This window comes from Aeromonas sp. S8(2024), from assembly GCF_041403085.1.
Taxonomy (GTDB): Bacteria; Pseudomonadota; Gammaproteobacteria; order Enterobacterales; family Aeromonadaceae; genus Aeromonas; species Aeromonas dhakensis.
In genome coordinates, this window is record NZ_JBGLRF010000001.1 from 402,621 (window position 1) to 459,409 (window position 56,789).

Annotated in this window: 57 protein-coding genes (2 of these 57 cut by a window edge); 27 read left to right on the forward strand and 30 right to left on the reverse strand. The window is 59.3% G+C overall.

The genetic code is table 11. The annotated features are described in order from the left end of the window. The 9 genes from ACB031_RS01735 to rmf form a co-directional block, all read left to right on the forward strand. A protein-coding gene (locus ACB031_RS01735) for an NAD-glutamate dehydrogenase (protein WP_371138878.1) crosses the window boundary here: on the forward strand, positions 1-821 show its final stretch. The gene continues 4,021 nt to the left of window position 1, outside the view; 821 of the gene's 4,842 nt are visible here — the last part of the coding sequence; its start codon lies beyond the left edge, outside the window; it ends in the stop codon at positions 819-821. A gap of 47 nt (positions 822-868) precedes the next feature. After that, positions 869-1,879, forward strand: a complete 1,011-nt coding sequence (gene pyrD, locus ACB031_RS01740) for a quinone-dependent dihydroorotate dehydrogenase (protein ID WP_042006721.1) — start codon at positions 869-871, stop codon at positions 1,877-1,879. A gap of 87 nt (positions 1,880-1,966) precedes the next feature. Continuing rightward, entirely contained in the window at positions 1,967-2,503 is a 537-nt protein-coding gene (locus ACB031_RS01745) for a cell division protein ZapC (protein ID WP_371138879.1), read from the forward strand. A gap of 270 nt (positions 2,504-2,773) precedes the next feature. After that, on the forward strand, positions 2,774-3,277 hold the full coding sequence (locus tag ACB031_RS01750; protein ID WP_124249443.1) for a hypothetical protein: 504 nt from the start codon (positions 2,774-2,776) through the stop codon (positions 3,275-3,277). A 691-nt stretch (positions 3,278-3,968) separates the two neighbouring features. Next, positions 3,969-6,137 (forward strand): bifunctional 23S rRNA (guanine(2069)-N(7))-methyltransferase RlmK/23S rRNA (guanine(2445)-N(2))-methyltransferase RlmL, encoded by a 2,169-nt coding sequence (gene rlmKL, locus ACB031_RS01755; RefSeq protein ID WP_005300816.1) that lies wholly within the window; start codon positions 3,969-3,971, stop codon positions 6,135-6,137. Next, entirely contained in the window at positions 6,137-6,373 is a 237-nt protein-coding gene (locus tag ACB031_RS01760) for a glutaredoxin family protein (RefSeq protein ID WP_041202601.1), read from the forward strand. The genes rlmKL and ACB031_RS01760 overlap by 1 nt, the downstream gene beginning before the upstream one ends. Positions 6,374-6,446: 73 nt before the next feature. Next, entirely contained in the window at positions 6,447-8,369 is a 1,923-nt protein-coding gene (locus ACB031_RS01765) for an ABC transporter ATP-binding protein (RefSeq protein WP_117403747.1), read from the forward strand. Positions 8,370-8,377: 8 nt separating this feature from the next. Next, the gene (locus ACB031_RS01770; protein ID WP_017788056.1) at positions 8,378-10,015 is read left to right on the forward strand and encodes a DUF3466 family protein; all 1,638 of its coding nucleotides are present in this window, start codon (positions 8,378-8,380) and stop codon (positions 10,013-10,015) included. A 160-nt stretch (positions 10,016-10,175) separates the two neighbouring features. Then, the gene (rmf, locus tag ACB031_RS01775) at positions 10,176-10,355 is read left to right on the forward strand and encodes a ribosome modulation factor (protein ID WP_005315693.1); all 180 of its coding nucleotides are present in this window, start codon (positions 10,176-10,178) and stop codon (positions 10,353-10,355) included. An 88-nt stretch (positions 10,356-10,443) separates the two neighbouring features. Here rmf and fabA read toward each other — a convergent pair whose 3' ends face one another. The 3 genes from fabA to ACB031_RS01790 all read right to left on the reverse strand — a co-directional run bounded on the left by fabA (position 10,444) and on the right by ACB031_RS01790 (position 13,504). Beyond that, positions 10,444-11,004 (reverse strand): 3-hydroxyacyl-[acyl-carrier-protein] dehydratase FabA, encoded by a 561-nt coding sequence (gene fabA, locus ACB031_RS01780; RefSeq protein WP_005300828.1) that lies wholly within the window; start codon positions 11,002-11,004, stop codon positions 10,444-10,446. 78 nt (positions 11,005-11,082) lie between these two features. Continuing rightward, positions 11,083-13,062, reverse strand: coding sequence for a Lon protease family protein (locus tag ACB031_RS01785; protein WP_005300832.1), 1,980 nt, complete (start codon positions 13,060-13,062; stop codon positions 11,083-11,085). A 79-nt stretch (positions 13,063-13,141) separates the two neighbouring features. Continuing rightward, a complete protein-coding gene (locus ACB031_RS01790) occupies positions 13,142-13,504 on the reverse strand; it encodes a helix-turn-helix domain-containing protein (RefSeq protein WP_258117617.1) in 363 nt (120 codons plus the stop codon). Positions 13,505-13,628: 124 nt separating this feature from the next. Between ACB031_RS01790 and ACB031_RS01795 the strand changes: the two genes are divergently transcribed. The 7 genes from ACB031_RS01795 (at position 13,629) to ACB031_RS01825 (ending at position 19,235) form a co-directional block, all read left to right on the forward strand. Next, on the forward strand, positions 13,629-13,880 hold the full coding sequence (locus ACB031_RS01795) for a hypothetical protein (protein ID WP_042889029.1): 252 nt from the start codon (positions 13,629-13,631) through the stop codon (positions 13,878-13,880). Next, on the forward strand, positions 13,867-15,399 hold the full coding sequence (locus tag ACB031_RS01800) for a replication initiation factor domain-containing protein (protein WP_045526538.1): 1,533 nt from the start codon (positions 13,867-13,869) through the stop codon (positions 15,397-15,399). Before ACB031_RS01795 ends, ACB031_RS01800 begins: the two co-directional genes overlap by 14 nt. 26 nt (positions 15,400-15,425) lie before the next feature. Further along, positions 15,426-15,749, forward strand: coding sequence for a hypothetical protein (locus ACB031_RS01805; protein WP_010634003.1), 324 nt, complete (start codon positions 15,426-15,428; stop codon positions 15,747-15,749). Between the two features lie 300 nt (positions 15,750-16,049). Further along, positions 16,050-16,262, forward strand: a complete 213-nt coding sequence (locus tag ACB031_RS01810) for a major coat protein (RefSeq protein ID WP_010634002.1) — start codon at positions 16,050-16,052, stop codon at positions 16,260-16,262. 39 nt (positions 16,263-16,301) lie between these two features. Continuing rightward, the gene (locus tag ACB031_RS01815; RefSeq protein ID WP_252604723.1) at positions 16,302-17,711 is read left to right on the forward strand and encodes a hypothetical protein; all 1,410 of its coding nucleotides are present in this window, start codon (positions 16,302-16,304) and stop codon (positions 17,709-17,711) included. A gap of 3 nt (positions 17,712-17,714) precedes the next feature. Beyond that, positions 17,715-18,029 (forward strand): DUF2523 family protein, encoded by a 315-nt coding sequence (locus ACB031_RS01820; RefSeq protein ID WP_010634000.1) that lies wholly within the window; start codon positions 17,715-17,717, stop codon positions 18,027-18,029. Between the two features lie 3 nt (positions 18,030-18,032). Continuing rightward, a complete protein-coding gene (locus ACB031_RS01825; protein ID WP_252604724.1) occupies positions 18,033-19,235 on the forward strand; it encodes a zonular occludens toxin family protein in 1,203 nt (400 codons plus the stop codon). Between the two features lie 957 nt (positions 19,236-20,192). Here the strand turns inward: ACB031_RS01825 and ACB031_RS01830 are convergent. The 3 genes from ACB031_RS01830 to ACB031_RS01840 all read right to left on the reverse strand — a co-directional run bounded on the left by ACB031_RS01830 (position 20,193) and on the right by ACB031_RS01840 (position 22,630). Further along, positions 20,193-20,543: a DUF3653 domain-containing protein gene (locus ACB031_RS01830; RefSeq protein WP_042889051.1), complete on the reverse strand. Its 351-nt coding sequence runs from the start codon at positions 20,541-20,543 to the stop codon at positions 20,193-20,195. Between the two features lie 196 nt (positions 20,544-20,739). Then, positions 20,740-22,017 (reverse strand): site-specific integrase, encoded by a 1,278-nt coding sequence (locus tag ACB031_RS01835; protein WP_124249446.1) that lies wholly within the window; start codon positions 22,015-22,017, stop codon positions 20,740-20,742. Positions 22,018-22,315: 298 nt separating this feature from the next. After that, positions 22,316-22,630, reverse strand: coding sequence for a YebG family protein (locus ACB031_RS01840; RefSeq protein WP_005300837.1), 315 nt, complete (start codon positions 22,628-22,630; stop codon positions 22,316-22,318). A gap of 169 nt (positions 22,631-22,799) precedes the next feature. Here ACB031_RS01840 and ACB031_RS01845 point away from each other — a divergent pair, with 169 nt between their 5' ends. Beyond that, positions 22,800-23,696, forward strand: a complete 897-nt coding sequence (locus tag ACB031_RS01845; protein ID WP_242764329.1) for a triacylglycerol lipase — start codon at positions 22,800-22,802, stop codon at positions 23,694-23,696. Positions 23,697-23,745: 49 nt separating this feature from the next. Here ACB031_RS01845 and ACB031_RS01850 read toward each other — a convergent pair whose 3' ends face one another. Further along, positions 23,746-25,716 (reverse strand): SDR family oxidoreductase, encoded by a 1,971-nt coding sequence (locus ACB031_RS01850; RefSeq protein WP_211050519.1) that lies wholly within the window; start codon positions 25,714-25,716, stop codon positions 23,746-23,748. Positions 25,717-25,964: 248 nt separating this feature from the next. On the opposite strand from ACB031_RS01850, the gene ACB031_RS01855 reads away from it, so the two are divergent. The 4 genes from ACB031_RS01855 (at position 25,965) to ACB031_RS01870 (ending at position 29,309) form a co-directional block, all read left to right on the forward strand. After that, the gene (locus tag ACB031_RS01855) at positions 25,965-26,549 is read left to right on the forward strand and encodes a phasin family protein (RefSeq protein WP_211050511.1); all 585 of its coding nucleotides are present in this window, start codon (positions 25,965-25,967) and stop codon (positions 26,547-26,549) included. 82 nt (positions 26,550-26,631) lie between these two features. Then, a complete protein-coding gene (locus tag ACB031_RS01860) occupies positions 26,632-27,816 on the forward strand; it encodes a patatin-like phospholipase family protein (RefSeq protein ID WP_005300847.1) in 1,185 nt (394 codons plus the stop codon). Position 27,817: 1 nt separating this feature from the next. After that, the gene (locus ACB031_RS01865; protein ID WP_260754250.1) at positions 27,818-28,468 is read left to right on the forward strand and encodes a TetR/AcrR family transcriptional regulator; all 651 of its coding nucleotides are present in this window, start codon (positions 27,818-27,820) and stop codon (positions 28,466-28,468) included. Positions 28,469-28,511: 43 nt separating this feature from the next. Beyond that, positions 28,512-29,309, forward strand: coding sequence for a hypothetical protein (locus ACB031_RS01870; protein WP_371138880.1), 798 nt, complete (start codon positions 28,512-28,514; stop codon positions 29,307-29,309). 66 nt (positions 29,310-29,375) lie between these two features. Here the strand turns inward: ACB031_RS01870 and ACB031_RS01875 are convergent, their stop codons facing one another. After that, entirely contained in the window at positions 29,376-30,800 is a 1,425-nt protein-coding gene (locus ACB031_RS01875) for a wax ester/triacylglycerol synthase family O-acyltransferase (protein ID WP_371138881.1), read from the reverse strand. 292 nt (positions 30,801-31,092) lie between these two features. Next, positions 31,093-31,470, reverse strand: coding sequence for a polyhydroxyalkanoic acid system family protein (locus ACB031_RS01880; RefSeq protein WP_017764503.1), 378 nt, complete (start codon positions 31,468-31,470; stop codon positions 31,093-31,095). Between the two features lie 211 nt (positions 31,471-31,681). Between ACB031_RS01880 and ACB031_RS01885 the strand changes: the two genes are divergently transcribed. Then, a complete protein-coding gene (locus tag ACB031_RS01885; RefSeq protein ID WP_371138882.1) occupies positions 31,682-32,425 on the forward strand; it encodes a hypothetical protein in 744 nt (247 codons plus the stop codon). 90 nt (positions 32,426-32,515) lie between these two features. Here the strand turns inward: ACB031_RS01885 and ACB031_RS01890 are convergent, their stop codons facing one another. From ACB031_RS01890 to prpB, 3 genes are all read right to left on the reverse strand, one after another. Further along, entirely contained in the window at positions 32,516-33,961 is a 1,446-nt protein-coding gene (locus ACB031_RS01890) for a bifunctional 2-methylcitrate dehydratase/aconitate hydratase (RefSeq protein ID WP_371138883.1), read from the reverse strand. Positions 33,962-34,090: 129 nt separating this feature from the next. Next, positions 34,091-35,218 carry a 2-methylcitrate synthase gene (gene prpC / locus ACB031_RS01895; RefSeq protein ID WP_017408424.1) on the reverse strand — a complete coding sequence of 376 codons (1,128 nt, stop codon included), beginning with the start codon at positions 35,216-35,218 and terminating at the stop codon, positions 34,091-34,093. Positions 35,219-35,229: 11 nt separating this feature from the next. Beyond that, complete coding sequence (prpB, locus tag ACB031_RS01900; protein ID WP_371138884.1) at positions 35,230-36,117, reverse strand: methylisocitrate lyase; 888 nt, start codon at positions 36,115-36,117, stop codon at positions 35,230-35,232. A 148-nt stretch (positions 36,118-36,265) separates the two neighbouring features. Between prpB and ACB031_RS01905 the strand changes: the two genes are divergently transcribed. From ACB031_RS01905 to rsmF, 4 genes are all read left to right on the forward strand, one after another. Further along, on the forward strand, positions 36,266-36,898 hold the full coding sequence (locus ACB031_RS01905) for a paraquat-inducible protein A (protein ID WP_017779025.1): 633 nt from the start codon (positions 36,266-36,268) through the stop codon (positions 36,896-36,898). After that, complete coding sequence (locus ACB031_RS01910; protein ID WP_330538821.1) at positions 36,876-37,484, forward strand: paraquat-inducible protein A; 609 nt, start codon at positions 36,876-36,878, stop codon at positions 37,482-37,484. Before ACB031_RS01905 ends, ACB031_RS01910 begins: the two co-directional genes overlap by 23 nt. Positions 37,485-37,552: 68 nt before the next feature. Further along, positions 37,553-40,105 (forward strand): MlaD family protein, encoded by a 2,553-nt coding sequence (locus ACB031_RS01915; protein WP_371138885.1) that lies wholly within the window; start codon positions 37,553-37,555, stop codon positions 40,103-40,105. A 130-nt stretch (positions 40,106-40,235) separates the two neighbouring features. Then, complete coding sequence (gene rsmF / locus ACB031_RS01920; RefSeq protein WP_371139114.1) at positions 40,236-41,666, forward strand: 16S rRNA (cytosine(1407)-C(5))-methyltransferase RsmF; 1,431 nt, start codon at positions 40,236-40,238, stop codon at positions 41,664-41,666. Between the two features lie 214 nt (positions 41,667-41,880). On the opposite strand, the gene ACB031_RS01925 is transcribed toward rsmF, so the two are convergent. The 16 genes from ACB031_RS01925 to ACB031_RS02000 form a co-directional block, all read right to left on the reverse strand. Next, positions 41,881-42,156: a RepB family protein gene (locus ACB031_RS01925; RefSeq protein WP_021465678.1), complete on the reverse strand. Its 276-nt coding sequence runs from the start codon at positions 42,154-42,156 to the stop codon at positions 41,881-41,883. 181 nt (positions 42,157-42,337) lie between these two features. After that, positions 42,338-43,366: a site-specific integrase gene (locus tag ACB031_RS01930; protein WP_139725531.1), complete on the reverse strand. Its 1,029-nt coding sequence runs from the start codon at positions 43,364-43,366 to the stop codon at positions 42,338-42,340. A gap of 297 nt (positions 43,367-43,663) precedes the next feature. Then, positions 43,664-44,443, reverse strand: coding sequence for a TatD family hydrolase (locus ACB031_RS01935; RefSeq protein WP_371138886.1), 780 nt, complete (start codon positions 44,441-44,443; stop codon positions 43,664-43,666). A 17-nt stretch (positions 44,444-44,460) separates the two neighbouring features. Further along, positions 44,461-45,408 (reverse strand): DNA polymerase III subunit delta', encoded by a 948-nt coding sequence (gene holB / locus ACB031_RS01940; RefSeq protein ID WP_371138887.1) that lies wholly within the window; start codon positions 45,406-45,408, stop codon positions 44,461-44,463. Continuing rightward, the gene (gene tmk / locus ACB031_RS01945; protein WP_371138888.1) at positions 45,393-46,034 is read right to left on the reverse strand and encodes a dTMP kinase; all 642 of its coding nucleotides are present in this window, start codon (positions 46,032-46,034) and stop codon (positions 45,393-45,395) included. Before tmk ends, holB begins: the two co-directional genes overlap by 16 nt. Continuing rightward, complete coding sequence (mltG, locus tag ACB031_RS01950) at positions 46,034-47,035, reverse strand: endolytic transglycosylase MltG (protein ID WP_005300892.1); 1,002 nt, start codon at positions 47,033-47,035, stop codon at positions 46,034-46,036. Before mltG ends, tmk begins: the two co-directional genes overlap by 1 nt. After that, positions 47,025-47,879 (reverse strand): aminodeoxychorismate lyase, encoded by an 855-nt coding sequence (gene pabC / locus ACB031_RS01955; protein ID WP_043170178.1) that lies wholly within the window; start codon positions 47,877-47,879, stop codon positions 47,025-47,027. The genes mltG and pabC overlap by 11 nt, the downstream gene beginning before the upstream one ends. A gap of 19 nt (positions 47,880-47,898) precedes the next feature. Further along, entirely contained in the window at positions 47,899-49,140 is a 1,242-nt protein-coding gene (gene fabF, locus ACB031_RS01960) for a beta-ketoacyl-ACP synthase II (RefSeq protein WP_010633978.1), read from the reverse strand. A gap of 82 nt (positions 49,141-49,222) precedes the next feature. Next, positions 49,223-49,459 (reverse strand): acyl carrier protein, encoded by a 237-nt coding sequence (gene acpP, locus ACB031_RS01965; RefSeq protein WP_005300909.1) that lies wholly within the window; start codon positions 49,457-49,459, stop codon positions 49,223-49,225. Positions 49,460-49,616: 157 nt separating this feature from the next. Beyond that, on the reverse strand, positions 49,617-50,351 hold the full coding sequence (gene fabG / locus ACB031_RS01970; RefSeq protein ID WP_005300916.1) for a 3-oxoacyl-ACP reductase FabG: 735 nt from the start codon (positions 50,349-50,351) through the stop codon (positions 49,617-49,619). 13 nt (positions 50,352-50,364) lie between these two features. Further along, entirely contained in the window at positions 50,365-51,300 is a 936-nt protein-coding gene (gene fabD / locus ACB031_RS01975; RefSeq protein ID WP_371139115.1) for an ACP S-malonyltransferase, read from the reverse strand. A gap of 69 nt (positions 51,301-51,369) precedes the next feature. Next, a complete protein-coding gene (locus ACB031_RS01980; RefSeq protein WP_010633976.1) occupies positions 51,370-52,329 on the reverse strand; it encodes a beta-ketoacyl-ACP synthase III in 960 nt (319 codons plus the stop codon). Between the two features lie 7 nt (positions 52,330-52,336). Continuing rightward, the gene (gene plsX, locus ACB031_RS01985; protein WP_017764487.1) at positions 52,337-53,356 is read right to left on the reverse strand and encodes a phosphate acyltransferase PlsX; all 1,020 of its coding nucleotides are present in this window, start codon (positions 53,354-53,356) and stop codon (positions 52,337-52,339) included. Positions 53,357-53,365: 9 nt separating this feature from the next. After that, positions 53,366-53,533 (reverse strand): 50S ribosomal protein L32, encoded by a 168-nt coding sequence (gene rpmF, locus ACB031_RS01990; protein ID WP_005300935.1) that lies wholly within the window; start codon positions 53,531-53,533, stop codon positions 53,366-53,368. Between the two features lie 19 nt (positions 53,534-53,552). After that, entirely contained in the window at positions 53,553-54,074 is a 522-nt protein-coding gene (gene yceD, locus ACB031_RS01995) for a 23S rRNA accumulation protein YceD (RefSeq protein ID WP_017785364.1), read from the reverse strand. Positions 54,075-54,324: 250 nt separating this feature from the next. Beyond that, a complete protein-coding gene (locus ACB031_RS02000; RefSeq protein WP_017779015.1) occupies positions 54,325-54,990 on the reverse strand; it encodes an START domain-containing protein in 666 nt (221 codons plus the stop codon). 246 nt (positions 54,991-55,236) lie between these two features. Between ACB031_RS02000 and ACB031_RS02005 the strand changes: the two genes are divergently transcribed. Continuing rightward, entirely contained in the window at positions 55,237-55,818 is a 582-nt protein-coding gene (locus ACB031_RS02005) for a nucleoside triphosphate pyrophosphatase (protein WP_371138889.1), read from the forward strand. 72 nt (positions 55,819-55,890) lie between these two features. Here ACB031_RS02005 and ACB031_RS02010 read toward each other — a convergent pair whose 3' ends face one another. Next, a complete protein-coding gene (locus ACB031_RS02010; protein ID WP_371138890.1) occupies positions 55,891-56,538 on the reverse strand; it encodes an HAD family hydrolase in 648 nt (215 codons plus the stop codon). Then, positions 56,538-56,789: the end of a 23S rRNA pseudouridine(955/2504/2580) synthase RluC gene (rluC, locus tag ACB031_RS02015; protein ID WP_205214720.1), read on the reverse strand. It continues 693 nt past the right edge of the window; 252 of the gene's 945 nt are visible here — the last part of the coding sequence; its start codon lies beyond the right edge, outside the window; it ends in the stop codon at positions 56,538-56,540. Before rluC ends, ACB031_RS02010 begins: the two co-directional genes overlap by 1 nt.

Genomic DNA, 56,789 nt, shown 5'->3' on the forward strand with positions numbered 1-56,789 from the left:
ACATGGGGCTCAACTTCGCCAGCCGGATGAAGGACGAGACCGGTGCCTCGGTGGCGGAAGTGGCCTGCTGCTTCGCCATGGCGCGCGAGGTGTTTGGCCTCAACCAGCTGTGGCGCGACATCGAAGAGTGTGACAACCTGGTGGACGCCCAGACCCAGCTCGAACTGATGTTCTACAGCCGTCGCATCGTGCGCCGTGCCACCCGCTGGTTCCTGCGCGCCCGCAACCGCAGCTGGAGCATCAGCGAGAACATTGCCTTCTTCCGTCCGGCCTTCGAGACGCTGGGTCAGCACCTCTACGAGGTGATGGACGAGAGCGAAGTGACCGAGCACCAGCAGGCGGTCGCCGCCCTGGTGGCCAAGCAGGTGCCGGAAGTCATCGCCCGTCAGGTGGCCCACATGAGCAGCCTCTTCTCCAGCCTGGACCTGGCGCAGATTGCCGCGGAGCACAAGACCGACATCCTGCGCGCCGCCAACGTCTACTATCGCCTCGGCGCCAAGCTGGATCTGCACTGGTTCCTCGACCAGATCAATCACCAACCGGTGGGCAACCACTGGCAGGCGATGGCACGGGCCTCCTTCCGCGAAGATCTGGACTGGCAGCAACGCAGTCTCACTTCCGTGGTACTGGAAGGGTGCAAAGATCAGGGAGAATGCGCTACCATACTGGCCGACTGGATTTCGGAGCATGAGCAACTCTTGTCCCGTTGGACCCACATGTTGGCCGACTTTAAGACCACCAGCACTCACGAGTTCGCCAAGTTCTCGGTGGCCTTGCGGGAGTTGAACCTGCTCCAGTTGAATTGCCGAACCTCGGCATAACCCCAAAAGCCCCGGCCAGTTGCCGGGGCTTTTTTTAAGGAGCAAACATGCTGTACCCTCTCGCCAGGCATTTCCTGTTCAAGCTCAATCCGGAACAGGCGCACGATCTCTCCATCAAATATTTGCCCCGCCTTCTCGGTACACCGCTCGATTGTTTCTTCCGCCACTCCCTGCCAAAACGCCCCGTCACCGTCATGGGGCTTTCTTTTGCCAATCCGGTGGGTCTGGCGGCCGGGCTCGACAAGGACGGTGAGTGTATTGATGCCTTCGGGGCCATGGGGTTCGGTTTTATCGAGGTCGGAACTGTCACCCCCAGACCCCAGAGCGGCAATGACAAACCCCGTCTGTTCCGGGTCATTCCGGCCGAGGGGATCATCAACCGGATGGGTTTCAACAACAAAGGGGTCGACCACCTGGTCTCTCAGGTTAAGCAGGCCAAATATCAGGGGGTGATCGGCATCAATATCGGCAAGAACAAGGACACCCCCATCGAGCAGGGCAAGGATGATTATCTGATCTGCATGGACAAGGTGTATGACCACGCCGGTTATATCGCCGTCAATATCTCTTCCCCCAATACCCCTGGGCTGCGTTCGCTGCAATATGGCGAGGCACTGGATGAACTGTTGGCAGCCCTCAAGGTTCGTCAGCAGGAGCTGGCCGCACAATATAAGAAATACGTGCCGCTGGCCGTTAAAATAGCCCCGGACTTGACCCCGGATGAAATTAATCAAGTCGCCGCATCCTTGATAAAAAATGGCATCGATGGCGTGATTGCCACCAATACCACCCTCGAGCGCGACATGATTTATGACATGCCCCATGCCGGTGAAGCGGGGGGACTCAGCGGTCGTCCTCTGCAGCACAAGAGTACCGAGGTGATCCGCCAGCTGGCCAAGGCGCTGAATGGTGCGCTGCCCATTATCGGGGTCGGCGGCATCGACAGCGCCATGGCGGCCCGCGAGAAGCTGGCAGCGGGTGCCAGTCTGGTCCAGATTTATAGCGGTTTTATTTATAAAGGCCCGGATCTGGTCAAAGAGATTGTGACCCATATATAAGAAATAAATCGGTGCCCTTTATTTAAAGTTGCTGAAATTCTCGACATGGAATAAAGTCGAGTAACGACTTCCAGTAAGGGCGCCTCCATGTGTATCCAACCCAATGACAATTGGCAGTGGCATTATGATGCTCATGACGATCGTCTGATGCTGGATTTATCCGACCGCATGATATTTGCCACCGAATATAAAGGGCGGCAATTGGTGCCTAGCTCCTTCACCACCCAGCCGTTTTGTGTGGATGATGCCGCGCTCTATTATCAGCTGATGGACAGGGTGGCAGAACTGGAGTGGAGCGTCCCCCATCAGGTGCAGCTAGTCCTCAATGCCATCGCCGTCAGCCGCTTTTACAAACCCTTGATGCCACAAAGCTGGTTCTTTGGCGAAACCCATCCGGTTATCACTCCGGAAACCGGTGCACTGGTGTGCATGGGCACGCCTCATGGCAAGGGGGAGTTTCTGGTGATTGAAGCCGGCGATCAGGCCAGCGTCTGTTTGAACCTGACCGTCGATCTGATATTGACCACCAGCAAGACACTACCCCGGTTTGGCGTCATCAAGGTGATGAACAATCGCATGAGCCCAAGACCCGCGGCTCAGGCGCAATATCGCCAAGTCGGTTGATATATTCCCGCATAACGTTACCTGCCCTCTGAAGAGGGCAACTGACAATAGACTGCCAGTTGTCATCACTTTCATTTCCATTCTGAACCTGGTCTGAACGTTAACAAGGCCGAACGATATTTAATTTAATCGTTGACCGTTGTGGCCGGTGGAAATGTGAACTGTGCCACTTGAGGCTTTTCCATAAACTACGTAATCTCAAAATGCGAGTGTAATAATGTGCGTGTATCTGGTTGATACGTGTAAGTAGCATGATCAAGGAAATGACTCATGAAAATAAACAAGTATCTATTGGCCAGCAGTCTATTCCTTCTCCCCTTGACTACCTCGGCGGCAGAAGATTTGTCAGTTCTCATCTATGGAGCATCAATACACAGCGGGTGTGAGAAGGCCAAAGGGCCACACGGGAAGACTTGTGACTTCAACAATATCAACCCTGGTTTGGGCGTTGACTGGGTATTCTTGGGGGATCAGGATACCGGCAAGCTCTCATTGCGTGGTGGGGCTTATGAAGACTCTTATGAAAAATTGGCAGCATTTGCCGGCTTTATGTACCGCAAGGAGTGGTATTTGACCGAGAGCTTCTTTGCTGGTCTCGGGTTACAGGCCGGCTATCTTGATGGCTCTGGCATGAATGGCTTCGCCGTGCTGCCCGTTGTCAGCCTGGGTTACAAGAATGTAGCATTGGAAATAGGATACGCTCCCAAGATGGACCACGTCCCCGGCAGAAAACATGCTGCAGTGACTTCATTTGGTTTGCGCTGGGCAATTTAAGGCAGACAGACCCGCATCAAGCGGGTCTTTTCATTTTACGTTATCTTGTTTGTCATCTGGATATCCGCTTGTCGCGGTCAATAGCGTCAAATACAGGAAGTTACTTTTTCATTCTGGCGCCAGTGAATAAAGACCAATAAAAATGCCCTCACGTCAATTTGAGGCGAGGGCGACAAACACACACTACAGGAGGAATAAGCTGTTGTATCAACAACACGGGACTATTCTAAAACCTGTAGTTTCTCTTGAAACCTGATAGATATGACAGGCGGGGCAATGTCGGCATAAACGGGGAGGGGATGTAAAAAAATAGCCCTCCCGTTTACGGACGATAACGGGAGGGCAAAGCACGGGGTTTACAGAAAGGACTTGCTCTGTCGTGAAGAATAATACCTATTTGAGTTTTGTTTGACTCCTGTCAAATGTGGCAATTTAGAATAGGGCGAGAGGAATAATATATATCCGGATAACGGATCAAGACTTGCTCGCAAAATAGCCGATGCTGCTTTTGGTGCCATCACTCGCATTGGCGTTGCGTGTGCTGTCGTTACGGAGTCACTCGCTTGTCATCAATGTCACCATTACCGGCCTTCATCCCGTGCAGGCGCAACCACAGCCTCAGGGTCAACTGCGCGCTCTTTATGCAGACATGCCCAAGCTTTTGCTGCTCCGGATCGCCGCTTAAGGTATAATGCGGCACTATTTTTATGGCTTCCCCGTGAGCGTGATGAAAGAATTTTTTGCAACCTGCCCCAAGGGGCTGGAAAACCTGTTGGCCGTCGAGCTGACCAATCTGGGTGCAGAGCAGGTCCGCGAGACCGTGGCCGGCGTCCATTTCTGCGGCGAGCTGGCCATCGGTTACAAGGCCTGTCTGTGGAGCCGTTTCGCCTCCCGCATCGTGCTGGTGCTCTCCGAGTTCCAGATGAACGACGATCTGGACCTCTATCTGGGCGCCCATACCATTCCCTGGGAAGAGCACTTCTCCGGCACCGCCACCATAGCGGTGGATTTCACCGGTACCAATGCCTCCATTCGCAACACCCAGTACGGCGCGCTCAAGATCAAGGACGCCATCGTCGATCGCTTCACCAAGCGTGGTCATGTGCGCCCGGACGTGGACAAGAAATCCCCGGACATTCGCATCATGGCCCATCTGGGCAAGGGCAAGGCCAATATCACGCTGGACTTGTCAGGCCCCGCGCTGCACCAGCGCTTCTATCGTCAGGGCACCGGTGAGGCACCGCTCAAAGAGAACCTGGCCGCGGCCATGATTGCCCGTAGCGGCTGGGCCGGCGAGCCCATGATGGACCCCATGTGCGGTTCCGGTACCCTGCTGATTGAAGCGGCCTTTATCGCCGCCGATATGGCGCCGGCCCTGCGCCGGGAGCGCTTCGGTTTCGATCGCTGGCTGCAACATGACAGCGAACTGTGGCAGAGCCTGATGATGGAGGCGCAAGTGCGCGCCAAACGCGGCATGCAGCGCTGCGAGGTGAAGCTGTTCGGTTGTGATGCCGACTCCCGCGTGCTGCTCAAAGCCCGTGACAACGCCAAAGCCGCCGGCGTGGCCCATCTCATCACCTTCAAACAGGCCGATGCGACCGCCCTGGAAAACCCGCTGCCCATGGCGGCGGAAGGGGAGACCCGTCAGGTCGGCATGCTCATTTCCAACCCGCCCTATGGCGAGCGTCTCGGTGAGTTCCCGGCGCTGCTGGAAGTGCACCAGGCCCTTGGCGATGCCCTGCGTCGCAGCTTCCAAGGGTGGAAAGTCTCGATCCTTTCTGCCTCCCCCGAGCTGCTCAGCTGTCTGCGCCTGCGCGCCGACAAGCAATATCGCCTGTTCAACGGGGCGCTCGAGTGTCAGCTGCGCAACTACCAGATCGCGCTGGACTCCGTGGCCTCCCAAAAAGAGGTGGCGCAGGACTTTGCCAACCGTCTGCGCAAGAATCTGAAGGCCCTCGAGAAGTGGGCGAAGAAAGAGAACCTCGACTGCTACCGTCTCTACGACGCCGATCTGCCGGAGTACAACGCCGCCATCGACCGCTATCAGGACTACCTGGTGGTGCAGGAGTACGCGGCGCCCAAGGATATCCCCGCCCAGAAGACCCGTCAGCGCCTGCTCGACATGGTACAGGCCGCCATCAAGGTGACCGGCATGGATGGCGAGAAGGTGATCCTGAAGGTGCGCGAGCGTCAGGAAGGCAAACAGCAGTACCAGAAGCTCTCCGAAGAGCAGCACCGGATGGAGGTGCAGGAGTACGGTGCCCGTCTGTGGGTCAATCTCTATGACTATCTGGATACCGGCCTGTTCCTCGACCACCGTCAGACCCGCCGCATGCTGGGGGAGATGGCCCGTGGCAAGCGCTTCCTGAATCTCTTTGCCTACACCGGCAGTGCCACCGTGCACGCGGGTCTGGGCGGTGCCAGCGAAACCACCACGGTGGACATGTCGCGCACCTACCTGAACTGGGCGCAGGACAACATGCGCCTCAACTCGCTGGTGGGCCGCGAACACAAGTTCGTGCAGGCGGACTGCCTGAAGTGGCTCTCCGAGGCGGACGAGCAGTACGACCTCATCTTCATCGATCCGCCCACCTTCTCCAACTCCAAGCGGATGGATGAGAGCTTCGACGTACAGCGCGATCACCTGTTGCTGATGCAGCACCTCAAGCGCCTGCTGGCCGCTGGTGGCACCCTGGTGTTCTCCAACAACAAGCGCCACTTCAAGATGGATCTGGCCGGTCTCGAGGCCATCGGTCTCAAGGCCCAGAACATCACCGGCAAGACCCGGCCGAAGGATTTCGAGCGCAACCAGCATATCCACAACTGCTGGATCATCACCCATGCCGAGGCTCAAGGCTGATGCTGACCCTGACCCTGTTTCACACCGACGGCTGCCACCTGTGCGAACAGGCCTGGGCGCTGGTGGAGCAGGCCGGCCTTGCCGGCAGGACCCGCCGCTGCGACATCCTGGATGACGCCGACTGGCTCGAGGCCTACCGGGTGCGCATTCCGGTCGTGCGCGACGAGGCCGGGCGTGAACTGGGTTGGCCCTTTACCCTGGCGGAGCTGCAAGCGTGGCTTGCCGCCCGGGAGTAGTGGGCGATTTGACGATGAAACGGGGGGAGACTCAGTCTGCCGCCCGTTTTTTCATTAGCAAGAAGGAACAAGAATGGCTCTTTTGACATTGCACGGCGCTTCCCTGTCGTTCAGTGATTTTCCGCTGCTCGACCAGGCCGAGCTCACCATCGAGCGGGGCGAGCGCCTCTGTCTGGTGGGGCGCAACGGGGCGGGCAAGTCCACCCTGATGAAGGTGATCGCCGGCGAACTGCCGCTCGATGACGGCCGCTTGGTACTGCAGCAAGACTTGAAAGTGACCCGCCTCGAGCAGGATCCCCCCGCCTCGAGCGAGCTCACCGTGTTTGACTACGCCGCCGAAGGGCTGGCCGGGGTAGGGGAGCTGCTCAAGCAGTATCACCATATCTCCATGGAGCTGGCACACGATGCCTCCGATGCCAACATTCGCAAGATGAGCCAGCTGCAGGAGCAGCTCGACTACCAGAATGGCTGGCAGTTCGAGACCCGCATCAACCAGGTGCTGACCCTGCTCGGTCTGGATCCCGACGTGACCCTCGACAGCCTCTCCGGCGGTTGGCTGCGCAAGGTGGCCCTGGCCCGCGCGCTGGCCTGCGATCCGGATCTGCTGCTGCTGGACGAGCCGACCAACCACCTGGACATCGATGCCATCAACTGGCTGGAAGAGTTTCTCAAGGATTTTCGCGGTGCCATCGTCTTCATCTCCCACGACCGGGAGTTCATCCACAAGCTGGCGACCCGGATCATCGATCTGGATCGCGGCGTGATCACCTCCTGGCCCGGCAACTATGACGAGTACCTGCAGGGCAAGGAGGAGTGGCTGCGGGTCGAGGAGCTGAAAAATGCCGAGTTCGATCGCAAGCTGGCCCAGGAAGAGGTGTGGGTGCGCCAGGGGATCAAGGCCCGCCGTACCCGCAACGAGGGACGAGTGCGAGCCCTCAAGGCGATGCGCATGGAGCGGACCCAGCGCCGTGAGCTGCAGGGCAAGGCCAAGCTGCAGCTGGACGAGGCGGGCCGCTCCGGCAAGCTGGTATTTGAAAGTGAAGGCTTGGGTCTCGACTTTGGCGATCGCACCCTGTTTCAGGGGCTGGATCTGCAGGTGCTGCGTGGCGACAAGATTGCGCTGGTCGGCCCCAACGGCTGTGGCAAGTCGACCCTGATCAAGCTGCTGCTCGGCCAGCTTGAGGCAACTCGCGGCTCGGTGCGGCAGGGCACCAACCTGGAAGTGGCTTACTTCGATCAGTACCGCGAACAGCTCGACCCCGAGAAGACGGTGGTGGACAACGTGGGCGAAGGCAAGCAGGAGGTGATGGTGCGCGGCCGCTCCCGTCACATCCTCGGCTACCTGCAGGACTTCCTGTTTGAGCCAAAACGGGCACGCACCCCGGTGAAAGCCTTGTCAGGGGGCGAAAAAAACCGTTTACTGTTGGCCAAATTGTTCTTGAAGCCCAGTAATTTACTGATCCTCGATGAACCAACCAACGACCTGGATGTCGAAACGCTGGAACTGCTGGAAGAGCTGCTGGCGGACTATCCCGGTACCCTGCTGCTGGTGAGCCACGATCGTCGTTTCATCGACAATACCGTGACCGGTTGCTGGTTGTTTGAAGGGGATGGGCGGATCAGTGATTATGTGGGGGGCTATGCCGACATGATGGCCACCCGTGCCCAGCAGCAGTCTCAGCTGGCCGCACAGCCGGCGGCGAAGCAGCCCCAGAGCAAGGCGCCAGAGCCTGTCGTGACGCAGGCGACGGTCGCGGCAAAACAGAAGAAACTCTCTTACAAGTTGCAGCTGGAGCTGGATAATCTGCCAGCCCGGCTGGAACAGCTGGAGGCGGAGCTGGATGCCCTGCAGACGGAGATCAACCACCCCGGTTTCTTCTCCCTGCCTGCGGAGCAAACCCAGACCAAACTGGATGCCCTGAATGCCGCAGAGGCGGCATTGGAACAAGCCTTCTCCCGCTGGGAGGAGTTGGAAGCGTTGAAACATCAGGACTAAGGAAGTAGATGAAAAAGCAATTATCCATGCTGGCCATTCTGGTCAGCGCCAGCCTGAACGCCCAGGCGGCACAAAGTCCCTTTTTCACCATTGTCGATGCGTCCGACAAGGGTTACGCCAGCGGGATCAGCGGCGACGGCAACGGGCTCATCGGGATCAACACCAAGAACAACATGGCCGAACACTTCTCGACCGTGCGTTTCGCCGACTTCCTGGTTGACCGCTTCCGCTTCGAGCAGGGTTGCATGCTCTCCAACTCGGTCTGCAACTCCTTCTGGAACGACAACAGCAACTTCGCCTACCAGTGGCGTCGTGACTTCCTCGACGGTGTCGATCAGCGCAACAACGTAGGCTATGTGCAGTTGGGCGAGACCGACGGCCTGGTGACCGCGCTGGGTGATGTACCCGGCACCCGGGCGGGCTACAAGATGAGTGGCAAGGTGCGTACCGCCTTTGCCGTGGTTGAGGAGGGCAACCCCGTCGAGCTGAAAGATGGCGCCGGTACTCACAGCCTGAGTGTGCCGACCAGCATCAAGAAGCTGGACAACGGCCAGTATCTGGTGACCGGTACCGCTGCCACCGGCAAGAACATCGCCGTCAACTCCGAAACCTACAACTGGTGCTTTGCCGGTAACGACGGCCAGTACGGTGACTACCGCTACTGCCCGGGCCTCAACACCCAGGCGAGCTTCTGGCTGGTCAACAGTACCGGTACCTTCAACAAGTTGCTGCAGGCCAACGAGTATGCCCGGGGCCGCAACGAAGTGGTGCAGACCGCTTCCGCGCTCGGCGTGGGCAAATTTAACGGCACACTGTATGGGGTAGGGTACTCCTCCACCGGCGAGATCGGCACCAACTACCTGGATGGCCGCAACCTGGCCGCCTACTGGACACTGGATCTGGATGGCAGCAAGGTGGGCACCACCCAGATCATCCCGCTGGCAGAAGGCGAGCCCGGCAAGGATGACGCCAAGCTGCAACACAGCTGGGCCGTGGGGGTCAACGACAACGGTTATGTGGTCGGCAACCAGCTCTATCGTATCAACAAGGGCCAGAACCGCCCGGTGGAGATGTTCGTGTTCAACCTGAACACGCCGACCACCAACGCCGTGGTCTCCCTGCAGGACAAGCCGCTCAGCGGCTCCGGCTCGGAAGCGGCCGCCATCAACAACCACAACATGGTGGTTGGCTGGCGTGATTCCCGCCATCAGACCCAACCCGTGGTCAACGGCACCAACCGCATGCAGGAAGGCTTCCTGCTCAACGCGGCGACCGGCAACAACTGGTACCTGAACGATCTCATCTGTGGTCTGGATGATGCGGGTGCCAAGCAGTGTGCCCAGAACGGTTACTACTATCACATCGCTTATGCCAGCGGCATCAGCGAGAATGGGACTGTGGCCGCGACCGCCTATCGCTACAACAGCGAGAGCGATCTGAACAACCGCACCAACGCTACCGTGGTCAGCGTCAAGCTGGCACCGGTCGTGACCGACTACAAGAACAACGATCCGGCCGGTTATGTGGTCGCCAACGCACCGGTCAACAACCAGACCGGTCAGGATGGTGGCAGCGGTGGTGGCAGCCTGTTCTGGTTGACTCTGCTGGCCCTGCCATTCGCCTGGCTGCGCCGTTTCCAGCGCTAAAAAGTTGTGTCACTAAAAATTAATGCGGTTCAGTGTCTTGTGTCACAATGAGCGGATAGCATGAAATTTTTTGTTTGACCCTGCCAACCCCCTGGGGTAAAGATGAAAGCGACCGATGAAAAATTGGTCGCTTTTTTTGTTCCACGGAAGAGGGTCGTAGATGATGAAGAGACAAAAACGGGACCGTCTGGAAAGAGCTCGTGCTCGTGGTTATCAGGCTGGCGTGGTCGGCAAACAGAAAGAAGCGTGTCCGTATCAATGCCTGGATGCACGTGGGCACTGGCTTGGTGGTTGGCGTGATGCCATGGAAGGGCGGGGCTCAGGCCTCTTCATGAAGTAGTCGGTACTTCATCACACATTGCAAAAAGGAAAGGGGCCATGGCGGCCCCTTTACGTTGTGTGGTCTGACCAGGTGGTCAGTCAGCTCATCAGAATGCGGTGGTGTCCTTGAACAGGCCCACTTTCAGGTCGGTGGCGCTGTAGATGGGGCGACCATCCACTTCCACCACGCCATCGGCAATTCCCATCACCAACTTGCGATTGATGACGCGCTTGAAGGTGATCTTGTAGGTTACTTTCTTGGCAGTCGGCAGGATTTGACCGGTGAATTTCACCTCGCCAACCCCCAGTGCACGGCCTTTGCCGGGGCCGCCTTTCCAGCCGAGGAAGAAACCAACCAGCTGCCACATGGCATCCAGACCGAGACAGCCAGGCATGACGGGGTCACCCGGGAAGTGGCAATCGAAGAACCAGAGATCCGGTGTGATATCGAGTTCTGCCAGGATCTCGCCTTTACCGTGCTCACCACCATGGTCATTGATCTTGACGATGCGATCCATCATCAACATGTTGGGGGCGGGCAGCTGGCTGTTGCCCTCACCAAACAGCTCGCCACGGCTGCAGGCGAGCAGCTCTTCACGGGTAAACGAGTCTTTGCCTTGTTCACACAGGGAAAGGCGGGCATCAATGGTGGAATTGTCTACGGTCACGCTGGTTATCCTTAAAATGGGTCAAAGCGGGGCCAATTTAGCGTACAGATGTTCGCTAAACAACTCCGATCACTTCGTTTATACCCCGAACAGCCTGCCAAACAGGCGGCGCAGCACGCCCCCCTTGACGGCCTCGGTGCCGTTGAGCTCATCCAGGCGCTGCTGGATGCGGCCAAACAGGGTATCCGGCATGTCCGGCTCACCTGCAACACAACCAGTCAGCAGCTCGATGGCCTCTTCCACATGATCCACCGGGTGGATATGGAACTGGCCGGCCTCTACTGCCGCGATCACTTCATCAGAGAGGTTGAGCTGCTGGGCGTTGGTACCGGGCAGCAGGATCCCCTGTTTGCCGGTGAGGCCGTGGATCTTGCACACCCGGAAGAAGCCCTCGATCTTCTCGTTGACGCCGCCGACGGCCTGCACGTTGCCAAACTGGTCGACCGCGCCGGTAACCGCAAAGTGCTGGTAGATAGGCTGGCGGGCGAGGGCGGAGAGCAGGGCACACAGACCGGTCAGAGACGCGCTGTCACCATCGATTTCATGGTAGGACTGTTCGAACACCAGGTTGGCCGACAGCGGGGAGGGGTTTTCGGCACCAAATTTGTTGGAGAGATAACCGTGAATGATCATCATCGCCTTGGCGTGGATATGACCCGCCAGCTCCGCCTTGCGCTCGATGTCCGCCACGTCACCGTCACCCAGATGGACGGTGGCGGTGAGGCGCACCGGCTCGCCGAAATCATAGGGGTGCCCTGAGACCTGAATGACGGAGAGACCGTTGATCTGACCCACTTCCTCACCATCGGTCTGCAGCAGGATCTGGCCGTCGATGACCCCTTGATCGGACTGCTCGACCAGGTAGTTGAGCCGGTAATCCTGCTCTTCCAGTGCCCCGCGGATGTGCTCGTCGGTGACGACGTCCGCTTCCAGCTCACGTGCCAGGCTGTCGGCCATGCGCATGATGGCTGAGAGCTGCACCTCGGAGAGGGAGAGCCACTCCTGATGATCACAGAGCCGGCTGGCATGGCGGCAGAGGGCTGCAAGGGCGGCCGGCGTGAAGTCCAGCAGGTTCCAGCGCTCGCGCAGCCAGGCCAGATATTGCAGATAGTCAGGCAGCTCCTCTTCGATGTTCACCTCGGAGACCAAGTCCGCGCGCAGGAAGATGCGCTCCGACATGTCTCTGTCCAGCATCTGGAACTCGGCTACATCGAGCCGGTCACCAACCAGGATCAGCTTGAGCTTGATGGGGGTGGCTTCCGGTGTGAAGAAGGGGGTGAGGGTCTTGCCTTCCTGATAGGCGTTCCAGTCCAGCTCGCCTTTTTGCATCGCGTTTTTGAGCTTGAACCAGAGGTGGGGCTGATCCAGCAGCTCATCCAGCTGCAGGATCAGGTAGCCACCGTTGGCCTGACGCAGCAGGCCTGGTTCCAGCAGGTGCTGGTTGGCATAGACGGAGCCTTGCTCGGTCTGGTAGTTGATGGAGCCGAACAGGGTGTCCCAGTTGAGATCGCGGCCATACACCACGGGGGCTTCCTGCTCTTCATGGTGGATCAGCAGGTTGATGAGGACCGGGTGCTGAAATTCGAGCCCTTGTGCCACATGGGCGGCCAGATCGGAGAGAAAATCATCGATCTTGGGATCATTGTTCTGCTTGCGCATGATGCGGGTGACCAGACGCTCGGCATCCAGATGGTGGCTCATCAACTTGAGCAGTTCACCGACCATTTCACAAAACTCGATGCCGGTACCGGGTTGCAGGCGCAGCCAGATGGGTTTGAACGGATTGTTCAGGTTTTCCGTGTAGCAGAGATCGAACAGGTCGCCATCCTTGCCATTGGAGGCGGCGATCAGCGTCTGGCAGACATCTTCATAGTCGACCCCGGGGAAACCGTTGAGCAGCATGACCGGGCAGTCGCCATCAAAACTGGCGAGACGCTTGATGCCGGAGATGGCCCTGGGTTGCAGCGCGGCAAACGGAATGGGTTCGAGCTCGCTGAGGGCAGGAAACTGTTCAATCGCAAAAGCAGGTTTTAATTGTTCTGATGTTAATTCAGCCACTTAAGACATCCGGTCGGAGATAGGATCAATTGTTGCCATTATACACAGTTCAATAAGTGGTAACAGGAAACAAGATATTTCATTTAACATAATATACATTATGCGCGGTTAGGTCATGCCCGTGGCTAGGGGCCAGAAACACCGCTGCCGCAAGGGCTACAGCCGTGCCGGCTCCTTTGGTGTACTTCGCCAGGATGTCGTACCAGGCCTTTTTCAGCTCGGGATCCGTCTCTCTGACAGCAGCCAGGCTTAACAGGACTTCCTGCACGTCCAGGCCGATTTCTTGGGCCAGTCTTTTTGCAGTGGCATCAGTAAGTTGCACCTTGCCAGTGGTCAAGCTGGAGATGTGCGACTTGGTAAAACCTAGCTCTGCGGCGACTTGCTGGTACTGGCTAAAGTTTTTGGCTCTCATGTAGGCCTGAATCAGTGCTTTAGAGTCCATTTGACTGTCTCCTGACTTTTTCGAGTGGGCATATAACACACCTATTAGGGCTAAAAGTCACCCGTTGTTAGTTAGATTTAGTTCTGATTCAATCCAGTCAGTTCATAATAAATCTGACCGACCTATGACCCACTGTAGCCCACAAAACCAGGATTTGCCGGCGCTCACCGAGCGCAAGGTCTACTGGCAAGCAGAGCCCACCGGCGATGTTTCCGCCTGTGTGGCCGGTCAGGTCGAGATGTTCCGCGACCTGCACGAGATGCGGATCTATCTGTCCATGACGTACCCCGATACCGCCTTTGAGCTGGTCGAGGTGACCGAGGATACATGGCAAGGCTTCTATGACCAGGGAGTGTTTTTCGATGACTGGTCATAGCGCCGTGATGCCGATAAATAGCGTTATCGGCAACAAAACCCTGATCGACTATCTGTCGTTTACCTGGGCGCCGACCGAACTGCGCCAGATGACCGAGCTGGCCAAGCAAGGCGCTTTGCTCAAGGCCATCCCGCGCTTCGAGACCCAGAGCAAGGCCATTCAGGCTGCCTTTGCCGCCCAGCCGGTCGAGGGCCTGCGCTATCTGTGGAAGCGCCCTGTCGGGTTCGCTCCCCTCACCCGCTTCGACAAGGTGACTGAGCGCCTCTATGACAAAGCCGAGCGCCAGCAGCCTGCCGCCTCCCCTGCCCCTGCACGGGTCTTTGACAAGGCCACTGAGCGGTTGAGTCTCAAGGGTGTGGCCAAGGCCCCTGCCCCGGTGCTGACGCCTTCCATGACCGACATGATGGAACGTGCCCTGCACTCCGGCTACCAGTCCCGCGCCGACATGCGCCAGGAGCTCAAAGCCGTCTGCGCTGACCTGCTCAAGTTCTCCCAGTTCGAGGTGGTCGAGGGTGCCAAGTATTGGGAGGCCTATAACGACCTTATCGACTGCTACGGCGTCCAGTTCCTGGATGCCCTCTGCTGCAACGAGATCGAGCTGTGGCTGGAAGAACTCAATACCCGCATCGGTGTCCCTATCCCCGAGCCGCGCTTTACCATGCGCCCTCGCCGCTCCGGTCTGCACGGTTACGCCAACTCGGCTGACCTGCTGTGTGACGGGATGCCCTGCGGGCTGATTGGTTGGGGTGCGGCTAACCATGGCTGTATGGTGAGTTTTTCCGGTGTGGGTTGTGCGGCCCTCGATTTCCAGGCTTTGCACTCCGTTATCTCTCACGTGCCAGGTCTGCGCATTACTCGAGTGGATCTTGCCCTGGATGACTACAGCGGCAAACACATCACTTACCAGGGCGCGATAGCCGGCGCCGAAGCCGGCGAGTTTCACCCGCAGCGTGGCCGTGCGCCTTCCTGGATGAAAATTGAATCGGGCGAGTTCGTGATCACCGAGGTGGCCAAGGGCATCGCCAAGCGTTTCGGCATGGTGCCGAGCAAGGGTTGCTCTTTCTACGTGGGCAGCCGTATCAACGGCAAGTGTGCGCGGATATATGAGAAAGGCAAACAGATGCAATCGGCCGAGTTCCCAAACTGGGTACGCGCCGAAGGCGAATTACACAATAAGGATAGAGTCATTCCGCTGGATGTCCTGGTAAACCCTGACCCTTATTTTGCGGGGATGTATCCGCAATTTGCCAAATGGCTGGATGCGGTTTGCCAGGAAGAAATAACACCGGTACGTGTGACCACCTTTAAGAATAAATTCAAAACGTCCAGGGACAACGCCGTATTTAATATGTCCAGAATGGCCGGCCGCCTTGTCAATTGGTTAGCAAACATCGAGGGGCTATCCCCTGAGAAGATTGTTAACCAATTAACAGCGCACCTGGAAGAAACCGATATTCCAGCGCGGTTAAGAATGCCAGTTCCTCCTGACCTGGACGAACTGCCATTATTTTCGACCTAACAATGGTTCTTCAAAGGATAAATAATATGTCTCTGCTGACTGGTATTTTGGTTACCCGCGTTACTCATGGTTATGGCGTCTCCCGTAAATCTGGCTCGCCGGTTCCCTATGACTTTGCCCAGGTGGAATACCTGGCAGTGGCTAATAACGTGAACAAGCCCGAGTGCAATATCACCTCCTGGGGCTATGAAGTGCGCCAATTAGCCCTGCGTAACGATGCAGCCACTATTAAAGAGCTGGCCGACTGCCCGAAATTGGTGGCAGTGGATCTTGTCCTGGAAGCGGATCCCCAGAATCCGACCCGCAACGTGGTTGTTGGCTTCCAACCCACCAAAAAGCAGCCGGTATAACCACCGCGCCGCGAGGAGGAGGAGCGAGAGCGCGCAGCGAGCGACGACGAGGGCGCGATAATGCTTTGTCTAGATATTACCTCTGAAGGATATGCCCGCTTAGCTGAGGGGGATTCGTGTAATTACGTGCTCTTGACTGTCCAGGAGCACGCCAAATTAACGGATATATCGAGCTGGTTTGAATTTGATGTATCCACTGTGTCGATGGCCTTTGGTTTCGGATTATTAATCTGGATCACTGGCCTCAAACTGGGCGCAATTGCCCGTGTCATCGTAAGTGCAAAAAGAGGATAAACGAGTATGAAAAACTATTTCCGTAATGGCTGTATCGCTGCTGTGTGCTCCCTGTCTACCGGTGCGGCCTTTGCCGAAGGTACAGCCGCTGCTGATGCCGCTGCCAAGGCCCTGGACGCCACCCAGTCGGACGTGACCGCAACCTCTCCCAAGGTCATGCTGGTTGTGGCCACCTGTGTGGGCGTGGGCATCCTGATCAGCCTGATGCGCAAAGCCTAAGCATGTCTTTGCTCATCGGAACGCTGTGGTTCCTGTTCTTTGTTGAAGGCTACAGGTCATCGTTTTCGATATGACACAAAGGCGGCTCCGGTCGCCTTTTTTATTGGGGGTACTGTGCGCATCGCTTGGCTTTTATTGCTGTTTCCGCTGGGGGCTTCGGCGGGTTGTCCTGTCGGGCTCCGCCTGTCTAACGTGCCGATTTCTACTGCGCTGCCGTTCTGCGTGAAATGGGAAAGTTCCTCCCAGGGAGGCTGCTTTGTCGGGTGTCCAGGTATCTGCCTGCAGTTCCCAGATGCCGGCACCATGGGGCCGATTGAGAGCACCGGCCAGGAGTGCTCAGTGGGCGGTGGATCCGATGGGGATGGCGGCTCGGATGGCGATGGTAATGGTAGCAATGGCAATAACGGCAATAATGGCGATGTAATTCCCAATCTGCCGCCCAACGGGATTCGTGTCGGTGGTGATAAGCAGGAAATGACCACGGACGCCTTGCGTCAGGTGAATAATACCTTGATAACGGGTTTTACTAGCTTGATGTCGAGCTCAGCGGGTGCGAGTCGATCTGCTCAAAATATTGATGGCAAAATGGTAGATGTTCTTCGTTATATGAAGGCCACTAATAATGGTCAGGTTGGCATGGAGAACAGTATTCGGGAGCAAACGGCGTTAGGTCATAAGTTCTATGACGAGTTCCTTGGATTAAAGAATGCCATGATTAATCCGCAAGACGGCTTTGGTCAAAGCACGGGTGAGTATCGTGTTTTGAAAGAGTTGCGGGATAATTTCTTTGGGCCTGATTTTGCTCAGAATTATGGTAATAGCACCATGTATGGGCTTATGCGGACAATGCAGTATGATATCGAGTCGATGAAAGGCCGAGTGCATGAATCCGCCAGCGACATGCACAACCTTTATTCCTACACCATGCAGGACATGCGAAATAATAGCATTGAAATGAACCGCAATATTAAGGCCATTGCTGAGGCCCTGCAAAATGGCGGTACAAATGGTGGTACAAATGGTGGTGATGGCACCGGCGGTACAGGTAATGGCAGCAATGGTAATGGCAATAATGGCCCAGGTATTGATTACTCACAAATGCCTGGCTCTGCAGAAAATCCGCTGCATGTAACAGGGGCTGAATATACATCCCAGCTCTGTAAAGGTGGTGCGCACTGTTTCTTTGACCTGGAAACCATTAATAAGCAGTTCCAGGAACATAAGGAACAACTCAAAAATACCCATAACGGTATTAAAGAAGATATGGTCGATATGTTCCGGTATAGCCTGAGCGGGTCGGCGGCGGTGCCCAAGTGTTTTGATATGTTCTCGATGTTTGGCCGCTCTTATTCCGTCTGTCCCGAGGTGGAGGGATATTGGGAAATGATAGCGGCCATCATGATGTTCATCTTCTATTTTCTGGCGCTGATGATTGTGGCTAAGAGGTGATATATGGAATGGATGAGTGATTTCTTTAACGGATTTTTCAACGATATATATCAACTGGCGGTGCAGTTTGCAGCCTGGATAACGGTTAAATTGGCTATTCAGTGGGTCGAGTTCAAAATATTCCTGCTCACCTTTTCCTGGGACGTTGCCAAGCAGATACTGATTAACCTGCAATTCAGCGACCTGATCTCCGCCTCCTTTAATAACCTGCCCTCTCAAATGAGGGGGATCTTGCTCTATTTGCACGTTGATAAAGGGCTGTCGATATTGACGCAAGCCTTTGTGACCCGCTTTTTACTGAACATGTTGGGGTGGTAAGCCATGTCTATCAAGATCCACCACGGCGCCCCTGGTTCCTATAAGTCGTCAGGGGCCATTCATACCGATGTGATACCGGCCATCAAGGCGGGTCGCCATATCGTCACCAACGTGCGCGGCTTTACCGCGGAGCGGTGCAAAGAGGTATTAGGAAAGGAAGTGCCTGACGAGTTCCAGGTCACCTATATTGAGACAGAATCCCAGGAAGGACGCGATCACCTCGCCCGCTTTTATCACTGGGCGCCCAAAGGGGTGTTCTTCCTGGTCGATGAAGTGCAAAGAATATTTCCGCCTTCCTGGCGCCAGAGTGATTTGGACAAGCTCGATTATCCTGGCGGGCCGGATGTGGCCAAAGCCGATGGCCGGCCAGAGACAATTGACGTGGCCTTTGATATGCACCGTCATCATAACTGGGACTTTGTATTTACGACCCCGAACATCAAAAAGGTGCACCAGGTAATACGGGCTGCTGCCGAAACGGCCATTCGTCATACCAATATGGCGATATTGGGGATCGGTGGTCGATATAAGACGGTGCTCCACCTCTCTGATAACTCCGGTACGTCCATGAATGACGTACTGCAAGCCAAGCCATTTAATAAGGTGCCCAAGTATGTTTTCAAGCTTTATGACTCGACTACTACCGGTAAGGTCTCGGATACAATCGCGGGCAGCTCGATATTACGAGACCCTAAAATTCTGTTTATTCTGGCGATTTGGGGACTCTGCGTATTCTTTGGCTTCATCAAGCCTGAATATATTGATGCTCCTGCTAAGGCCGATGAAACCGCTTCTGCCGCTGTTCCGGCTGCTGGGGCGGTGGGTGCTTCGCCCGTTGCTGATGTACGTCCTGGTGGCGCTCCTGCTGCGTCTGCTGCTGGCGTCCTTGCTGTAGGGCCGTTTGCCGGCCATCAGCTCATTATCAGCTGTCACGTCCTGATAAAGGATCACCTGGGCGAGTATCGGGTCGAGTATTGCTTCTCGCTGCGCAAGGGCGATGACGTGCAGCCGCTCGACAGGGACGATTGGCCGGATGAGCTCGCCAGGGTGGATCCCATGAGTGCATGCCATGCGGTAGTAAAGTACCAGGGGCAGCCTGTGGACGTGTACTGTGACCCCGAGGGGGACGCTCTGCGCCGGAAATACAATGCCACCCTCTTTGCGGGTGGCAGTAACAAGCCAGCAAATACTGATGACCGGTCATAACTCCCCTCTCCTGCCGGTGGCCGCTTTTCTCCAGGTCGGCCACTGAACCCCAGGGGCGTGAGCCCCTATAAGGCGACACACTGAGGCCCATTGTCGGGAAGGTGGTAGGCTCGCCGAAACTTCTTTGGAATGCTCCTGTGAGGCTGTGCCTCCCCCTTCCCTGCTAAACCGTCTTTACTGCCCCGCTAGAGTGCCCAGCCGAAGGCTATGGGGCACGTCCAGCGCCTTTCTATGCCTCCTGTCGAAGACAAGCTGCACTCACAGCACCAGTCGGTTTGCCCCCCGTGTAGTAATACGGGGGGAATACTACCCCTTCCCTCTACCCCTACCGTCTACCCCCGCCCCTTCCCGTTCTGCCCTTGACCACTCGATGGTAGGGCCATACGGGCAACCACTCGGCTAAGGCTTACTCGGGCGAGTGTTTAGTGCAGGGGCGTTCTTACTAAAGCGCGGGGGGTGCAGCCTCCAGCTTTTGCGGCGCTACGCGCCGACATATGTTTTTTCTATCAACCCATCTTAATGATAATTGTTGATTATAATTGACACAGTTGACAGTATAGTTTCTGGTTGTGGTAAAGCCATTGATAACAAATGGGACTCCTATGGGTACAACCTTAAAAATACTATGTCATTTGTTTAGTTTTGACCTTCTCAATAATGCTAGCCCGATGGTTGTTGCCTTGGCTCATCGTGCAATTCGGTTTGGCTTTGATAGTCTATCTGTAGAGCAGAAATTGATTCTTAAACCCTTTCTATCCGTTAAGTGTTCTGGTTATGAAGATGTGGATGGTGCGCATCAGTGTTCGAAGGTGTTAGAGGGTGAAGATCTTTTGGAGGCTTATGGAGCATCGGGCGGGTCTTGGTTCATTCGATGTCGTCACTGTCACGCAGCAACGAATTACATTGCTTATTGCGCTTCGGCGGATGATAAATAAATGGGGGCCGTAGCCCCCAAGCTCACATTAAGCCAAGTTTCTTTCTCCAATAGAAAGCAGCCATTTGCCGTTCGGATCGCTCCACCTGGATGATGGCAATCGCCTCTATCCTGCGTCTGTCGAATCTCACACCTGTTGGTGATACAAGGCAATCATTCATCATTCGCCAACCTTCCCAGTCTTTCCAAATTGTCGGCAGTTCTCTCCCTGAAGCCATGCGCATTAGCCGTTTATAGACAGGTGGGATCTCTTTGCCTTTATCCCAATATGTGACCTGTCTCACAGAAACAAAACAAAGATTGGCCGTTTCTTCAATTGATAAACCGCACTCAAACCATCGAAAAATGAAGTTTTTGGTCAACTCTCGTTCCATCCAAGTAAATACCTGATAAACCAGCAAAATTGCGTGGATTGGCTTATCGGCGGGTTCCGGATGGGCATTTAACAAAACGTCGCATTATGCGCGGTTGTGAATATGGAGCAATTTAGTGTCCTGGATTGGTTCAACAGCACTGGATTGGTTTGCCATGAACGAATCTTTTTCTTTCTGTTATCTCTCACTGTTGAACTTAATCATGTAGCCGATCCAGTGGCTTGTGATTGGCACTCTCGTGACGTTCGCTGTTGCCGGTGTGCAGGTATTTGGAGGTGGTATCTATGCTGTCGTGGCCGGCATCGGCTTGCACATGGGACAAGGGCCGGCCGTTGAGATTGATGTCGTGAGTGATACCAGTATGACGAATGGAGTGCGGTGTCAGGTTGCGCATCTCTGCGGCATCCTGGGCAAAGCCATCTTGTTCTGCCTGCGTGGCGGCCGTCTGAATGACGGCCATCACCAGCTCGCGCAGCTGACGGATGCCGAGATTGGCATTGAGCTCACCTTGTTCACGGCCGTGGGCTGCGGCCTTGTGACGCACAAACAGTGGCGTCTGTTCATCGGGTACCGGCAGTGGCGAGAGACCGAGAAAGGTCCGGTAGCGTTTGAGGGCCTCCAGCAAGGCATGGGAGACCGCCACGGTGCGGCGTTTGCCACCCTTGCTGCGGGGAATGTAATAGCCCCAGACGCCGGTTTTCCCGTCGCGGCGAAACTGCCCCATGACGGGGGTAAAACCCGGCCTTGCCGCCACCTCGGAGATGCGCAGGTAGCAGGCATACATCAGGCTGATCAGAAAGCGGCTGCGCTCGTGCTGCTCCGGTGACTCGGTGGCCAGCCGATCGGCCGCCTGCATCACATAGGACCACTGCAGCTCGCTGAAGGCCTGGCCCTGATCATCCGGCTCCTGCTGTACGGTGCGCTTCACCCGTTGCAGCAGAAGCGCCGGGTTGCGGTCCATGTACTCTTCCTGGATCAAAAACTGGAAAAAGGCCGACAGAATGGCGAGCTTGGTCTTCATGGCTTGCTCACTGAGTCGGTACGGCAGTTCGCGGCCCAGCTCCCGTTTGCCAAGAAAGGGTCGCCACTGGGGATTGGGCAGGCGCTCTCCCCACTCCTTGTCGAGCACGAACTGCGCCACATTGCGATAGGCAATCAGGGCCGCTGGTGGTGACTGGCAATAATCGAGGTAGCGCATCATGATGCGCCGGGTCAGATCCTTTGGGCTGATGCGCATCTCGCCAAAGCACCAGTGCAAGAACGTGGTCAGCTCGCTGCGATAGGTCTTGTAGTTGTTCTCGTTGTTGCGCTGCTCCAGCAGCCAGTCGACGGCAAGCTCGTAGACGATCCCGGCATCGGGTACGTCGGTGAGGCTGAGGTTGGCCAGGTACTGATTGACCTGGGGGTTGCCCGCCTCCAGGTATGCCAGGCCATCGAACAGCGGCATGGCGGGTGGAAGTATGGTTGTGGTCATGGTCTTGCTTGAAATGGTTCTGGCTTGCGGCCTGCTCAAGGGTAATGCCGATAAATGGGGTTATCGGCATCATCGGTGGTGGGGACATTGTCAGGAAACATGGATGCAGTCGCCACGTTGAATCACTGCGAACACATTCTTATCCCATTCAATGAATATGCACTCTTGTCAGAAAATTATCGGGGTAAATAGCCTGAGGATTGACTGTTAATTCTCTCTTTTTGAATAAGAAAGTGTTTGGCCATGACGGCTCGCCCCTTTTCCCTGTCCTTCCTCACCCTGCTATCCAGTCGCCTTGCTACGCAACCCGCTTGAGTGACTTACCTTTGGGTTCGGTTGCTTCACTCTGGGTTTCCTGGCTCTCTGCCTTGTTGCTCCCCTGCCCCTTTCCACCGCGCAATACGCTCTGCAGTGCGTCTCGCTGTTCGGCCAGATAGAAGGCCAGGCTCTCCTGCTGTTCCGGCTCGAGTGCAATGGGAGCCGCGGCCAGCAGCGTCATCAACTCATCGGCAGTGTCCAGCAGCTTGTCATAGGCGTCAGCCTCTTTCTTGCTGGTAAAGGTCATCTTCTCCACTCCCCCACGAACCACAACATATTTGATCTCAACGGCCATAGTGGCGTCCTCCTTCTGATGGTGAATACAAGTATATGTATGGATATACAGTATTGCAAATAGCCACAGGCAGATAGGCTTGAGCCGCGACTGACCGATAGCGGGTTGGCCGTCACATTGATGAAAGGGTCATTTGACTTCCACGCCAAACTGGTCGGATGATTGGGTCATGACGATAACAAAGCAATTACTGATACTGCTGCTGGTTGAGGTGACGCTCCTTGGGAGCATCGCCCACCTTGCCATCGGCCTCTCTTGGGCGCCCTCCGTCTTGTTTGTGGTGGTGGCCCTGCTGGGGCTGCGCACCCTGGTGGTATTGCTGACCTGGGGCTTTTCCCGCTTCTACCCGGTGCCTGCCATCGGCTGGCGAGCCTGGCTGCCCATGGTGGGGCGAGAGATAGTGGCCTACCTGCTGACTTTCACCTGGCTGCTGCCGTTCGAGCGCTGGTTGATGCCGCCTGACAAGTTGACCCCCTCCCCCCTGCCCCTGCTGCTGATCCACGGTTATGGCTGCAGTCGCGGCATCTGGCGGGTGCAGCGGGCACGGCTGGAGGCCGCCGGCCACACGGTGGCAACCGTCACCCTGACTCCTCCCTTTGGCCATCTCGACGACATGGTGCCGCTGTTGGCCAGGCGTATCGACGAGGTGTTGGTCGCCACCGGCGCATCTCAGCTGGTACTGATCGGTCACAGTATGGGCGGACTGGTGTGCCGCGACTATCTGGCGGTGACGGGGGGTGACAAGGTGGCGCAGCTTATCACCCTAGCCACCCCTCATCAGGGCAGCCAGCTCGCCACCCTGGGGCTGGGCGACAATGCCCGCGAGATGGAGCCAGGCTCCGGCTGGTTGCAGCGCTTTGCCGCCGTGCCGCTATGCGTACCCGGCGTTTCGGTGCGCACCAGTCACGACAACTTCGTGCTGCCCCAGTCCCGCCAGCGCCTCGATGGCATGGAGGACGTGGAGCTCGCTGCTCTCGGCCACCTCTCCCTGCTCTACTCCCGTCGCACCACGGCCCTGCTGCTGACCCTGCTCTCCCGCCCGCAGCCGCAAATGAAAAGGGCCTGATTGCTCAGGCCCTTTCCGTTTTTGCTACATCAGCTCGTTGTGGTCACCACTAGAAGTGGATCCCCTTGATCAGGGTGGAGACTGCCATCTGATCCGCCGAGGCCTTGGACTCGTTGCCCTCCTTGGGGTCGGAGAAGGTGCGGAAGCTGGTGTTCATGATCACCTGGGCCACCCGCGGTGCCAGGGCATGGATCACCTGGCCAAACACCCCGAGTCGGGTGGCGAGGCGCACGTGCTTGTTGATGATGGTGTCGCACACCAGATCGGCGGCCTCTTCCGGCGTCATCATGGGCACCTGTTCATACACCTTGGTGGGCGCCACCATGGGAGTTTTCACCAGCGGCATGTTGATGATGGAGAAGTTGACCCCCTTGTCGGCAAACTCGGAGGCCGCGGTACGGACCCAGGCATCCAGCGCCGACTTGGAGGCGACGTAGGCGGAGAAGCGCGGCGCATTGGTCAGCACCCCGATGGAAGAGATGTTGATGATGTGCCCCTTCTTCTTCTCGATCATGGTGGGCAGTACCCCCATGATCACCTTGAGGGTGCCGAAGTAGTTGAGCTGCATGGTGCGCTCCAGATCGTGGAAACGGTCGAAGGAGTCCTCGATGGCGCGGCGGATGGAGCGACCGGCGTTGTTGACCAAGATATCCACGCCGCCATGTTCGGCCACAATCTGCCGGGTGATCGCCTCCCCCTGCGCCAGATCGGCGAGATCACCCTGATAGACCTGCAGGGTCAAGCCCAGTTCGGCAAACTCGGCCTGGGTTTCGGCAATCTTGTGCTCGTCCCGGGCGATGGTCAGCACCCTGGCCCCCGCCTCTGCCAGTTTCTTCGCGGTGGCCTTGCCGATGCCGGAGGTGGCACCGGTGATCAGCACCACCTTGCCCTCGACCCGGCCGCGCAGGGTGCGGTCGATGAACAGATCCGGGTCGAGGTGACGCTCCCAGTAGTCCCACAGGCGCCAGGCATAGCTGTGCAGCGGCGGCACTTCGATGCCGGTCCCCTTCAGCACCCGCTGGGCCTCGCGGTTGTCAAAACGGGTCGGATAGTTGATGAGCCGGAAGATGTCCTTGGGCAGCCCCAGATCGGCGATGGCCGCATCGCGAATGCGCCGCACCGGCGTCAGGGCCATCAGCATGGTCATCAGATGGCGGGGAATGAAGCTGAACAGGGCGGCATTGATGCGAATGGCCGGCTCGGGGGCATGGGCAGCCCGGGAGAAAGTGCTCAACATGTCGCCGACCCGCATGGGGTGAGAGTCGGTCAGGTGGAACGCCTTGTTGTCCTCCCCTTCCAGGTGGGCGATGTGATCGATGGCATCCACCACGAAGTTGACCGGCACCAGGTTGATGCGTCCCCCCTCGACCCCGATGGCTGGCATCCAGGGCGGCAGCATGCGGCGCAGCTTCTGGATGGTCTTGAAGAAGTAATAGGGGCCGTCCACCTTGTCCATCTCGCCGGTATTGGCGTCGCCGACCACTATGCCGGGTCGGTAGATACGCCAAGGGATGGTGCTCTCCTTGCGCACTATCCCTTCGGCCTCGTGCTTGGTCTGGAAATAGGGCATGTCGAGGTGTTCGGCCTCATCGAACATGTCTTCCCGGAACAGTCCGTCGAACAGGCCGGCCACCGCGATGGAGCTGCAGTGATGGAAACAGCGCACCTTGAGTCGCTCGGCCAGTTGCAGGGCCTGACGGGTGCCCTCGGCATTGACCTGCTGCTGAATGCCCGCCTTGGCGTTGAGATCATAGATGGCGGCGAGATGCAGAAAATGATCGACCTTGCCGATGAGGGGTTCCAGTTCGCCGTTGCCGACGCCGAGCAGCGGGTAGGTCATGTCGCCCACCACGGCAATGGCGCGATCCTCACCAACGCCCCAGTAGGCCAGCAGGTCGGGTACCCGCTCGAGATGGGCTGCCCGCATCAGGAAATGCACCCGACTATTTGGACGCTGCAGCAATTTTTTAATCAGCCGGCGGCCGATGAAGCCGCTGCCACCTGTGATGAAATAATCCATGGTATTTATATCCCTTACTGATTGGGCTGTTAGTTGCTGTTAGATATATCACGCTTTTACTGAAAATATTCATTCGAATATCATTCTTCGTGACCCAGTCCAAAATTACCAGGGTTGCCTGTTCCGTTATTAGGTAGAACCCTCTATTTTTTCTCCCTAGACTGAGGGTGAAAGTTAAGTAATGCCACAACGAATATACCAAGGTTGTTGTCATTACCATCATCTATATCACGAGTAAGGAGACTGTCATGGCCAAAAAATTGAAAGCACTGGCAAGTTCGGTGACCGACAACCACCTCACTTCCACCATCAAAGAGTCCACCCAGCAGATCTGGCTGGCTGGCCTGGGTGCCTATGCCAAGGCGCAAGAGGAAGGCGGCAAGATCTTTGAAGCCCTGGTTCAGGAAGGGGAAGCCCTGCAAACCCGTACCCGTCAGAGCGCCGATGAAAAGATCGCGGCCATGACCGACAAGACAGCCGGTACCTGGGGCCGTCTGGAGCAGGTATTCGAGGATCGCGTGGCCCGCGCCGTCGCCAGCCTCGGCATCCCGACCCGCAAGGACATCGACAAGCTCTCCAAGCGGATGGCCGAGCTGACCGAAGTGGTGCAGCAGCTGATCGATGCCCAGGACGACACTGCCCCGGCTGACGAGGCCAAACCTGCTGCCGCAGCGGCCAAGAAGCCGGTTGTTGCCAAGAAGCCGCCGGTCAAGAAAGCCGCCGCCGCACCCGCCCCCGTCGCCAAAGTGAAGGAAGAGGTCAAGGAGCTGGCAACGGAAGTAGAGAACGTGGCCAAGGAGATCAAGGAGAAGGGCGAAACCGCACTCTTCTGATCCTGACCGGCTTGTTCTGACTGATGATCCACCGGCCCATGCCCTCTGCTGGGCCGGTTTTGCGTGATAAGGGAGGCAAATCATGAGCACGATTGCGGTTGCCCTCGCCGGGGGAGGACCTCTGGGAGGGATCTACGAGATCGGTGCCTGCGCCGCCCTGGCCGACAGCATCAAGGGAGTGCGTTTCGAGCAGGCTGACATCTATGTGGGGGTGAGTTCGGGGGCGGTGATCGCCTCGGCGCTGGCCAACGGCATCTCCCCCGACAAGCTGGTGCGGATCCTGCTGAGCGACGACAGTGGCGAGTTCTTCGACCCCTCTACCCTGCTGCGCCCCGCCTTCGGGGAGTATTTTGAACGGCTCACCTCGCTGCCGCCGCTGGCGCTGGCGTGTCTGGCCGACTACCTCTCCTCCCCCTGGAACAAGAGCCTGCTCGGCTCGCTGCAGGGGCTGTCCAAGGCGATCCCCACCGGCATGTTCGACAGCCGCGGGGTGGATCGGATCCTGACCCAGTTCTTCTCGCGCCCCGGTCGCAGCAACGATTTTCGCGAGCTGGCCAGCCGGCTGTTCGTCATCGCCACCGAACTCGACACCGGTCGGGCGGTGGCCTTCGGCAGCCCGGGGCTCGACCAGGTGCCCATCTCCGCCGCGGTGCAGGCTTCTGCCGCCTTGCCCGGCCTGTTCCCGCCCTCCCTCATCGATGGCCGCTACTACGTGGACGGCGCGCTCATCAAGACGCTGCACGCCTCGGTGGCGCTGCAGGAGGGGGCCGATCTGGTGTTCTGCATCAACCCGCTGGTGCCCTTTGATGCTGGCCTGGCCAGCGAGCGCCCCGCCAAGCTGGTGGATAGCGGCCTGCCGGTGGTGCTGGCCCAGACGTTTCGCGCCATCATCCACTCGCGCATGCACGTGGGGATGGATCGCTACAAACACCAGTACCCAGATGCAGATGCCCTGCTGTTCGAGCCCTCCCCGGCCGATGGCGAGATGTTCTTCACCAATGTGTTCAGTTATCGGGACCGGCGCCATCTGTGCGAGCACGCCTTCCAGCATACCCGCCGGGATCTGTGGCAGCGGCGGGCCGAGCTTGGCCCCATCCTCGCCAGACACGGGCTGGAGCTGGATCTTGACGCGCTGGCCGATGAGCAGCGCTCCCTGCTGACCCCGGGCATCGGTGCGGTGGCGGCGCTGGATGCCTCACTGACCCAGTTGCAGCACTGGCTGACCCGTCGCTATGGCGACAAGGGCCGGCGTCAACCGAAGGAGTAGCATGGATCGCAAACCCAAGCGGCGTACCAGGGATCGCATCCTGGCCACCGCCCTCGCCCAGTTCAACCTGCTGGGCGAGCCGACCGTCACCACCACCGCCATCGCGGCCGAGCTGGAGATGAGCCCGGGCAACCTCTATTACCACTTTCACAACAAGGAGGAGATAGTCAACGCTCTGTTCGGCGAGTTCGAACAGGAGATGGCCCACCTGCTCGACACCATTACCCCGCCGTTGAACGAGGCGGAGGACATCTGGTTCTTCTTGCACCTGATGTTCGAACTCATCTGGAAGTACCGCTTTTTCTATTACGACATCAGCACCCTGATGAACGGCAACCACAAGGTGGAGCAGCGCTTTTCGGCCCTGCTGCGGCGCAAGGAGCTGACCGCCGCCGCCATCTGCCACCACCTCTGGCGCAGCGGTCTGCTAGAAGGCGACGAAGCGCAGGTGACGGCGCTGGCCGCCAACATTGCACTGGTGGGGACCTTCTGGATCTCTTATCAGCGGGCGCTGCATCCGCGGGCCGATGCCGACATCGCCCTCGGCGTTGTTCAGGTGATGGAGCTGGTGGCCCCCAGGCTGCGAGCCGATGCCCGCGCCGCGCTCGATGCCATCGCCAGCCATTATCGTCCCGCCACCGTGGCGGGTTGACCGAACCGTGTTTTTTGATTGTGTTTTTAACAGGGAGAATCATATGACCACTTCACAGCCCAACTTCGATTTCACCCCCTTCCCCTGGCCGGAGGCCACCTATGACTATGCCGGGGAGCGCCTTGAGCAGCACTGGGAGCGGCTGCACCAGGGGGATGCCGAGCCCTGGCCCGAAGATGAACAGGTACAGGAGGCCTGGCGCGCCTATCACGCCGGTGATTTCGCCCGGGCCGTCAGCCTGGGGCTGGCCGCCGGCGAGGATGGCCTCAACGTGGCGAACAAGGCGCTGGTGATCCATGCCAGCTACCTGCTGGATGACAAATATGCCAAGCGCGAGGCGTTCGAGCTGGCCGCCAGCAACGCCGAGAAGCTGCAAAAACGTCAGCCAGACAACGTCAACGCCTGGTACTTCCACGCCCTGGCGCTGGGTCGCTACAGCCAGGTGATCTCGGTCTCCAAGGCACTCTCCATCGGCATAGGTGACAAGATCAAGAGCAGCCTGGAGCAGGCGCTGGCGCTGGAGCCTGACCACGGGGAGGCCCATATCGCCTTCGGTGCCTGGCATGCGGAGATCATCGACAAGCTGGGCGCCATGATCGGCGGCATCACCTACGGCGCCAAGAAGGATGAGTCCGAGCGTCACTTCAAGGCGGCGCTGGCCGTCATCCCCCACTCAGCCATCGCCCGCATGGAGTACGCCAACGCCATGGTGATGATGCACGGCAAGAGCAAGATGGCGGCGGCCGAGGCACTCTACGGCGAAGCTGCCGAGTGCGAGCCGCTGGATGCCATGGAGCGGCTCGATGTGGAAGCCGCCTGTGAGGAGCTGGAGGAGGAGTAATTCGCCAGACTCATAAGACAAGAGGCCAACCCCCGGGTTGGCCTCTTGCGTTTGAAGCGCGGTGCATCAGCCGTGCAGCAGCTGATCCAGCATGGCGGGGTCGCAGAGCAGATCCGGCTCCATCAGCACCAGCAGCAGCAACTGCTCAAACTCCACCGCGAAGCGCTCGACGATGAGGTCGGGGTCTGGCACCCGCTTCTTGTCGGTGATCAGGCCCACCTGCACCTTGTTGTCATAGGAGAGGATGGAGACGCCGACTGCGATGTCGCCGGCCTGGGGCACCCAGAACAGCGGCTGGCGCAACCTGGCGCCGGCCAGATAGAGGGTCTGCTGCGGGCCAGGTACGTTGGTGATGACGGCGCTGGCCTTGGCGGAGAGGATGTCGATGGCTTGTTGCTGTACTGCTTTTGGGGCCATGCCCATCACTTCCAGCAGGTTGAGCACCACTGCCGGCTGCAGGGAGGATTTGAGCGCCTGCATCCGATCCCGCACCGCATAGAGGCGTTGCAGCGGATGTTCGATGTTGAGGGGCAGATCCAGGGCCACCAGCCCGAAGCGGTTGCCAAGGGCCCCCTTGTCGTCCGGGGCGCGCATGTTGACCGGCACTAGGGCCCGGATATCGACGTCGGCCTCGTCCCCCTTCTCCAGCAGATAGTGGCGAAAGGCCCCGGCGGTGGCCGCGATCAGCAGGTCGTTGACCGAGCAGCCGAGCACCCGCCCCACTGCCTTCACGTCCGGCAGCGGGATCTGTTCTGACCAGGCGACCCGCTTGGTGCAGCCTGTCTCTCCCCTGAGCCGGGTATCGGCATCATCGGAGAGGGTGGCAATGGTGTAGAGCTCGGCGGTCACGTCCCTGCTGGTCTTGAGGTAGTCCATCGCCTTGGTGGGGTGGGTCAGCACCTCGACGTATTTGGACCAGAGGGTGCCGGTCAGCTTGAGGCCGGCCCGCAGCAGGCGACTGCCTTGATGATCGTGCTCTTCATCGCCGTCGTCGTTGGCCACCGGCTCTGGCTGCGGTCTGGGAGGGGCAACCGGGCTCTCGTCCATCATGGTGAGCATGGCCCGCACCAGGGAGAAGCCGTCCCCCATGGCGTGATGAAAGCGCACCACCAGCGCCTGGCCGCCGAGGGAGGTGTCTACCAGGTGCATCTCCCAGAGCGGACGCTGATGGTTGAGGGGGGTGGAGGCAAAGTCGGCCACCAGCCGCTCCAGCTCGGCCTTGCCGGCCTTGCCTGGCAGGATCACCCGCTTGAGGTGCAGGTCGAGATCGAAGTCGGGGTCGGTACGCCAGTAGTACTCTCCCCCTTCCAGGCAGGCTTTCTGCGCGAAGCGCGGCTGTACCCGTACGGTGTGCAGCAGGCTCTCGCGCAATCTGGTTTCATCCAGCTGACCGTCGAACATCAGCACGCCGACGATCTGCATCAAGTTGTTGGGTCTGTCCATCCGCAGCCAGGCGGTATCGACACAGGAGATGAGTTCACACACAGACATGTATTATCCCTATCGTTTCGCATTATTTGTACCACATTTCGTTCTGGACGTCGGCGACCAGAACGGAAGCAACAAACAATGTTTTCTTATGTTGGTGAAACTGCACAGCGATTAATTCACGCCAGCCATCCATGACAAAGGCAGAGGATCTTGTTGCCCCGTGAAAATTAAAAATCAGACTTGTGATATGCCGCCTGAATAATAATCTCCAGGTCGGCCATTTCGTCAAAAGAATATAAAGCGCGCTATTTCACCATTATTTATTGCGCTGGATCAGTCTTTATTGGATTGGTTATCGCCGCGCGGGACAAGGCAGGCGCTGATCGACATATTCGAGGATCTCCTGCTCCAGTACGCTGCGTACCGGCAACAGCATCAGGCCGAGGCGCACTTCCAGCGACAGGGTATCCTCGGTGAGGCAGAGGGAGCCATTGACCCCTGCGCCGCGAAACAGCAAGCGGGTCTCCTCCTCGTCTTCCCACTCGCAGTCGAGTTCGTACTCTTCGCTCATGTCCTGGGCGATGGCTTCGGCGGCGAGCCGAGCGCCGGCGAGGCCGAGCGGGTGTTGACGGCTGACCTGGATGGTCGACAGGTTGCTGCCGGCAAGGGGATCGTATAGAAACATGCTAACTCTCTGAGCGGTGACGACATTTACTGATATTAAACACATGAATCAAACAAGTGAAAGTGATTTGCAACATATTTGGGACTCACTTAACAAAGGCTGTCGAGTAAAAGCTCCATCGATTCCGCCTGGGTTGCCGCCGCGTTACACTGGGCTGGCGGCTCATGACGAGTGACTCCCGCCCCTCGCCGGCCGCCCGTTTTATCCGTCACAGGCCATGGGATACACCAGAGAACACAGGTCAAGAGAGCAGCAGATGACCCAAGAGAAACAACCATCCGATGACCACCACCTGGATGAAGAGAGCACCCTGGGGCGACTCTACCGTCAGCTCAACCAGGTGGCCGCCTTGCGCGAGCAGATGCGCACCCATCCGCAGGATCAGCAAGACAGGGACGCATTGCGCCAATGGCAGGCCGATCGGCTGGGGCGCACTCACCGCGATCTGCTGGAGAGCAAGCGCTACGGCCCGGCTGCGCAGTTTTTCCTGACCGACCTCTACGGGCCGGGGGATTGTGCCCGCCGCGATGCGGACGTGATGCGGGTGATGCCGACTGCCGAGCGACTGTTGCCGGAATCCGGTCTCAAGGTGCTGGCGCAGGCCATTGAACTCGACGCCCTCTCCGAGGAGCTCGACTACCTGATGGTGGTGGCGCTGCGTCGCGGCGGCAGCATGGCGCGCCTAAACGCCAGGGCCTATGCCCTCGCCTATCAGGAGGTGGGTGAAGAAGCGCGTCGCCGTCATCAGTTGCAACTGGTCAACGAGCTGGGGATGACCCTGGACCGGCTGGCCAGAAAACCGCTGCTCGGGGCAACCTTGAAGCTGATATCGGGGCCGGCCCATCTGGCGGGGCTGGGCGAGCTCTTCTCCTTTGTCGAGCGGGGTTACCGGGTCTGTCACCACATGGGGCGGGCCAGCGGGTTTCTCGAGACCATCGCCAGCCGCGAGACGGCGATCATGCAGGCGTTGCTGGCGGGCGATGACACAGTGCTGGATTGACCTTGGGAGTCATGCAGACACACATGCAGTCAAACATGACAAAGCGGGCCGAGTGGCCCGCTTTTCGTTTATTGCTGGACAGGAGTGCGGTCAGATCACCAGCAGATCCATGAAGGTGTGCACCGGGGTGGCGGCCAGCTGCTTGCCATCCTGGCAGAGGGCCAGGATCGCCTCGGCCCGTCTGGCCGGGAAGCGGGTGGCCAGGTTGTGGCGGAACTTCTCTATCAGCAGCGGGATCCCCTCCTCGCGGCGACGACGATGCCCGACCGGATACTCCACCTCCACCTTGGCGGTGTGGGTGCCGTCCTTGAAGAAGACCTGGATGGCGTTGGCAATGGATCGCTTGTCCGCTTCCAGATACTCGCGGCTGTAGCGCTTGTCCTCCTGCACCACCATCTTGGCGCGCAGCCCATCGATGCGGGGATCGGCGGCCACGGCGTCCTCGTAATCCTCGGCGATGAGGCGTCCGAAGATGAGCGGCACCGCCACCATGTACTGCAGGCAGTGATCCCGGTCCGCCGGATTGTTGAGGGCGCCCACCTTGCTGATGATGCGAATGGCCGACTCATGGGTGGTGAGTTCGATGCGGTCGATCTCGTCGAGGCGTCCCTTCACCTGCTCATGCAGCTTCATGGCGCACTCCACCGCGGTCTGGGCATGGAACTCGGCAGGGTAAGAGATCTTGAACAGCACGTTCTCCATCACATAGCTGCCGTAGCCCTGATGCAGGGCGAACTGGTTGCCCTTGAACAGCACGTCGTAGAAGCCCCACTTGGGGGCCGTCAGAGCGCCGGGATAGCCCATCTCGCCGCTCATGGTGATAAGGGCGAGGCGCACCGCCCGGGAGGTGGCATCCCCCGCCGCCCAGCTCTTGCGCGAACCGGCATTGGGGGCATGACGGTAGGTACGCAGGCTCTGGCCATCGACCCAGGCCTGGGAGACCGCATCGATCACCTGATCGCGGCTGCCGCCCAGCATATGGGTCACCACGGCGGTACTGGCAACCTTCACCAGCACCACGTGATCGAGACCGACCCGGTTGAAGGAGTTCTCCAGCGCCAACACCCCCTGGATCTCATGGGCCTTCACCATGGCCGTCAGCACATCGCTCATGGTGAGCGGCGCCTTGCCTTCGGCCACACGAGTACGAGAGAGCCAGTCGGCGGTAGCCAGGATCCCCCCCAGGTTGTCGGAGGGGTGACCCCACTCGGCGGCCAGCCAGGTGTCGTTGTAATCGAGCCAGCGGATGATGGCACCGATATCCCAGGCCGCCTTGACCGGGTCAAGGCAGAGCTGGGTACCGGGCACCCGGGCACCGTGGGGTACCAGGGTACCGGGCACGATGGGACCAAGGTGCTTGGTGCACTCGGGAAAACGCAGGGCCAAGAGGCCGCAGCCCAGGGTATCCATCAGGCAGTAACGGGCGGTATCGAGGGCGGCCTGGCTGGTAATCGGGTGATTGCAGACGTAATCGGCAATATCGACCAGAACCTGGTCGGGGTCTGGTCTGTGGTTGACGTCGACGTTGGCGGACATCGTGACTTCCTTATCGTTGTAGTGAATGAAACGGGGTGATGAAACGGCGCCCTGCCCGCCCGCCTGCGCACATCGACCCCGCTGTTGCCGGGGCAGGGTGACGCAATGGGGTGACAGGGCCGCCCATGGTTATCGCTGCTGCAGCGAGACGAAATGCCGGGGCGCCGGGCCGACGTAATCGGCGCTCGGGCGGATGATCCGGTTGTGTTCGCGCTGCTCCATCACGTGGGCGCACCAGCCGGTGACCCGCGAACAGACGAAGATGGGGGTAAACAGCTTGGTCGGGATCCCCATGTAGTGGTAGGCGCTGGCGTGGAAGAAGTCGGCGTTGGGGAAGAGCTCTTTTTCTTCCCACATCACCTTCTCCGCCTCACAGGAGACGCGGTAGAGCCGGTCATCCCCCACTGCCTCGGCCAGCTTGGCCGACCACCCCTTGATGATGACGTTGCGCGGATCCGAGGTGCGATAGACGGCGTGGCCAAAGCCCATGATCTTCTCCTTGGCCGCCAGCTTGGCCAGCAGCTCGCGCCGCGCCTGGGCCTCATCCTGCCAGGGCTCGATCATCGCCATGGCGGCCTCGTTGGCGCCGCCGTGCAGCGGGCCGCGCAGGGTGCCGATGGCCGCGGTGACGCAGGAGAACATGTCAGAGAGTGTCGAAGCGCAGACCCGCGCCGCAAAGGTGGAGGCGTTGAACTCATGCTCGGCGTAGAGAATGAGGGAGACGTGCATCACCCGGCGCTCCAGCTCGCTCGGCGCCTTCTGGTGCAGCAGTGCCAGGAAGTGGCCACCGATGCACTCCTCGTCGGTGTCGAGGGCGATGCGTACCCCGTCGTGGCTGAATTTGTACCAGTAGAGGAGAATGCCCGGGAAGGCGGCCAGCAGCCGATCCGCCACTTCATGCTCGTGCTCGAAGCCATCTTCCGGCTCCAGATCGCCGAGCATGGAGCAGCCGGTGCGCAGCACATCCATGGGGTGGGCGTCGGCGGGAATGCGCTCGAGCACCTCCAGCAGGGCGGCAGGCAGGGTGCGCAGGCTGCGCAGCGTCCGCTTGTAATCTTCGAGCTGCTGCTCGTCCGGCAGCTCGCCCTTGAGCAGCAGGTAGGCGACCTCTTCGAACTGGGCGCCATCGGCCAGCTCCTGGATGTCATAGCCGCGATAGGTGAGTCCGGTGCCGCTCTTGCCCACGGTGCAGATGCTGGTCTCCCCTGCGCTCTGGCCACGCAGGCCGGCGCCACCCAACGGTTTTTGCTGTCCCATTGCCTTTCCTCCTAGTCCCTGGATGTAAACAGACGGTCCAGCGTCTGCTCGTAGTGGTGATAACCGAGGAAATCGTAGAGCGACTCCCGGGTCTGCATGGTGTCGACGACGGCCCGCTGATGGCCATCCTGGCGAATATGGTGATAGACGTTGAGGGCGGCCTGATTGGCAGCGCGGTTGGCACTCAAGGGATAGAGCACCATGTCGACGCCGTGGGCGGCGAGCGCCTCCTTGTCGAACAGCTCGGTTTTGCCAAATTCGGTCATGTTGGCGAGAATGGGGACTCCGGCCGCCTGCTTGAACAGGTCATACTGACCGAGTTCGGTCACCGCCTCGGCGAAGATCATGTCGGCCCCGGCGGCCACGTAGGCGGCGGCGCGCTCCAGCGCCGGGCCAATCCCCTCCACCGCCAGCGCGTCGGTGCGGGCCATGATGACGAACTCACCATTCTCGCGGGCATCCACCGCCGCCTTGATGCGATCACACATCTCCTCCTGCGAGACCACCGCCTTGTTGGGCCGGTGGCCACAGCGCTTCTGGGCCACCTGATCTTCCATGTGCACGGCCGCTACCCCGGCTCGCTCGAAGGCGCGCACGGTGCGGGCGATGTTGAAGGCCCCGCCCCAGCCGGTGTCGATGTCGACCAAAAGCGGCACACGGGTCGCCGCCGTGATGCGTTCGGCGTCGGTCAAGACGTCGTTCAGGCTGGTCATGCCAAGATCCGGCAGGCCATAGGAGGCGTTGGCCACGCCGGCGCCTGAGAGATAAATGGCCTGAAAGCCGCTGCGCTCCGCCATCAGCGCCATGTAGGCATTGATGGTGCCGACGATCTGCAGGGGGCGTTCATTGGCGAGGGCGGTGCGAAAGCGCAGACCTGCCGAGGGGGTAAGGCTGGACATCATGACTCCTTTCACTTGTCTGGTCTGACTATCTAATATCACGTTTACGTTAACGTCAATCATACTTTCGTGGCAGATCCCTGCCAGGCAAGACAGGACGCGGCTTTTAGGGTAAATTTCACCAATTCCTTCAACAGGTTGAATCGTAATGTCGGATCCCAATCCCGTGATCGTCTGCCCGGCTTGCGACTTGCTGATCGAACGCAAGTTATTGCCGCTTGGGCGCCACGCCCACTGCCCCCGCTGTCATCAGCATCTGTACGGGCGCTACGCATTTCGCCCCTCCCAGCTGATGGCGCTGACCATCACCGGCTTCCTGTTGCTCCCGTCCGCCTTCTTCGAGCCGCTGATCTACCTGCGCCTGGCTGGCGTCAATTCGGACGCCAACCTGCTCAAAGGGATCCTGGTGCTGCTGCTCGAACACGAGATCTGGGTGGCGGGGCTGGTGTTCTGGTGCGCCGTGCTGGCGCCGGTGGGATTGCTGCTCGGGATCTTTGCGCTGGCCTCGGGCCTCGCCAAACGCTGGCACATACTGGCGCCGACCCTGAAGTCGGTGGAGGTGTTTCGCCACTGGGCCATGCTGGAGGTCTACATCGTCAGCCTGCTGGTCGCCCTGTTCAAGCTGGTCGACATCGCCGACGTGCGCCTCGGCGGCGGCCTGCTCAGCCTGGGGATCCTGATGCTGCTCAACCTGACGTTGCTGATCCTGTTTGACCCCGCCCCCTATTGGGAGCGGGTACCGCTGGAGGAGCCGGACCATGTCCCAGACCAGCGCCCGTGAACTGGGGCTCTGCCGCTGCCACACCTGCGGCCTGCTGGTGCGCTATCAGGCGGGTAGCGTCTGCCCCCGCTGCCACAGCCGGCTGCAAGTGCGCATTCCCCACTCCCTGGCCTGGTCCTGGGGGTTGCTGGCGCTGGCCAGCTTCATGCTGCTGCCCGCCAACCTGCTGCCCATCACCCACTTCTACAATAAGGGGTTGTTGCAATCCGACACCATCTTCAGCGGTATCATGATGCTCTATCGCAGCAAGATGTCGGGCATTGCCACCATAGTCCTCACCGCCAGCATCATAGTGCCGGTGGGCAAGATTTTGGGGCTGGGCTGGATCTGCTGGCAACTGCAGCGCAGCAAGCCGGTGCGGCGCAAACGCCAGTTGGTGATGTACCGGGTGATCGATTTTATCGGGCGCTGGTCCATGCTGGACCTGTTCGTCATCTCGCTGATGGTGGCCCTGGTGGATCGCGGGGTGCTGCTCAACGTGCGGGCCGGCCCTGGCGCCACCGCCTTTGCCGGTGTGGTGGTGCTGACCATGATGTCGGCCCGCATGCTGGACACGCGCCTGCTGTGGGACAAGGCGGCCCGTTAGGGCGCGGCAGTGTTAACCTGTTTTCTTCTATCTGAATGCTGTTTATCTCAGCCAATTAAGGAGTCGGTATGATCGGGGCTGAACCCGTCATTGAGAAGCGTCGCTGGTTGTCACCCGTCTGGTTGCTGCCCTTTATCGCCCTGTTGCTGGCGGGGGGCTTCATCTACCAGCAGTTTGTCAGCAGCGGCCAGCTTATTCGCATCAATTTCGCCCAGGGCAACGGCATCTTACCGGGCAAGACCCAGGTGCGCTACCAGGGGGTCGCCATCGGGGTAGTGCAGGAGCTGGCGCTGGCCGAGGATGGCCGCAAGATAGCCGTGCTGGCCAAGATTGACAGCCGGGCCCGCCCGCTCATCCGCAAAGGTTCGGATTTCTGGCTGGTGAGCCCCAAGGCGTCGCTCACCGAGATTTCCGGCCTCGATACCCTGGTCTCCGGCAACTACATCAACCTGCAGCCCGGGCGGGACAACAACCCGCTGCAGGAGGAGTTCGACGCGCTGGACGGCCCCCCCCCCGGTTATCAGGCCCAGGGGCGGATGCTGCACCTGACCGCCGATTCGCTCGGCTCGGTCGGCATCGGCGCCAAGCTCTATTTTCGCGGCATCGAGGTGGGCAGCGTCATCAACACCCGCCTTGGCGAAGAGAACCAGAACGTGATCCTGGATCTGGTGATCGAGCCGCGTTTTGAACACCTCATCAAGGCCGACACCCGCTTCTGGAACATCAGCGGCATCAAGGGCTCCTTCAGCCTGGCCGGGGTCAATGTGGAGGCCGGCAGCCTCACCTCCATCCTGAGCGGCGGCATCGCCTTCGACTCTCCCAAGGACTCCCCGGAGCCGGAGAAGGGCCAGGTCTTCACCCTCTACAAAGGGTTGGCCGAGGCGGCCCGCGGCGAGCGAATTGACATCCAGGCGGGGGATCTGCCCATCAAGGAGGGGATGCCCATCCTGTTTGAAGGTATCGAGATCGGCCGCATCGACCCCATTCGCCTCACCGACAAGGGCCGGGTTGTGAGCGCACTGATCAACCCGGAGCAGGCATTTCGGATCACCGGCAACAGCCGTCTGGTGTGGGAGAGCGTCTCCCTCGGCGCCGGCGGCATCAAGCATGCGGATCGCCTGCTGGCGGGCCCGGCCATTCGCCTCGACTATGTGGCGGGCGGGCGGGTCAAGGCCATGACCCTGAGTAGCAAAGAGCAACCGGGTGGCATCAAGATGGTGCTGCAGGCCGATGATCTGGCCGGCCTCAACGAAGGGGCGCCGCTCTGGTACAAGGGCTTGCAGGTGGGCCAGATCAGCCAGCTCACCCTGGATGGCGGTGGCAACGCCAGCGTGGCTCTGGTCGTGCAGAGCCAGTATCAGCACCTGCTCAACCGGGCCCGTTTCTATCGGGCGGCGCCGCTGCAGATCGATGCCGATCTGAGCGGCATCAAGGTGGAAACCAGCCCGGCCAGCGCCTGGATTGGCGGTGGCATCAAGCTGGTGCAGGCCCCCTCTGGCGAGCGGGTCAACCGGCTCTATCCCAGCCAGGAGCTGGCGCTGCTCGGTACCCGGGATGCCAAGCCTCGTCGCTGGGTGTTGAAGGCGGAGCAGGCTGACGGCATCGGTATCGGCTCCCCGGTGCTCTATCTGGGGCTCGAGGCCGGCAAGGTCAACGCGCTGCGCGCCGCCAAGGAAGGGGTGGAGATCGAACTCGAGATCGCCGGTGTCTATGCCCCCCTGCTCGAGCAGCAGCCGCAATTCTGGAAAAAGCCGGCGCTGGATACCCGGGTGCGGGTGGATGGCGTGCAGGTCAAGGTGGGGAACCTCGCCACCCTGCTGCGCGGCGCCATCGAATTCGATCGGCTCGGCACGGGCCGCAGCAGTCATCAGCTGTTTGACAGCAAGGAGCAGGCCAAGGCCAAGGTCCGGACCCTCTCCCTGGTAGCTGACAGCAACCCGGGGCTCGGGGTCGGCAGCCCGATCCGCTACCGCGGGGTCGACATCGGCAAGATTGAACAGATTGAGCTGGAGCCGACCCTGGGCCAGGTGATCTTCAAGGCCGAGCTGGATGGCCAGTATGCCGCACGCTTCCTGCAGTCCGGTGCCCGTTTTACTCTGGTGCAGGCCAAGCTGGGACTGGGCGGCGTGGCTCATCTCGATACCCTGATCAAGGGCGCCTTTGTGGAGGCACAGCCCGGCCAAGGGGCTGGCAAGGAGCGCTTCCCCCTCAGCCAGAGCGGCCCGGCTGGCCTGGCGCTCACCCTCAAGAGCGCATCGGTCAACGGTTTGAGCGTCGGCAGCCCACTGCTGTTTCGCAAGATGGTGGTGGGCAGCGTGACCAAGGTGGCGCTGGCCCGCGATGGCAGCGAGGTGCTGATCGACGTCAACGTGGAGCAGGAGTACGCCCATCTGGTGCGGGCCAACTCCCGTTTCTGGAACGTCTCAGGGGTCAAGGCGGATATCGGCCTGACCGGTGGCACCATCGAGGTGGAGACGGTGCAGAGCCTGCTCGCCGGCGGCATCGCCTTCAACACTCCAGAGAAAGAGATGGGGCCGACCGTCAAGGCTGGCCACAGTTACCCGCTGCATGCCAAGGCCGAGAAAGAGTGGCAGGAGTGGAGCCCCCGCATCCAGCCCTGATCTCTCCCCTCACTCACGCTCACCGAAGCCCGGCACGCTGCCGGGCTTGTTTTTAGCCGCTGCGCTTTCAGAATATTCCTGCCCTTGTGATAAGATGTCGCCCCTCATTTTCGGTCAACGAGACGGCTCCGTGCACGACAACACCTATCTTCCCGATCACTTCTTGCGCCATATCGCGGCCATCATGCCGGCGCACCTCTCCATGGATGAGTTCGTGGCCAGTTGTCGACGACCGCTGCGGCGCAGCATCCGGGTCAATACCCTGAAGATATCGGTGGCGGCGTTTGTGGCGCGGATGCAACCGCTCGGTTGGCAGCTCGATCCCGTGCCCTGGTGCGACACCGGCTTCTGGCTCAGTCGCGAAGACGAGAGCGTGCCCCTTGGCAACACCGCCGAGCATTTGAGCGGTCTCTTCTACATCCAGGAGGCGAGCTCCATGTTGCCGGTCACCGCCCTGTTTGCCTGTGAGCAGACCCGGCGTGACGGCATGTTGCTGGACGCGGCGGCGGCCCCCGGCTCCAAAACCACCCAGATTGCGGCCCTGATGGAGAACCAGGGGATGCTGGTTGCCAACGAGTACTCCAGCAGCCGGCTCAAGGTGCTCAGTGCCAATCTGCAGCGCTGCGGTGTGACCAACGTGGGCATGACCCATTTCGATGCCAAGGTCTTCGGCCAGTGGTTGCCGGAAACCTTCGATGCCATCCTGCTCGACGCCCCCTGCTCCGGCGAGGGCACGGTGCGCAAGGATGAAGACGCCCTGCGCAACTGGAGCATCGAGAGCATCGACGAGATCGCCGCCGTGCAGCAAGGGTTGCTGGAGAGCGCCTTCCATGCCCTCAAACCGGGCGGCGTACTGGTCTACTCCACCTGTACCCTGAGCCTGCAGGAGAACCAGGCCGTCTGTCAGTCACTGCAAGACAAGTTCGGCGATGCTTTCAGCTTTGACTCGCTGGCCGATCTCTTCCCCGCTGCAAAGCAGGCCTGCACACCAGAGGGATACCTGCATGTTTGGCCCCAGATCTTCGACAGTGAAGGCTTTTTCGTCGCCAGATTGCGCAAGCACCACTCAGTGCCCAACACCATGTTCAAACCGGGCAAGCTCGGCAAATTCCCTTTCTCGCCGCTGCCGGCCAAGGAGTCCGCACCCATGCTGCGCGAGATTGAAGCCGCTTTCGGGGTGGTGCCGCAGGGAAATCTGTTTGGCCGCAGCGAGGAGATCTGGCTCTTCCCCCAGTTGTTCGAGCAGGTACAGGGCAAGCTGCGTTTTGATCGCATCGGACTGAAACTGGCGGAGACTTTCAAGAAAGGGTATCGGCTGACCCATGAGTGGGCACTGGCCTATGGTGACGGTGCGAGCAAGGGATTCGTCGAGCTCGACATTGCTGATGCGCGGGAGTTCATGATGGGGCGGGACGTGTGGCCGGAGCAAGAAGCCGCCGGCACTGGCGAGGTGATCGTCCGCTATCGGGGTCATACCCTGGGCATGGGGAAATGGGTGGGCAGCCGGGTCAAGAATGCCCTGCCCCGCGAGCTGGTGCGTGACAACAATCTGTTCGTGTAACAAGTTGTACCGGAGCAGGAAAACCCACACTCCGGTTGAACCTTTGCGCGGATCTTGAAAAGCCTTGAGCCTTGTCTAAGCTTAAAGGCAATCCGAACACCAGTTAGCGCACGGCTCTGCAAGGAGCCAATTCCCCTATGCCAGGTACAAGGAATTCGTACCTGGCTTTTTTTATGTCCCGGTTTCTCGATCTTTGCCTCAATTGCCGGCGCGTTTACTCGAGCATCTCCGCCGGTGCTTGTGCATCGATCTGCGCCCTGTCCTGTTTCTGCTCATGCTGCAGCTCTTGCTGATAGAGCAGATCGATGGCCTGTTCGATGAGGGATGCCTGGCTGTCTTCGAGCAACTGCCCCAACATGGCCAACCGCTCGGCATGACGATTGCTGATCCAGCATTGCAACCGGCTGTGAGTTTCCTGTTTGCGTTTCACGTGCTGGCGCTGCCGTTCGGCATTGTCTTGCGCCCCGCTCACTTTCATTTCCTGGCTCATATCACCTTGCAAATTTGATTTTCACAGCCCGTTATCTCTCACCAAGTCTTCTATATTCGCTGACCAACACCGAAGAGCCTGACTCTCCCCTTCTTGATGGGGTGAGATCCAGTTCGCTGCAAATATATCATTGGATCAACAAGATATCATTTAACATAAAAAATAGAGTGACGCGGTTATATTACAGCAGACCATCCAGGGCGTGATCCGAGAACTTGTGAGCATCGTCGAAATACTCCTGCAAGGTACGGATGTCCTTGTGGCGGGTGACCTCGATGATCTTGTTCATCGGTTTGCCGGCAGTGACCGCCGAGGTGATGAAGCCGCGGCGCAGACTGTGGCCGCTGACCTGGAGATCGTCGATGGCCTGACCTGTACGCCGCTTGATCATCAGGTTGATACCTTGCGGACCGAGCGGTTCCTGCATGAGCTGACCCCAGCGATTCATGCGGCGAAACAGGGCACCCTCGCTGATCCTGCTCTGTTTGAGCCAGCGCGCCAGTGCCGACACCGGACAATACTGTTTGCCTGGCACCAGGGCGATCTCCGTTTCATGCAGCTGATGTTTGCTGGGCTTGAGCCGAAGACGGATCCCCTGCCCCACAAAGTCGAGATCATCCACTTCAATCCTTGCCGCCTCCGAGCGTCGCAAGGCGCCGCTGAACATCAGCAACAGCAGGGTGTAATCCCGCAGCCCCGCCAGATTGCCGGTGTCGATTTCATCGAGCACACAGGCCAGCGGTTGCAGGGTCAGCGCCCCCGTTTTTCGTTTGCGATTGTCACCGAGTCGCACTATGCCCCGCATCATCTCCTTTATCTCCGCGTGCTCGGTCGGCATGGGGTGGATCCCCTTCTGCTTGAAAGCATAACGAATGCCGGCGAGCCGTCTTACCAGGGTGGCTGGCTTGCGGGGATCGCCGTTGCGAAGCTCCCCCTTCCCCTCTTCCTTGTCCAGCCAGACCCAATCGGCCAGGATGCCGTCGGCCTGATCCGCCAGGAAGTTCATGATGTCATGATGGGTGGTTTGCAGCGGATCGAGCCCATGCAGCTGGCACCAGAACACGAAGATGCGGGTATCGGCCTGGTAGGCATTGAGGGTAGAGTCGGCTTTGGCGCTGCGCAAGAAACGTCTGGCCCTGCTGTTCAGCTGAGGATCGAAGACGCTTTGCAAGGGCTGCTGAACTGGGCTTGAAATGCGTGGGTAGTTCACTTAACTCTATGATTTAATGCGGAGTTTCGTTGGATCTTACAGGATCTTGCAGATCTATCAAGTATCGATAATGAATATTATCGATACTTATGAAGAGTGCTTTTAACCCATTCCCCCCCTCATTTATTCCTCGAGCACACTGTTCTTCTTGCTTCGTTTTATCAGGGTTGAGGGCTTTGCCTCATCAGTATCCACCATACCTAGTGAGAGATAACAAACCACCATTATCGTTTTGGGATGGGCCACGATCGTGCTGATTGTCAAAGTAAAACGCCCCGCTATGCGGGGCGTTGTTTGTTATCGCTTTGCCAACTTGAACAACTCGAAGAAGTTGTGACTGGTCGCCTGCGCCAATTCGGCCAGCGGTATTTGCCGCAGATCCGCGATGAACTGGGCCACGTCGCGTACGAAGGCCGGCTCGTTCTCCCTGCCCCGGTGCGGAACCGGCGCCAGATAGGGAGAGTCGGTTTCAACCAGCAGTCGTTCCAGTGGTAACGCCTTGACTACAGATTGCAGCGCAGCCGCATTCTTGAAAGTAGCGATGCCGGAGATGGAGATATAAAAGCCCATCGCCATGGCCGCCTCTGCCATTTCGAGTGACTCGGTGAAGCAGTGCAGCACCCCACCTACCTGATCTGCCCCCTCTTCACGCATGATCTGCAGGGTATCCTGCTGGGCATCGCGGGTATGGATGATGAGGGGCTTGTTCAGGGCGCGGGCCACCCGGATATGCTCCCGGAAGGAAGCCTGCTGTACTTCCTTGTTCTCCGGCGAATAGAAGTAGTCGAGCCCGGTCTCGCCGATGGCCACCACCCTTTCATCTGCTGCCTGGGTCAGCAACAAATCGGCATCGACGCCGGGTTCCTGGTTGAGGGGATGCACGCCGCAGGAGGCAAACACCTGAGGGTAAGGGGCGATCGCCTCCAGCATGGTCGGGAACTGCGCCTGGGTCACGCTCACGCAGAGAAAATATCCCACGTCCTGCCTGGCCGCCTTGGCCAGCACATCGGCCATGTCGGTCTGCTTGCTGCCATAACTCAGACGATCGAGGTGGCAATGGGAATCAACGAGTAACATACAAAACCTTTTGGGATCTATAACCAGCGAGTGAGCCAGTTCATCAAATGAATGGTGGGATTGGAGAGCTGCCCGGGCTGGCAGGCCGCCTTGAGCCCAACGAGCTGCTGCTCCGCCTCCAGCAGCTTTTCACTGGAGTGACGCTCCGCCAGTTGTTGACTGAGCGCGGCCAGATCCGGCATGGCCAGCTGGTGATGGCCACAACCGGCCTGCGTCTTGAGCGCATCGCACAAGAACAGCTGCACCCAGTGCAGTCTGACCTGGGTATCGCTTGCCAGCAGGCTGCACACATGGTTGGTCCGGGTGGGCGTTTGCGAGAGGGCGAGAAAACTCTCAAGCAGATCACGGCGATCCGTGTCCTGCTGCTGCATCAAGTAATCCAGCACTCGCAGGGGAGCCCCCTGGCAGATCCGCACCTGAGCCTGGGTGGCCTGATGACCCTGCTCGGCAAGCCAGGCCAGGGTCTCCCCTTCTGCCGGCAGCTGGCAGACATGCTTGTGGCAACGGCTGAGAATGGTGGGCAGCAGGCGGGAAACCTGGGAGGCGATCAGCAGCAGCAAGCTGTCGCCAGCCGGCTCCTCCAGGGTTTTGAGCAGGGCGTTGGCGGCCGATTCGGTCATGCGCTCCGCATCGGGGATGATCACCACCTTGCCGCGGCCAAGCTGGGCCGAATTCTGCAGGCGCGCACAGATCTCGCGGATGGCCTCGACCCCTATGGTCTTGCCCTCAGTGGTTAGGGTGCCCAGATCCGGGTGATGACCCTTCTCAAACAGTTGGCAGGAGTGGCAATGGCCACAGGGCTCGCCCCGATCAGGCTGATGGCACAGGTGCAGGCGGGCCAGCAGCTGTGCAAGTTGCTCCTTGCCAAGACCGGGATCACCCAGCAGCAGCCAGGCGTGACCGAGCCGGCCGGCGGCGGCAGTCTGGCTCAACGCCCGCCAGTCCGGGATCAACCAGGGATACATGAGGGCTCGTCTTTCAGGTAGTGGGTCAAGGCAGCCTCGATGGCCGCCTTGACCTGCTCCGGCGCTTGGCCGGCATCGATCACCTTGATTGACTCATCGGCGGCAGCCAATTCCAGATAGCGCTGGCGGGTACGCTCGAAGAAGCTGAGCTGCTCAAGCTCGATCCGGTCCAGTTCGCCGCGGTGGCGAGCCCGCTGCAGGCCGATGGCGGGATCGATGTCGAGATAGAGGGTCAGGTCCGGCTTGAAGTCGCCGAGCACGGCCCGCTTGATGGCGCCGATGAGGTTGGCATCGATGCCACGGCCACCGCCCTGGTAAGCCTGGGAGGAGAGATCGTGGCGATCGCCCACCACCCAGACGCCGTCAGCCAGCGCCGGCTTGATGCGTGTCTCGACCAGTTGCACCCGGGAGGCGTACATCAGCAGCAGTTCGGCTTCGATGGTGAGCCGCTCGTCGTGCACCTCTTTGACGATGGCCCGCATCCGCTCCGCCAGCGGCGTGCCGCCCGGCTCACGGGTACACTCGATCCGTGCCACCCCGTGGGCATGCAGATAGTCGGTCACGTAGCACACCGCGGAGCTCTTCCCCGCGCCTTCCAGTCCTTCAATCACGATAAATTTAGACATTAGGGTTTCTTCAAAATGTATTCACGCACCGCCCGATTGTGTTCATCGAGGGTCTTGGAAAAATAGTGGGCCCCGCCCCCCTTGGCGACGAAGTAGAGATAGTCGGTCGACAGGGGATTGAGCGCCGCTTCGATGGAGGCCTTGCCAGGCATGGCGATGGGCGTGGGCGGCAAGCCGTCGATCACATAGGTGTTGTAGGGGTTCACGTCGGTCAGGTCGCTGCGGCGGATATTGCCGTCATACCTGTCCTTCACCCCGTAGATGACGGTGGGATCAGTCTGCAGCTTCATGCCAAGGCGCAGACGATTGACAAACACCGAGGCGATCCGCGCCCGCTCTTCCGGCATCCCCGTCTCTTTTTCGATGATCGAGGCCATGATCAGCGCCTCGTAGGGAGTCTTGTAGGGCAGATTGGCCTGACGCTTCTCCCAGCTCTGCTGCAGGAAGGTCTCCATGTCCTGATGGGCACGGCGCAAAATGGAGAGATCGCTGGCATGAGTGGTATAGGCGTAGGTCTCCGGCAGGAACCACCCCTCCAGCTTGCCGTTTTCAATGCCAAGCTCCTGAGCCAGATCGGTCTCGGGCAACTCGACGGTCAGCCGTTCCAGATAAGGGGCGCTGGCCAGCTGCTTCAACCAATCCTCGAAACGGGAACCTTCGACGAAGGTCAGGCTGAAGTGAAACTCCTTGCCGGAAGCAAACAGGGAGAGGGTATCCTTGAGCGGTGCCCCTTCCTTGATCTCATAGGTACCGGACTTGATGGCAACCAGCTCGGGATGACCGCGCAACCAGAGTCGCACCGCCCAGGGGCTGGTTTCCCCCTCCCCCAGTTCGGCGATCAGACGCGCCGCATGGGCTCCCTTCTCGACGGTAAAGAGACGGGTCGGTCCCTTGTTGGTGAGCGTCTCCACCTGTTGCCACTTGTAATGTACATAGCCCCCGGCAGCGGCGACAGTCAGCGCCGCGCCCGCGAGCAGGGTGTAAAGCCGATTAAACTTCAATGACCAAACGCTCCTGTAAACGGCGGATCAATTCCTGACTGGCATATTGGGTCTCCCCGATGCCGGTGACCGGCACTATGCCCATCAGGGTATTGGTCAGCCATACCTCTTCGGCCTGCCACAGTGACTCCAGCGGAGCCTCCACGACACGCAGTTCAATGCTCATCTGTTTTAGCATTGCCATCACATGGCGCCGCATGATGCCGTCTATGCCGCAGTGGGAGAGATCCGGCGTAAACACCGTTCTGCCACGGCGCCAAAACAGATTGGCACTGACCCCTTCTACCAGAAATCCCCGACTGTTCAAGACTATACCTTCGACCCCGGAACGGGCCGCAAGTTCGCTTTTCAGCAGCACCTGCTCCAGCCGGTTGAGGGTCTTGAGGCCTGCCAGCATGGGGGCATCCCCCAACCGCTGCCGGCATACCAAGAGTGGAATGCCATCTTGCTGCCATGTCGGGTAGTGAGCCGGGTAAGCAGCCAGCGACAGGATCCGGGTCGGCGCATGGCAGGCAGTGCCATCATAGCCCCGGCCACCGCTGCCGCGGGTCAGCATCACCTTGATCACCGCCAGCGCTTGATCGCGGGCCAATTGGGCCACTTCATCGCCGAGTTGTTGCCAGTCCAGCTCGGCAAGGCCGAGTCTGGCGCTCGCTTGCTGCAACCTTGCCAGGTGTGCCGGCCACCAGACGGGCCGGCCATCCCTGACCAACAGGGTGGTGAAATGACCATCCCCATAGGCCAGACCACGATCCATGGCGGACACGCTGTCTGTCGGTATTCCATTGATCAGCAAAAGGATCCCTCCGATAAAAAAGGCCCGATACTGACGTATCGGGCCCATACTATCCGCCCAGGGCGAATTATACGCGTTTGAAGATCAGTGAGCCATTGGTGCCGCCAAAACCGAAGGAATTGGAGAGGGCATATTCGAAGTTGCCGGCCTTGGCAACATGAGGCACCAGATCCAGATCGCACTCATCATCCGGGTTGTCCAGGTTGATGGTGGGCGGCGCCATCTGATCGCGCAGCGCCAGTACCGTGATGATCGCCTCGATGGCGCCGGCGGCACCCAGCAGGTGACCGGTCATCGATTTGGTGGAACTGACCATCAGGGATTTGGCATGTTCGCCAAATACGGCCTTCATGCCGCGCAGCTCGGCAACGTCACCCAGCGGGGTGGAGGTGCCGTGGGCATTGATGTAACCCACCTGCTCGGGGGCGATACCGGCATCCTTGATGGCATTTTGCATGGCGCGGGCGCCACCGTTGCCATCGGCGGGAGGGGCCGTCATGTGGTAGGCATCACCGCTCATGCCAAAGCCGACCAGCTCGGCATAAATCTTGGCGCCACGGGCCTTGGCGTGTTCGTACTCTTCCAGCACCAGCACCCCGGCGCCATCACCCAGTACGAAACCGTCGCGATCTTTATCCCACGGACGGCTGGCCTTGGTGGGCTCGTCGTTGCGGTTGGAGAGCGCCTTGGCGGCGGCAAAACCGCCCATCCCCATCGGGGTGGATGCCTTCTCGGCACCACCGGCCACCATCACGTCCGCATCGCCGTAGGCGATCATGCGACCGGCCATGCCGATGGCATGGGTGCCTGTGGTACAGGCGGTGGTGACGGCGATGTTGGGGCCCTGCAGGCCTCTCATGATGGAGAGATGACCGGACACCATATTGATAATGGTGGATGGTACGAAGAAGGGGCTCAGCTTGCGGGGACCGCCGTTGACCAGGCTGCTGTGGTTCTGCTCAATCAGACCCAGACCACCGATACCGGAACCGATCGCCACACCGACGCGCTCGGCATTCTCCTCGTTGATGACGAGACCGGCATCATCCAGCGCCTGCACGCCTGCGGCGATGCCGTACTGGATGAAGAGATCCATCTTGCGAGCTTCTTTGCGGTTGATACCGTACTGCTCGGGATCGAAATCCTTGACCTGGCCTGCGAAGCGGGTCGCAAACTCGCTGGCGTCAAAGTGTTCGATAGGAGAAATGCCGCTCTGCCCGTTGAGCAGGGCTTGCCAGCTGGATTCGGCAGTGTTGCCTACCGGGGAAAGCATCCCCAAGCCGGTCACCACGACTCTGCGTTTTGACACTGAGGTAGTCTCCGAGAGGTGTTTTGAAAAGGAGTAAACATAAAAGAAGCGGCCCTTGGGCCGCTTCTTTCAGAACAGGAACTTATTCCTGATTAGCGGTGATGTAGTCGATAGCCGCTTGAACAGTGGTGATCTTCTCGGCTTCTTCATCAGGAATTTCGGTATCGAATTCTTCTTCCAGCGCCATTACCAGTTCAACGGTATCCAAAGAGTCAGCGCCCAGGTCGTCGACGAAGGAGGCAGCGTTCTTAACGTCTTCTTCTTTAACACCCAGTTGTTCGATGATGATTTTCTTTACGCGTTCTTCGATGTTGCTCATGACCTGAATTTTCCTTTAAAAATACGCTATTGCGTCTGGTTGGGGTAGTTTATTCAATTGACGTGAGTTTGCAAGTAGCTTGCCGCTGGTCAAACCACGAAATTCGCCAAACTTCGGCGTACTATCGCAAATTTGAACAGATCTCACGACAAATTGATTACACCATGTACATCCCGCCATTAACATGCAGGGTTTCGCCAGTGATGTAGGCGGCATCATCCGATGCCAAGAATACCACAGCAGCGGCAATTTCTTTTGGATCGCCCAGACGAGCGGCAGGTACCTGGCTCATGATGCCGGCACGCTGCTCTTCATTGAGCGCCTTGGTCATATCGGTCTCGATGAAACCGGGGGCAACCGCGTTCACGGTAATGCCGCGGGAGGCCACTTCACGAGCCAGCGACTTGGTGAACCCCACCAGGCCCGCCTTGGCGGCCGCGTAGTTGACCTGACCGGCGTTGCCCATGGTGCCGACCACGGAACCGATGCTGATGATGCGGCCATTGCGCTTCTTCATCATGGCGCGCAGCACCGGCTTGCTCAGACGGTACAGGGAGGTGAGGTTGGTGTCGATGATCTCGTTCCACTCATCATCCTTCATCCGCATCAGCAGGTTGTCACGGGTGATCCCTGCGTTGTTGATCAGGATGTCGATGTCGCCAAAACGCGCTTTGATGGCGGCGAAGACGGCTTCGATGGATTCCTGGCTGGTCACGTTCAGCGCCATGCCGCAACCCTGTTCACCCAGATAGGCGCTGATTGCCTCGGCGCCGCTCTCGCTGGTCGCCGTGCCGACTACCTTGGCGCCACGGGCCGCAAAAGTTTCAGCAATCGCACGGCCGATGCCACGACTGGCACCGGTCACCAACACAACCTTATCGGTAAAGCTCATTCATTGCTCCTGTTTACTTGATCTGGGCCAGCGCCTGCTCGAAAGAGGCGGCATCGTTGGCATGAATACCTTCCACGCGCTTGTCGATGCGCTTGGCGAGCCCGGTCAGTACCTTGCCCGGTCCCATTTCGATCTCGAGGGTGACCCCCTCGTTGGCCATCCGCTCGACAGTCTCGGTCCAACGAACCGGGCTGAACAACTGACGCACCAATGCCTGCTTGATGGCGGCCGGATCCTGCTCACAGGATACGTCGACATTATTGATGACGGCGATGGCAGGAACCTTGATCTCGATCCCGTCCAGCGCAGCTGCCAGTTTTTCGGCAGCAGGTTTCATCAGCGCGCAATGGGAGGGCACGGAGACCGGCAGCGGCAGCGCACGCTTGGCACCGGACTCTTTCATCAGCACGTTGGCGCGCTCGACGGCCTCTTTGTGACCGGCGATGACCACCTGGCCCGGGGAGTTGAAGTTCACCGGGGAGACGATCTGGCCCTGTGCCGCTTTCTCGCAGTTGGCGGCGATGGCGTCGTTGTCCAGGCCGATGATGGCGGCCATGGCACCGGTGCCTTCCGGCACGGCTTCCTGCATGGCCAGACCACGCAGCTCAACCAGTTTGACCGCATCGGTAAAGGCCAGTGCGCCGCTGCAGACCAGGGCGGAATACTCACCCAGACTGTGGCCTGCCATCACGGCGGGGGTTGCCCCACCCTGCTGTTGCCACAGGCGCCACAGCGCGACAGAAGCGGTCAGCAGTGCAGGCTGGGTACGCCAGGTCTTGTTCAGCTCTTCGGCCGGACCTTCCATTACCAGGGCAAACAGGTCATAACCCAGCACCTGGCTCGCCTCGGCGAAGGTCTCCTTGATCACGGCATGTTGTTCGGCCAGCTCGGCCAGCATGCCGACGGTTTGGGAGCCCTGTCCCGGGAAGGCAATGGCAAATTGGGTCATCATTGATTCCTTTAAATAAGAGAAAAATGAGAACGGCAGGATGAGACGCTCGTCCCACCCCGCTGACGATCAGAGGCGAACCAGCGCCGAGCCCCAGGCAAAACCGCCGCCGAAGGCTTCCAGCAAGACCAGCTGGCCCGGTTTGATCCGGCCGTCGCGCACCCCTTCATCAAAGGCGATGGGCACGGAGGCGGCAGAGGTGTTGCCGTGTTTGTCGAGGGTCAACACCACCTTGTCCAGCCCCATGCCAAGCTTCTTGGCGGTGGCACTGATGATGCGGAAGTTGGCCTGATGGGGCACCAGCCAGTCCAGCTCGCTCGGCTCGATGCCGGCGGCGGCCAGGGTTTCGGTGACGATCTCGCTCAGACGGGTGACCGCGACTTTGAAGACATCATTGCCCTTCATGTACATGTAGGCTTCGAGCTCGGCCCCCGGCATGCCGCGACGGGGCTGCGGCAGCTTGAGCAGCTCGCCGTAACGACCATCGGCATGCAGATGGGTGGAGAGGATGCCGGGGGTGTCGCTCGCACCGATCACCACGGCCCCTGCCCCGTCCCCAAAGAGGATGATGGTGCCGCGATCCTCGGGATCGCACATGCGCGACAGCACATCGGCGCCGACGACCAGCACGTGGCGAGCGGCGCCGGATTTGACGAACTGATCGGCAATGGAAAGCGCGTAGGTAAAGCCGGCGCAGGCAGCCGCCACATCGAAGGCCGGGATCCCTTGCACCCCGAGCAGCCCCTGCAGTTCACAGGCGGCGGCCGGAAAGGCGTTTTCGGCGCTGGTGGTGGCCAGCACTATCATGTCGAGATCGGCGGCAGTCAGACCTGCGGCCTCCAGCGCGCGCAGGGCCGCCTGGTGAGACAGGGTTGCAACGGTTTCATCGGCACCGGCAATGCGGCGTTCACGGATCCCGGTACGCTCCACAATCCACTCGTCACTGGTCTCTACCATCTGTTCGAGGTCGGCGTTGGTGCGTACTGAGTGCGGCAGATAGCTGCCAGTACCCAAAATTTTGCTATGCATAGAGTTCTTATAGATCCCTGTCGGAAAAGACAGATTCAAGGCGATCTGCGATTTGCAATGGAAGTTGATGCTTGGCCTCTTGCGCGGCCAGCAGGATCGCGTTACACAGGGCACGCCGTTCGGCACGCCCATGGCTTTTTACCACAATGCCGCGCAATCCTAACAGACTTGCACCGTTATACTGGTCGGGGTTCAGGTAAGAAAAACGTCGTTTGAACATAAATCCGGCGATACGGCCAAGAAAACTGCGTTTCTTGCGGGGATATCCGGCCAGTTGGGCCATCATCCGCACCACCCCCTCCGCCGTCTTGAGGGCGACGTTGCCGACAAAACCGTCGCAGACGATCACGTCGCAATCGCCGCTAAAAATTCGATCCCCTTCAACAAAGCCGACAAAGTTGAGCGCCTGGCACTGGCGCAGCAGTTCGGCACTGTGGCGCACCAGATCGTTCCCCTTGATCTCCTCCTCCCCCACGTTGAGCAGGGCCACCCTGGGAGTGGCAACCCCCTCCACCTTTTCAGCCACCACTGAGCCCATCACGGCAAACTGCAGCAGGGTGTCGGCATCGCAGCTGACGTTGGCACCGAGATCCAGCATCACGGTGCGTTGGCCGGACAGGGTGGGCAGCGCCTTGATGAGGGCGGGTCGGTCGACGCCGGGCAGGGATTTGAGCACGCATTTGGCCATGGCCATCAGTGCACCTGTGTTGCCGGCGCTGACACAGGCATCGGCTTCGCCGCCCTTGACCAGATTGAGTACGACTCGCATGGAGGAGTCTTTCAGGGTGCGCAGTGCCACGATCGGTTTGTCGCCCATCCCAACGACCTGGGAGGCATGTACAAAACGGACACGAGGGTGATTGAGCAAACCATGTTGCTGCAGGAGGGGGGTGGTCTGGTGCTGGTCACCGACCAGGATCAATTTCAGCTGGGGTAAAAGAGACAGTGCCTGCACGGCGGCAGGCACTGTTTCCGAGGGGCCAATATCTCCCCCCATGATGTCTAGCGCGACAGTTTGCGTAGACAAAGGCAATCCTTAAGCGATTACCTTTTTACCGCGGTAGAAACCATCGGCAGTCACGTGGTGACGACGATGAATTTCGCCACTGGTCTGATCAACAGTCAGGGCAGCGGTGGTCAGCGCATCGTGGGAACGACGCATGCCACGCTTGGCACGGGTTTTACGGTTCTGTTGTACGGCCATTGTAGGCTAACTCCTAAATTCACTTACGTTTAAGCTCTTCAAGAACTGCAAAGGGATTCGGCCGCTCATCAGCAGGTTCGATTTCACCCCAGGTCATCTCCATGTTACCGCGCGGGCAAGCATCCATAGAATGCATGGCCACCTGCGGCAACGAGAGGATGAGTTCATCCTCCAGGATTTGATGAAGATCCATCTCGCCGTTTTCGTCCAATTCAATGGGCTCATAAGCTTCCGGCAGTTCTTCCTCGTTTGTTCTTTCGAACAGCGGAGTGTAGATAAATTCAGCTTCACAGAGATGCTCGAATGTCTCTCCACAACGCTGGCAAACCAGGTCAACCTTGGCATGGGCAGTGCCTTTCATAACGGTCAACTTCTGGACATCTTTGCCAAAGTGCAGCGATACATCGATATCACTCCGCAAGCCTGCGGTTGATTCCTCCAGCCTGGGCATCTGCGACTTTTCCACTATCCCGACATAATCGAGCAGCTTCGAGGCACTACGGACTGGATCAACCTTTACGGGCAACTTCACCTTTTGCATAGGGCGCGAATATTATAGGTCCAACAACTGATAGTCAAAGGAAAAAGTCCTTACCGCCGATGATTTTAACCTCACAACCCCCGCACATGGCGGAACTTGCGCTCACCGGTGCCTGATTATGCCACAAACCTGCGGATCCGACACCGGATCCTGGCCGGATTTGCTGGTGCGTCAGGCCCCAGACAGTTGTCAGACCGTCCCGCCGTCACTTGCTTGTCCAATTCGCCCGCGCTTCCTCACCCTGCCGCAGTCAAGGGGTGGCGCTACAAGCACCATGCTTTCCACCACGTCGCTGATGAAGACAGGCACAGAGCCCCACCGGGGCGCCCTCCATCAGGCGGCGAATGGCGCGAAAACTCTGCAGCGCAGCGTCGGCAGCCATGGGATTGACGAGCCAGGCTGGCAGCGTGTCGCCCGGGTTGGTATAGGTTTCGAGGCGCACCAGCGTCGTGCCGTTCAGCTGAGGCAGCGCTTCCCAGCGTCCTTCACTGGTGCGGATCCGCACCCGGCCGGGATAAGGCGGCAAAGCATCGGGGGCCGCCCAGACGCTCAGCACCAGGCCGCAATCTGGCAGCCGTTGCAGGCGGGAATGGGTGATCAGCTCCCGGTCCTGTACGGGCCAGGGGGCTGCGAGGCGGGTATAGACAATATCCTCATCGGGGGCGGGCTTGGCTAATACCCTCACCTCCAGGCTTTGGGGCAGCCACTCCTGATGTCGACCGGTATCACGCAGCACCGCGAGCAGCGCCGCAGGGGGCGCTGCCACATACATCTCCAGTCGCAAGGCCAGAAAGGCGCCGGGTGGATGAGGGCGGGTCCACAGCAGTATGCCCTCCTCCCCTGCCTGCAGGTGCCAGCCTTGTCCCCAGACGGGCAGACAGAGCAGCCACAACAACCATGCCCCCAGCTTGTTCATCTCATCGCTCCGTTACCCCGCTCTTATGCTTATAGCCGTTTTCGGACGGGACAGAGACAGTCAGTGAACGGGGAGCCAAACCAAGTCACTCCATCAGCCAGATGTAGCCGACGCGCACTGTGTTCTGAGCAAGGCCAGCGCATCGAGCAGGATCACCCGCTTGCGACCACGGCTATATTTGCCCTCGCCGCCCGGTGGCGATACCATCGGCGCTTGCCCGTTTCTGAACCTGGATACCTGATTGCCATGTCGCACCCCCTGATCCTCGCCTCCACCTCCCGTTACCGCAAAGCCTTGCTGGAAAAGCTGGGCCTCCCCTTTGAGTGCGCTGCGCCCGAAGTCGATGAATCTGTGCTGCCCGGTGAAGAGGCACAGGCGCTGGTGGCCCGCCTTGCCCATGCCAAGGCCAGCGCCATTACCGGCCTGCGTGATCAAGGGCTGATCATCGGCTCGGATCAGGTATGCGTCTGCGATGGCCGGATCCTGGGGAAACCGGGAACGGTCGAACAAGCGGTAGCCCAGCTGATGGCGGCCCAGGGGCGCAGCATCACCTTTTATACCGGCCTGTGCGTACTGAATGCGGCCTCCGGCCTGGTCGAGCAGCTGGTTGAGCCTTTCACCGTCCATTTTCGCCAGCTGGATGAGGAGGCTATCCGCCGCTATGTGGAGGCCGAACGTCCCCTCGACTGCGCCGGCAGCTTCAAGTGTGAAGGCATGGGTATCGTGCTGTTCAAGGCTCTGGAGGGACGCGATCCCAATGCGCTGATCGGCTTGCCGCTGATCGGACTGATCGAACTGTTGGAGCGCCACGGCCTCTCTCTGCCCTGATGGAGGCAGAATGTTGGCAATAAAAAACGGAAGCCTTGGCTTCCGTTTTTTATTGCATCCCGGTGCTTGTCATCAACCCAGTAGCGCCCTCAGCTCCGCCATGGTATCGACCACCGCCAGCGGATGATGGGCCTGCAGGCGCCCCCGGTCGTGCACGCCCCAGCTTACGCCGATGCGCGGCATGGCCAGCGCTTCGGCCATCGCCATGTCGTGGATGGAGTCACCTATCATCACCGCCTGTGACGGGACCAGAGCCAGCTCGGTCAAGATCTGGGTCAACATCAGGGGATCAGGCTTGGAGTTGGCCTCATCCGCCCCGCGCGTGACGGCAAAGAGTGGCCGCAATCCGGTTTCATCCAGTACCCTGTCCAACCCCCGCCGTGACTTGCCGGTTGCCACCGCCAGCGCAATGCCCTGCTCGTGCCAGCCGTGCAGCAGCTCCCTCGCTCCGGCAAACAGGGGGCTGGGAGTAGCATCGTGCAGGTAGTGGTGGCGATAGCGGGCGATCAGAGCATTGGCTCGCTCACCGCCCTGCTCCAGGGAAAACAGCCGGGGGATCCCGACCTCCAGACTGAGGCCGATGATCTGATGAGTCTCAGTGGCGGTGGGTACCGGCTCGGCACAGTCACGGGCCGCGGCAGCCACGCAGGCCACTATCCGGCCCACCGAGTCCATCAGGGTACCGTCCCAGTCGAAAATGGCGAGCCGGATCTGCGTCATCAGCGTGCCAATCCGTTGAGGAAGGTCTCGAGCTCAGGCGACAGGGGCGCTTCGACCTGCATCTCGCGACCATCGGCCGGATGGGTAAAGGTCAGCCGCCAGGCATGCAAGAAGAGCCGTTTCAGGCCTTGGCTGCGCATTTTCTCGTCAAATGCCGCTTCTCCATACTTGTCGTCACACGCGATGGGGTGGCCGGCATGCAGGGTATGCACCCGGATCTGGTGGGTACGGCCGGTGATCGGGCTGCACTC

Excerpts from the sequence above, each read along its gene's own strand:
- pyrD (WP_042006721.1), top strand. The coding sequence starts at position 869 with ATGCTGTACCCTCTCGCCAGGCATTTCCTGTTCAAGCTCAATCCGGAA.
- ACB031_RS01745 (WP_371138879.1), top strand. The coding sequence starts at position 1,967 with ATGTGTATCCAACCCAATGACAATTGGCAGTGGCATTATGATGCTCAT.
- ACB031_RS01750 (WP_124249443.1), top strand. The coding sequence starts at position 2,774 with ATGAAAATAAACAAGTATCTATTGGCCAGCAGTCTATTCCTTCTCCCC.
- rlmKL (WP_005300816.1), top strand. The coding sequence starts at position 3,969 with ATGCGGCACTATTTTTATGGCTTCCCCGTGAGCGTGATGAAAGAATTT.
- ACB031_RS01760 (WP_041202601.1), top strand. The coding sequence starts at position 6,137 with ATGCTGACCCTGACCCTGTTTCACACCGACGGCTGCCACCTGTGCGAA.
- ACB031_RS01765 (WP_117403747.1), top strand. The coding sequence starts at position 6,447 with ATGGCTCTTTTGACATTGCACGGCGCTTCCCTGTCGTTCAGTGATTTT.
- ACB031_RS01770 (WP_017788056.1), top strand. The coding sequence starts at position 8,378 with ATGAAAAAGCAATTATCCATGCTGGCCATTCTGGTCAGCGCCAGCCTG.
- rmf (WP_005315693.1), top strand. The coding sequence starts at position 10,176 with ATGATGAAGAGACAAAAACGGGACCGTCTGGAAAGAGCTCGTGCTCGT.
- ACB031_RS01790 (WP_258117617.1), bottom strand. The coding sequence starts at position 13,504 with ATGGACTCTAAAGCACTGATTCAGGCCTACATGAGAGCCAAAAACTTT.
- ACB031_RS01795 (WP_042889029.1), top strand. The coding sequence starts at position 13,629 with ATGACCCACTGTAGCCCACAAAACCAGGATTTGCCGGCGCTCACCGAG.
- ACB031_RS01800 (WP_045526538.1), top strand. The coding sequence starts at position 13,867 with ATGACTGGTCATAGCGCCGTGATGCCGATAAATAGCGTTATCGGCAAC.
- ACB031_RS01805 (WP_010634003.1), top strand. The coding sequence starts at position 15,426 with ATGTCTCTGCTGACTGGTATTTTGGTTACCCGCGTTACTCATGGTTAT.
- ACB031_RS01810 (WP_010634002.1), top strand. The coding sequence starts at position 16,050 with ATGAAAAACTATTTCCGTAATGGCTGTATCGCTGCTGTGTGCTCCCTG.
- ACB031_RS01820 (WP_010634000.1), top strand. The coding sequence starts at position 17,715 with ATGGAATGGATGAGTGATTTCTTTAACGGATTTTTCAACGATATATAT.
- ACB031_RS01825 (WP_252604724.1), top strand. The coding sequence starts at position 18,033 with ATGTCTATCAAGATCCACCACGGCGCCCCTGGTTCCTATAAGTCGTCA.
- ACB031_RS01830 (WP_042889051.1), bottom strand. The coding sequence starts at position 20,543 with ATGGAACGAGAGTTGACCAAAAACTTCATTTTTCGATGGTTTGAGTGC.
- ACB031_RS01835 (WP_124249446.1), bottom strand. The coding sequence starts at position 22,017 with ATGACCACAACCATACTTCCACCCGCCATGCCGCTGTTCGATGGCCTG.
- ACB031_RS01840 (WP_005300837.1), bottom strand. The coding sequence starts at position 22,630 with ATGGCCGTTGAGATCAAATATGTTGTGGTTCGTGGGGGAGTGGAGAAG.
- ACB031_RS01845 (WP_242764329.1), top strand. The coding sequence starts at position 22,800 with ATGACGATAACAAAGCAATTACTGATACTGCTGCTGGTTGAGGTGACG.
- ACB031_RS01850 (WP_211050519.1), bottom strand. The coding sequence starts at position 25,716 with ATGGATTATTTCATCACAGGTGGCAGCGGCTTCATCGGCCGCCGGCTG.
- ACB031_RS01855 (WP_211050511.1), top strand. The coding sequence starts at position 25,965 with ATGGCCAAAAAATTGAAAGCACTGGCAAGTTCGGTGACCGACAACCAC.
- ACB031_RS01860 (WP_005300847.1), top strand. The coding sequence starts at position 26,632 with ATGAGCACGATTGCGGTTGCCCTCGCCGGGGGAGGACCTCTGGGAGGG.
- ACB031_RS01865 (WP_260754250.1), top strand. The coding sequence starts at position 27,818 with ATGGATCGCAAACCCAAGCGGCGTACCAGGGATCGCATCCTGGCCACC.
- ACB031_RS01870 (WP_371138880.1), top strand. The coding sequence starts at position 28,512 with ATGACCACTTCACAGCCCAACTTCGATTTCACCCCCTTCCCCTGGCCG.
- ACB031_RS01875 (WP_371138881.1), bottom strand. The coding sequence starts at position 30,800 with ATGTCTGTGTGTGAACTCATCTCCTGTGTCGATACCGCCTGGCTGCGG.
- ACB031_RS01880 (WP_017764503.1), bottom strand. The coding sequence starts at position 31,470 with ATGTGTTTAATATCAGTAAATGTCGTCACCGCTCAGAGAGTTAGCATG.
- ACB031_RS01885 (WP_371138882.1), top strand. The coding sequence starts at position 31,682 with ATGACCCAAGAGAAACAACCATCCGATGACCACCACCTGGATGAAGAG.
- ACB031_RS01890 (WP_371138883.1), bottom strand. The coding sequence starts at position 33,961 with ATGTCCGCCAACGTCGACGTCAACCACAGACCAGACCCCGACCAGGTT.
- prpC (WP_017408424.1), bottom strand. The coding sequence starts at position 35,218 with ATGGGACAGCAAAAACCGTTGGGTGGCGCCGGCCTGCGTGGCCAGAGC.
- prpB (WP_371138884.1), bottom strand. The coding sequence starts at position 36,117 with ATGTCCAGCCTTACCCCCTCGGCAGGTCTGCGCTTTCGCACCGCCCTC.
- ACB031_RS01905 (WP_017779025.1), top strand. The coding sequence starts at position 36,266 with ATGTCGGATCCCAATCCCGTGATCGTCTGCCCGGCTTGCGACTTGCTG.
- ACB031_RS01910 (WP_330538821.1), top strand. The coding sequence starts at position 36,876 with ATGTCCCAGACCAGCGCCCGTGAACTGGGGCTCTGCCGCTGCCACACC.
- ACB031_RS01915 (WP_371138885.1), top strand. The coding sequence starts at position 37,553 with ATGATCGGGGCTGAACCCGTCATTGAGAAGCGTCGCTGGTTGTCACCC.
- ACB031_RS01925 (WP_021465678.1), bottom strand. The coding sequence starts at position 42,156 with ATGAGCCAGGAAATGAAAGTGAGCGGGGCGCAAGACAATGCCGAACGG.
- ACB031_RS01935 (WP_371138886.1), bottom strand. The coding sequence starts at position 44,443 with ATGTTACTCGTTGATTCCCATTGCCACCTCGATCGTCTGAGTTATGGC.
- holB (WP_371138887.1), bottom strand. The coding sequence starts at position 45,408 with ATGTATCCCTGGTTGATCCCGGACTGGCGGGCGTTGAGCCAGACTGCC.
- tmk (WP_371138888.1), bottom strand. The coding sequence starts at position 46,034 with ATGTCTAAATTTATCGTGATTGAAGGACTGGAAGGCGCGGGGAAGAGC.
- pabC (WP_043170178.1), bottom strand. The coding sequence starts at position 47,879 with ATGGGCCCGATACGTCAGTATCGGGCCTTTTTTATCGGAGGGATCCTT.
- acpP (WP_005300909.1), bottom strand. The coding sequence starts at position 49,459 with ATGAGCAACATCGAAGAACGCGTAAAGAAAATCATCATCGAACAACTG.
- fabG (WP_005300916.1), bottom strand. The coding sequence starts at position 50,351 with ATGAGCTTTACCGATAAGGTTGTGTTGGTGACCGGTGCCAGTCGTGGC.
- fabD (WP_371139115.1), bottom strand. The coding sequence starts at position 51,300 with ATGACCCAATTTGCCATTGCCTTCCCGGGACAGGGCTCCCAAACCGTC.
- ACB031_RS01980 (WP_010633976.1), bottom strand. The coding sequence starts at position 52,329 with ATGCATAGCAAAATTTTGGGTACTGGCAGCTATCTGCCGCACTCAGTA.
- rpmF (WP_005300935.1), bottom strand. The coding sequence starts at position 53,533 with ATGGCCGTACAACAGAACCGTAAAACCCGTGCCAAGCGTGGCATGCGT.
- yceD (WP_017785364.1), bottom strand. The coding sequence starts at position 54,074 with ATGCAAAAGGTGAAGTTGCCCGTAAAGGTTGATCCAGTCCGTAGTGCC.
- ACB031_RS02000 (WP_017779015.1), bottom strand. The coding sequence starts at position 54,990 with ATGAACAAGCTGGGGGCATGGTTGTTGTGGCTGCTCTGTCTGCCCGTC.
- ACB031_RS02005 (WP_371138889.1), top strand. The coding sequence starts at position 55,237 with ATGTCGCACCCCCTGATCCTCGCCTCCACCTCCCGTTACCGCAAAGCC.
- ACB031_RS02010 (WP_371138890.1), bottom strand. The coding sequence starts at position 56,538 with ATGACGCAGATCCGGCTCGCCATTTTCGACTGGGACGGTACCCTGATG.